Raw genomic sequence first — 57,671 nt, 5'->3', positions numbered from 1 at the left:
CTTTTACACTCAATGTCGGCGTTGCAAACACATCAAAACTAGGCAATGTTGATTGCTCTCCAATCCACGCAATTTTACCATTTTTAATGGCTATAGCAGCATTTTCAATTGCGCCATAAGGGGCATTTATATTGCTATCCATAGTGGCAATATTGGCATCAGTTAAAAGTAAGTCGATTTCTTCTAACTCATAATTTTGTGTTGTGCTTTGCATATCGCAGCCCTTTTTACACCGTGAATAATGAAAATATAGTCTAACAACCCATCTTGTATATACAAGGTAATTGTGTCATCTTATTTATATAGTTTATTTTTAATGTAACCATAAATTTAATGACGACACCTAAATTTGCGCAAATAAAACAATTCATTGTTGATAAAATTCGCAGCGGTACGTGGCAAGAAAACCAACGTGTTCCCTCTGAAAACGAACTAAGTAGTCAATTTAGTGTAAGCAGGATGACAGCCCGCAGAGCACTAAGCGAATTAACCGAGGCAGGTATTTTAACCCGCAGCCAAGGGTTAGGTACATTTGTAGCTACATTTAAATCGCAGTCATCGTTACTTGAAATAAAAAATATTGCTGATGAAGTAAAAGAGCGTAACGGCAACTACACCTGTAGCGTACTCATACTCGAATCAATAAATGCAGTCGCACCTATTGCCATTGCACTTGGTGTTGAGGTTGACAGTGTTGTATATCGAAGTGTACTTGTGCATAACGAAAACGACAGCCCTTTGCAGCTAGAAGAGCGTTTTGTAAACCCTGCCCTTGCGACTGGCTACTTACAACAAGACTTTAGCATGCTTACACCTCATGAATATCTATCTAGTGTTGCCCCACTTACCCAAGCAAGGCATACAGTAGAGGCCATTATGCCAAACAGCGAAATGTGCCAATGGTTAAGCTTATATAATGAAGAGCCATGCTTACAAGTGATCCGACGCACCTGGTCTGTTAAAGGCATTGTAAGCTTTGCGCGCCTTGTATCACCTGGCAGTAAATATCGCTTAGGTGGCCACTTAACATTTAAAAAATAACAAACAATAGCGCTTACTGCGCTTTTTTTATAACAAATCACCTTGTATATACAACAGGAGCAAAACATGAACAACCGACTCGACACAAGTCGCGTAATACGTGCACCTCATGGCGATAAAATAAGTGCTAAAAGCTGGCAAACAGAAGCTGCTAAGCGCATGCTAATGAATAACTTAGACCCTGAAGTTGCAGAGCATCCTCATGCACTTGTTGTATATGGTGGTATTGGCCGAGCAGCTCGTGATTGGCCAAGTTATGACAAAATTATAGAAACCCTCGATAGGCTCGAAAGCGACGAAACCCTGCTTGTACAATCAGGAAAACCCGTTGGTGTATTTAAAACCCACAGTAATGCTCCTCGCGTGCTTATTGCTAACTCAAATCTTGTTCCACACTGGGCAAATTGGGAGCACTTTAACGAGCTCGATAAAAAAGGCTTGATGATGTACGGGCAAATGACGGCGGGTTCTTGGATCTATATTGGCTCGCAAGGCATAGTACAAGGAACTTACGAAACCTTTGTAGCTATGGCAAAGCAACATTTTGCAGGTAGCGCTAGTGGTAAATGGGTATTAACAGGTGGTCTTGGTGGTATGGGCGGTGCGCAACCACTTGCAGCTACAATGGCTGGGTTTAGTGCGCTAGTTGTTGAATGTGATGAAAGCCGTATCGATTTTCGTATAAAAACAGGCTACGTTGATGTAAAAGCAACAAGTCTTGAACACGCACTGCAATTAATAACCGATGCATGTGTTAAAGGTAAAGCCCTCTCAGTGGGTTTACTAGGTAACGCTGCCGATGTATTTAGTACACTGGTTAAAACAGGCATTACCCCTGATGTAGTCACAGATCAAACATCTGCTCACGACCCATTGAATGGTTACTTACCACAAAACTGGACAATGGAGCACGCCGTAAAAATGCGTGAGCAAGATCCAAAAGCCGTAGTAAAAGCTGCTAAACAATCAATGGCAGTCCAAGTTAAAGCGATGCTGGCACTACAAAAAGCCGGTGCCGCCACTACTGATTACGGTAATAATATTCGTCAAATGGCGTTTGATGAGGGTGTTACCAACGCGTTTGATTTTCCTGGATTTGTGCCCGCCTATATTCGCCCTTTATTTTGTGAAGGTATTGGACCATTTAGATGGGTAGCATTATCAGGCGACCCTGAAGATATATATAAAACCGACGCTAAAGTAAAAGAGCTTATTCCTGATGATGCACATTTACATAACTGGCTTGATATGGCGCGGGAACGCATACAATTCCAAGGTTTACCTGCACGTATTTGCTGGGTTGGACTTAAAGATAGAGCGCGCCTTGCACTGGCCTTTAATGAAATGGTTAAAAATGGCGAACTTAAAGCCCCTATAGTTATTGGTCGTGACCACCTCGATTCTGGTTCAGTTGCCAGCCCTAACCGCGAAACAGAGAGCATGAAAGATGGCTCAGATGCAGTATCAGATTGGCCATTACTCAACGCACTGCTTAATACCGCAAGTGGCGCTACTTGGGTGTCGCTTCATCATGGTGGCGGTGTAGGCATGGGATTTAGTCAGCACTCTGGTGTAGTTATTGTTGCCGATGGTACTGATGAAGCTAAAGAGCGTATTGCTCGCGTACTGTGGAACGACCCTGCAACAGGTGTAATGCGCCATGCTGATGCCGGATACGACATAGCAAAAAACTGCGCTAAAGAACAAAATTTAGACCTACCTATGTTAAACGAGGAATGATCATGTTCGAACTTACTCTCACACCCGGATCACTTGATTTAAACACACTAAGAAAAATTAATAATTCACCGGTAAAGTTAAGCCTTGCAAAGCATGCCGAGTCGCAAATAGCAGCCAGCGCGCAAACCGTTCAAAACGTTATTAATGAACACCGCACTGTATATGGAATTAACACCGGCTTTGGATTATTAGCCAATACTAAAATTGCCGACGACCAACTTGAATTATTACAGCGTTCCATTGTACTTTCACACGCTGCGGGTATTGGCGAATACATGGATGACAGCACAGTAAGGTTAATGATCACCTTAAAAGTAAATTCGCTTTCACGTGGCTACTCGGGTATTCGCCTGCAAGTGATCCAATTTTTTATGCAGCTGCTTAGTAGCGAAGTATATCCATGCGTGCCTAAAAAAGGTTCCGTGGGGGCCTCGGGAGATTTAGCCCCTCTTGCGCATATGTGTCTACCTTTATTAGCTGAAGGTCAAATGCGACATAAAGGAGAAATAATTAGCGCTGCACAAGGGTTAAAAATAGCGGGACTTGAACCCCTTACCCTTGCAGCTAAAGAAGGCTTAGCATTATTAAATGGCACACAAGCGTCGACTGCGTTTGCACTACAAGGCCTATTTAGAAGCGAGAACTTATATGCACAAAGCTGCGTTATCGGATCAATAAGCATAGAAGCTGCAATGGGCAGTCGCGCGCCATTTGATGCACGTATTCATGAAATTCGTGGACAGCGCGGACAAATAGACACCGCTCAAGTATTTAGAGAGCTACTCGATACGCACTCTCAAATTAGTACCTCCCACGTCAATTGTGAAAAAGTACAAGATCCATACTGCCTTCGCTGCCAACCTCAAGTGCTAGGTGCTTGCCTAACTCAGATACGCCAAGCTGCAGAAGTGTTACTATGCGAGTCGAACGGTGTAACCGATAATCCGCTAGTTTTTGCCGATGTAGGCGACATAATATCGGGAGGAAACTTTCATGCAGAGCCCGTTGCAATGGCCGCTGACAACTTAGCAATCGCAATTGCAGAAATTGGCGCATTAGCAGAAAGGCGAATTGCATTACTTATCGATTCAAACCTATCCAAATTACCGCCATTTTTAGTTGAAAACGGCGGGGTAAATTCAGGATTTATGATTGCCCAGGTTACCGCTGCAGCGCTTGCCTCAGAAAACAAATCATTAGCACATCCGGCTTCGGTTGATAGCTTGCCTACATCTGCAAATCAAGAAGATCATGTTTCTATGGCAACCTTTGCAGCAAGGCGCTTAGATGAAATGGCCAATAATACCCAAGGTGTTTTGGCAATAGAATGGTTAGCATCGGTTCAAGGGCTAGAATTTAGAAAGCCGCTTGAACCATCAGATAAAGTGCAAAGCGCTAAAGCATTGTTACGCGAGCATGTAAGTTATTATGATAAAGACCGCTACTTTGCTCCCGATATCGAAGCTGCTAATACATTACTAAGTGAAGGTAAGCTATGCGACTTTATAGAGAGCAGTCCCCTGCCTTCAGCATATTAAATACCGTGCTGATAGCTAAACCCTAAGGCTTCAATGGCTGAGCCTAATATTTTTCGCTCAGCCGAATCAGTTCCTGTAAACGTTGGCATTTCACCACCATGTTGCTGACACTTCATCGCGTAGTATTCAGCTTTTGTGGGGTGCGCAGGATTAACAACATTATAAATATTTTGCCCTATTTGCCAGTGCTCTATCACCGCAAAAATAGCATTAATGACATCTTGTTGATGCACCATATTTACCACTTGCTCACTTGATGTATTGAGCTCTTTACCTGCCACAAAACGCCCTGGTTCTCTATTAGGCCCTAGTAATCCAGCTAAACGCAGCACTTTCCCGTCTTGCTCAAGTACTTGCTCTTCAGCTTCATAAAGCTTTATTTGGCGCTCGTTTGTGCATGAAATATCACTACTTTCGCTATATACACCAGGCTCTTGATCGTACACCCCGGTTGATGAGCACAATAAAAAGCCCTTTGCGTTTAGCTCCTTTGAAAGCTTAAGCGCCGCGGTGAGTGTTTCAGGATAATTACTTTCACTGTGCCTGCTACGTGGTGGAATAGCACATACCCAATAAGCATCTTGTAAATCAACTTGATGCCTCAATTGTCCATCTTCAAGTGTAAACTGACGCTCAAAGTCAAACTCGTGTATATCTGTTCTATGCGTTCCTTGTACTTGCCAGTCAGCTTTTTGCGCACTTACGCATAAAGCATGTCCTAACCAGCCTGCACCTAATACTACTAATTTATTACTTTTATTTGTCATTTTTGTATAAGCCTTTATTTTAAACGCATAATTAGTTCTTTCTATCTAACTTTATAGAGATTTTAAGTAAGATATGATTAGATATAATTTCATAAATAATAAAAATATGCGCACTCATGCTAAATAATTTATCGTTACGGAAGAAAATATTATTATTGATTGGTGGAACAATTACCGTTTTACTGATTATCGCCTCAACATTTTTTGTTAAACACATTGCCAATCTCTCTAGAGAAAACATAGAAAACGAAGCACAAAGTTATCTACAGACCGAGCAACTTTCAATGCAAAGTTACTTCGCAATGTACGGTAAAATGGTATCAACCTTTGTTAATAACCCACATTTAATCAACTTTTTTGAAAATTGGGATACTCGCGATCAAGCACTTGAAAGTGCACCTGGCTACAACGAAGTAAACCAAGACTTTGTGCGTTTAAGCTCAAATGACGAAAACATTTTATCGGCCTTTTTTGCCTCAGCAACCACCGGTGAGTACTTTAAAGAAAACGAGCGTACAAGTCACTACAACGGCCAGCCTTATTACGCTTACAAGCGTGGGTGGTGGCAAGAAGCCATGCAAGTTAACAAGCTTTACGTAGGTCCAATCTCTGTTGATTTAACCACAGGCGTAGCATCCGCAGTAGTACAACAACCTGTTTATAACGCTCAGCGAAAACTCATTGGTATGGGCGGTGTTGATTTACAATTAAACAAAATTAACGACATGGTCGAAAATATTCGCTTTAACGGCCAAGGTTATGGATTTTTACTCGATGGTAATCAAAAAGTAGTACATTTTTCAAAGGCCACTGGGCATAAACTTTCAATTACAGATGAAGGTGCAAACGGTAAAGAAGGGCTCGATGCGCTTGAGCAACAATTTACGAATACAGCAGGCTTTAAAGAGTTAAATACACAAATGCGAAATAACCTTGAAGGCAGCCAAATGGTTACTTTTAAAGGTGAGCAGTTTTATGTGGTTTACCATCGTTTGCAGCTAGAGCAGCCTTATATAGATTGGTATGTAGGTCTACTTATCCCAACTACTATGATTGAAGAGCCCGTAAATGCTGCAGTAACCGCTACAACAACGGCGGTAATTATTATCTTAATCATTATATTAGCCATGATTTTATGGGCTACCCACATGATTTCAAAACCCATTACAACGCTTACGCACATTATGCGTGATATAGCATCGGGCGAAGGCGATCTTACTCAAAAAATTGATATTAATAGTCAAGATGAAGTGGGACAGCTGGCCAACCACATGAACACTTTTATTGATAAGTTGCACGCCATGATGCTTGATACCGCAGCGCAAGCAGAACAACTAAGTAATGCAGCGGCCCAGTTAAGAAGTGTTTCTGAGAAAACAAATTCTGAAATTCAGCAAGAGAAGCAGCAAGTTGATAGCGTGAGCGCAGCGGTAACTGAAATGGCGACTACTGTGCTTGAAATATCACGTAACGCACAACACACAAATAACGCAGCTGAAGAAGTACAAGCAATTACAGCTGAAGGAGCTAGCCGTTCTACACAGGCGCAAACAGTAATGACTGAACTGGCATTACATATTGGCGAAGCTTCTAAAGTGGTTGCAGGTCTTGAGCAAGAAAGTAATAACATTGGTGCGTTAGTCGATGTAATTAATTCCATTGCAGATCAAACCAACTTACTTGCACTTAATGCGGCTATAGAGGCTGCTCGTGCCGGTGAACACGGTAGAGGCTTTGCCGTTGTTGCTGATGAAGTTCGTTCACTTGCAAGTCGCACACAAGAATCAACAGACGATATTCGAAATATGATTTCGCGCTTGCAGCAAATAGCTCAACAAGCCTCAGTAATGATGCAACAAGGACAAGATCAAACCGAGGGCTCAGTGCTTCAAACTAAAGAAGTGCTTAGCTCACTTCACAATATTGCGCAGTCGGTTACTAAAGTACAAGACCAAAGTCATCAAATAGCCACATCTACCGAGGAGCAAACTGTTGTTGCTGAAGATATTAATACGAGCCTTTCGGCAATTAATAACTTAGTGAACAGTACCGCTGACCATGCGCACACCCTCGCTGACGAAGCTCGTGACTTAAGTGATTTAGCTGCGGCGCTTAACAAAACGGTTAATCAATTTAAATTATAAAACATTCATTTTATAGTTGTGTTTAAGCGTAAAACTTAAGCGCAACTATAACCCTTGTTTTTAATTTATTTAGCACCATATCTTTACAGTTCGCTGCTATTTTTACTGTAATTGAGTAATACAAAGTGATTTTTACGAACCAGATCAAATTTTTCGATTTTATACACCGATCTTTTTATTGAGATAGTTTGTTGTTTGGCAGAGTCTGGTATAGTAGCGCACGTAATAAACAGTGCTTTTTGAACGGTTTAATACAAAATTGCTAATTAATATGTTCTAAGTGTTACTTAAAAGCACATATTAATTACCAATTGTTAAAAATGGGTTAGCCGATACTCGGCTGACAAAGAATACATTGTAACGGTTTTATCATGATATCTAATTTATTTACCAAGCTTTTTGGTAGTCGCAATGACCGCACTATTAAAAACTTAAGAAAGACGGTCGCGCTAATCAATGCGCTAGAAACGCAACTTGAAGCGCTTTCTGATGAAGATTTAAGAGCTAAAACAGCTGAGTTTAGAGAACGTTACGATAACGGACAAAGCCTTGACGACATTCTACCAGAGGCTTTTGCTGTGGTACGTGAAGCGTCAAAGCGTGTAAATGGCATGCGTCATTTCGACGTGCAGTTATTAGGTGGTATGGTTTTACATCAAGGTCGCATTGCAGAAATGCGTACCGGTGAAGGTAAAACACTTACAGCTACTCTACCAGCTTATCTAAACGGCTTAACAGGCAAAGGTGTTCACGTAATTACCGTGAATGACTACCTTGCTAAACGTGATGCTGAAACCAACCGTGCGTTATTTGAATTTTTAGGCCTTACCGTAGGCTGTAACGTACCTGGTATGATGCCGCAGCAAAAGAAGCTCGCTTATACTGCCGACATTACATACGGTACTAATAACGAATTTGGTTTTGACTACCTTCGTGACAACATGGCTTTTAGCATTGATGAACGAGTTCAACGTCCATTATTTTATGCTGTAGTCGATGAAGTGGATTCAATCTTAATTGATGAAGCACGTACCCCGCTTATTATTTCAGGCCCAGCTGAGGATAGCTCTGAGCTATACACTGAAATAAACACCATCGTTCCTTTACTTGAGCTTCAAGAAAAAGAAGACGAAGAAGGCATTGAAGGTGACGGCGATTACACTATCGATGAAAAATCTAAGCAAGTTCATTTAACAGAACGTGGTCAAATTAAAGTAGAAGAGCTACTTACTGAGCGCGGCTTAATTGAAGAAGGCGATTCGCTTTATTCAGCAGCAAGCATTACGCTACTAAGCCATGTTTATGCCGCCCTTCGTGCTCATAAGCTATACCAAAAAGATGTTGATTACGTTGTAAAAGAAAACGAAGTAATTATTATCGATGAGCATACTGGTCGTTCAATGGAAGGTCGTCGTTGGTCAGAAGGTTTACACCAAGCTGTTGAAGCAAAAGAAGGTGTAAAAATTCAAAACGAGAACCAAACACTTGCCTCTATTACGTTCCAAAACTACTTCCGTTTATACGAAACGTTAGCAGGTATGACAGGTACAGCCGATACTGAAGCATTTGAATTTCAGTCTATTTATGGCCTTGATACTGTTGTTATGCCAACTAATAAGCCGATGATTCGTGATGATCGCGCCGATTTAGTTTACCTAACGCAAGAAGAAAAATACGAAGCTATTTTGATTGATATTAAAGACTGCCAAGACCGTGGACAACCGGTGCTTGTTGGTACTATTTCAATTGAAAGTTCTGAGTATTTATCGCAGTTTTTACGCAAAGAAAAAATTAAGCACAATGTACTTAATGCTAAATTTCATGCGCAAGAAGCTGACATCGTTTCAGATGCTGGCCTACCAGGAACAGTAACAATTGCAACAAACATGGCCGGTCGTGGTACCGATATCGTGTTAGGTGGTAACTGGAACAGTGAAGTTGAAAAACTTGAAAACCCAACTGATGAGCAAATTGCTGAAATTAAAGCAGCTTGGAAAATTCGCCATGATGCAGTAATTGATGCCGGCGGTTTACATATCATTGGTACTGAACGTCACGAATCTCGTCGTATAGACAACCAATTACGTGGTCGTTCTGGTCGTCAAGGTGATGCTGGTTCAAGCCGTTTTTACTTATCGATGGACGATGCGCTAATGCGTATATTTGCCGGTGAGCGCATGACGAACATGATGCGTAAATTAGGCATGCAACGCGGTGAAGCAATTGAACATCCATGGGTTAACCGTGCGATTGAAAATGCACAGCGTAAAGTAGAAGCACGTAACTTTGATGTACGTAAGCAACTACTTGAGTACGATGATGTAGCAAACGATCAACGTCGTGTTGTTTACTCTCAGCGTAACGAACTACTTGAAGAAGGCGATATTTCAGAAACTATTACTGCAATTCGTGGTGACGTACTTAGCAATACAATTGATCAGTACATTGCACCGCAAAGCCTTGCTGAAATGTGGGACATTCCTGGCCTTGAAGAGCGTTTAAAACAAGACTTCTTAATTGAGTTACCTATTACTCAGTGGTTAGCAGATGACAATAAACTATACGAAGAAAAGCTTCGTGAGCGTATTGAGCAGGCGGTTGAGCATTCATACAAGCAAAAAGAAGAGCAAGTTGGCGATTCTGTTTTACGTCAATTCGAAAAAGCGATTATGCTACAGAGTCTTGATCAGCATTGGAAAGATCACCTTGCTGCAATGGATCATTTACGCCAAGGTATTCATTTACGTGGTTACGCGCAAAAGAATCCTAAGCAAGAGTACAAGCGTGAATCGTTTGAGCTGTTCTCCGAAATGCTTGAAAACTTGAAAGTAGATGTTGTAAGCATTCTAAGTAAAGTACAAGTACGCGCAGAAGAAGATGTTGAAAAAGTAGAAGAGCAACACCGTAAAAGTGAAAATGCTCCTCGCGAATACCAACATGAAGAAGCTGAGCACGTAGGTGGCGAAGCGCCAGAAACTGCGACAGTAATGGCTCGTACAGAACCAAAAGTAGGTCGTAATGACCCTTGTCCTTGTAAATCAGGTCAAAAATTCAAACAGTGTTGCGGTAAATTAAAGTAACCCAATATTGTCAGTAGCTTATTAAAAAGCGGCGCTAGCGTCGCTTTTTTTTATGGAGTTTTAAAGTAATGACTATAGAAATTGTACATGTAGCTGTTGGTGTTATTAAGAAAAATAACGCTATATTCATTTGTAAACGTGCAGATGAACAACATCAAGGCGGTTTATGGGAATTTCCTGGTGGTAAAGTTGAAGCTGGAGAAAGTGTGTTTGTTGCACTTAAACGCGAGCTTATTGAAGAAGTTGGACTAACCATTCACAGCTCTAGCCAATTGATGGTGATTGAACATGACTACGGCGATAAATGCGTTAAATTAGATGTACACGTAGTAAGTAACTTTAGCGGTGAAGCACATGGCGCTGAAGGGCAACCTAGCGAATGGGTAGCAATTACTGAATTAGAAAATTATGATTTTCCTGAAGCGAATGCTGAAATTATCGAAAAAATAGTTGCCCGATACGCATAAAAAAAGGGCATAAGTGAGCACAATGAATATCTCAATACAAAATAAGCTAAGCGAACTGTTAGCACTGCCCCCTGAGTTAACTCAAGTTAGTGCGATTGGTAGCGGTCATATAAATAGTACATGGCTACTTACAAGTATTGATAAACAATTTATTGTGCAAAAACTTAATACTGAGGTATTTAAAAACCCTGCTCAGTTAGTGAGTAATGCAAAACTGATTGAGCAGCATTTAAATGCTAAACAACTGCAAAATAATTACCCGCTTGAAATAATCAAACATATAGCTACACAAAACGATGAACACTTAATAAAAATTGATAATGCGTATTATCGCGTCCTTAACTATATTAGTGATAGCTACAGCGAAGACGTTGTTAAAAATACCCAGCAGAGCGAGCAAGCGGCTTACGCCTTTGGCGTATTTGCTCATGCATTACAAGATTTTGATGCGCAACAGCTGCACACTGTAATCCCTGATTTTCATAACTTAGCGATGCGCTTTGAGCAATTAAATACCGCAATCACAAATAACTCTGTAAATAGAGTAAAGCACTGCGCTGACGAAATAGAGTATTGCTTAACGCAGCAGCATTTAATTACTGAGCTTAGTCAGGTAGCTAAACACATACCGCTTAGAGTGTGTCATAACGATACAAAAATAAATAATATGCTGTTTTGTAATACAACTCACAATGCAAAAGCAGTTATTGATTTAGACACCTGCATGGCAGGATTTTGGCTTTATGACTTTGGTGACATGGTACGTACATTTTGCTCCCCCGAAGCCGAGGATTCAACAAATTTACACAACGTTGTTATTCGAAAAGATATATTTTCAGCCATTGTTAAAGGCTATGTAACGCCATTAAAAAGCAGCATGAGTATACTAGAGCAAGAAAGCTTATTATTAGGCGCTAAAATAATGCCGCTTATGTTGAGTGTGCGTTTTTTAACTGATTACTTAAATAACGATGTGTACTTTAAAGTATCTCATGCAGAGCATAATTTAGAGCGAGCACAAAACCAACTCGCGCTTTATAAAAACATACTGAGTAACGAAGAATGGATACACGCGTGCTTAGTCGATGAAAAAATTCAAGATACAAAAAAACCAGTAAGCTAAAAACTTACTGGTTTTTGTTATTTATAGTAATGCAATTACCAGATTTTTACGCGATCTTCTGGTTTGATATACATTTTATCACCTTCTTTTACGTCAAACGCTTCGTAAAACTCAGGCATGTTCGACAAGATACCGATTACACGGTAGTGGCTTGGTGAATGAGGGTCTGTTAATAAACGATTACGTAACTCTTCATCGCGGTAGTTACGACGCCAGATTTGTGACCAACCCATAAAGAAACGTTGATCGCCTGTGTAACCATCTATCACGGGTGCTTTTTTATCACCTAAAGATAGCATATACGCTTTATGCGCAACGGTTAAACCACCTAAGTCACCAATGTTTTCGCCAAGCGTTAGCTCACCATTAACACTTGCATCTTCAAACGGTTTATATTCGTTATACTGTGCAACTAAAGCCGCTGTACGCTCTTCAAATTGCTTAAGGTCAGTCTCACTCCACCAGTTACGTAAGTTACCGTCACCGTCGTATTTAGCACCTTGGTCGTCAAAACCGTGACCCAGCTCATGCCCAATTACCGCGCCAATTGCGCCGTAGTTTACAGCATCATCCGCTTCTAAATTAAAGAATGGTGGTTGTAATATAGCGGCTGGAAATACAATTTCATTGTTTACTGGGTTGTAATACGCATTTACTGTTTGCGGAGTCATGTGCCATTCAGAGCGATCAACTGGTTTACCCAATTTAGCAATCATGTCTGCGTATGCCCATTCGCTATAACGGATGTAATTACCTACTAGCTCGTCTGAGTTAATCTCTAGCTCTGAGTAATCTTTCCACGTGTCTGGGTAACCAATCTTAGGCGTAAATTTGTCTAATTTTTCTTTCGCTGCAAGCTTTGTTTCAGGGCTCATCCACTCAAGATTTTCGATAGCAACGCCATAACCTTTAATTACGTTATCAACTAACTCTTCCATGCGTGCTTTCGCTTCTGGCGGGAAGTTATCTTTAACGTATACCTTACCTAAAATCTCACCAAGTACACTGTTAGATGCATCAACCGCTTGCTTCCAAAGAGGTGCTTGTTCCTCTACGCCACGAAGTGTTGTGCTGTAAAAGTCAAAGTTAAGGTTAACTAAATCTTCGCTAAGTAGCTCTGCATAACCACTTACAAAATGAAATTTTAAGTAGTTTTTCCACGTCGCTAAATCAGTATCTTTGTAAATAGTAGCAAGTGCTTCTAAGTAGCTTGGTTGACGTACAATAATATCACTTGCACTCACACCTGCATCTTTAAAGAATGCAGCTAAATCAAGCTCCCCCATCAACTTGCTTGCGTCTGCTACTGTCATCTTGTTATAAGATTTAGTTGCATCACGGCTTTGCACACGGCTCCACTGAGCATCAGCTAGTGTTTTTTCAAATGCAAGTACGCTCTTGGCAGCTTCTGCTGCATTTTTAACGCCCGATTTTGCTAAAACATCTGTGATGTATTGCTCGTAAGAAGCACGAATTTTAGTGAATTTTTCGTCATCATTTAAGTAATAATCACGATCTGGTAAACCAAGACCCGACTGAGATAAATACAATGCATACTCGCTCGAGTTTTTAGCATCGTTATTTACAAACCAACCAAACGGTAAAGTGCCGCCTTGTTTTTGAATTTTAGCCATTAAACCCACTAAGTCAGCTTTAGATTTAACGCTATCAATCGTATCTAATGACGGTTGTAATGGCGTAATACCTAGCTCATTACGCGCAGATTGATTCATGTAGCTTTTATAAAATGCGCCAATTTTATACTCATCACTGCCTTTTTTAGCGGCCTTATTCGCGGCTGCGTTTTCAAGGGCAATTTTCATCGCTTTTTGTGACTCATCATATAGCTGCGAAAAAGAACCGTAGTTAGACTTATCACCTGGTATTTCAGTTTTTGCTAACCACTGTCCATTTACATGATAATAAAAATCGTCTTGTGCGCGCACTGAACTATCCATATTCGCTAGTTCAATACCAAGCTCTAGTGGCTTTTCAGCGGGTGCTGTTACTACAGGAGTATCGGTTACTTTAGCTTCTTGTTGTTTTTCACCACAACCTACTAGACCAAGTGCAAGCGCTATGCTCGCAGCGGCCATTGTTACTTTGTTCATAATGATTCCGTTTGTTAGTTAGAATTAAATCATACCAATCTGCTTATGTATGGGGTCTATTTAACGTTAAGAAAATTACGCTAGAACTAGGCAAAAGTTTTTGTATCTAGTTGTTCTAAATAAAAAATTTTTAACGACGTTATAGTGCAATTTAATTCGTTAAATTGATCAAAGATTTATGCAGGTTGGTATCACATACCAACTCCATTAAATTCTTGAATATAGCAGGAGTAAAAATAGCACTGCCTGTACGCTTTTACTTAATGGAATGGGTATCAAGGGAGCTTTAAATAATAAAGCACACCACGCAGTATCATAAACCTCATTAGACCAACAATAAAATGGAATATGTAACAAAGTATTTTGAATGCGGTGAGCTGCAAAAATAGCCCTACCAATAACAATATAGTGGGTGGCTAAGGCTAACTTTTATTCTTTCCGTGGAGCGCTAAACGCTCTAGTTTTTCTTTTAATGAAGGGGGGGCAGAAGCCGCTATCGCATTTAAGTAATTAGCGGTTTGCTCACTCATTTTCCGTGAGTTGGTAACTGTAGGGCTGCCCGATTTATTCGCGGTACTTAATCGCTGAGTTGCTTGAGGATTTGCAGTTATTTTTATTTGCCCGAGCTCTGCCATTCCAGCAGCTCTAAAGTGTGAAAGCATATCCATTTTTAAATAATTAAGCCTAAGTGCGATAGGCGCAGATACCGCCTCTATCATTAGCGTGCCGTCTCGGTAATTACTAACTCTGCATTTATCACCCAATTTAGGGCCTAAAAAATCTTTTAATAGTGTTTGCTGTGTATCAAGTGCTTGGCTTTTGCCTGCATAAGCCGATAAACGATTATTTAACCCCGCCATAATATCGGTTAGCGGTTTTGGTGCATATCTATCTTTAGCCATTTTACACCTCGTAAAAACTCACTTAGACCCAGAGATAATACTCTGGGTCTAAGTATACACTGCGTATTAATACTACGCGCCGGCTATTTGCATTTGCTCTATTAGTACTGAGCCTGTTTGAATACCACCACGGCGTTCTATATCACCACCAATGGCAGAAATACCTTTAAACATGTCTTTTAAATTACCAGCAATAGTAATTTCACTTACCGGATATTGAATTTCACCATTCTCAACCCAAAAACCTGCAGCACCACGAGAGTAGTCACCCGTTACGGTATTTACGCCCTGCCCCATTAGCTCTGTAACTAATAAGCCAGTACCCATGGTTTTTAATAGTGCAGTTAAATCGTTATGAGTTTGCTCAACGAGCCAGTTATGTATACCGCCCGCATGCCCTGTTGGGGTCATGTTCATTTTACGCGCAGCATAACTTGCTAATAAATAAGTTTGTAACTCGCCGCCTTGAATTATTTCTCTATCGAATGTTTTAACACCTTCGCTATCAAACGGTGACGATGCCAACCCTTTTAAAATATGTGGGCGCTCAGCAATATTCACACAATTACTAAATACCTGAGTGCCTAAGCTATCAAGTAAAAAACTTGATTTACGATAAAGCGCGCCACCACCAATTGCCGACACCAAGTGACTAAACAATGAATTTGCAATATCTGCTCTAAAAATAACAGGCACTTTCATTGTGCCTAACTTTTGGCTGTTTAATTTAGCTAAGGTTTCAGCTGCCGCTTCAAGACCCACTGCCGCCGCATCACTTAAACCAGCCTGATCGCGAGCAACTGTATAAGCAGAGTCGCGCTGCATGTGTTCGCCATCTTTACCTATTACCATAGTACTAATACTATGACGAGTACGTGGAAAGCCTGCAATTAAACCGTGGCTGTTACCATAAACACGTAATCCCTGATGCGATGAAAAACTCGCACCATCAGAGTTAACAATCCGCTCATCTGCATTTAATGCAGCTTGCTCAGCAGCATGGCAAAGCTCAATGCCTTCCTCAGGACTTACATCCCAAGGATGATATAAATCTAAATCTTTAGGATTAAATTCAAGTAACTCTTTATCAGCAACGCCGTTAAATGGGTCATCAGATGTAAATTTGGCTATATCAATCGCTTTTTCGACTACCGTGCGCAATGTTTTTGGATTTAAATCAGCAGTTGACGCCGAGCCTTTATTATTACCAACATATACACTAATACCTAAGCCGCCGTCTTGGTTGAACTCAATGGTTTCTACTTCACCCATTCGTGTACTAACCGATAAACCAGACGTGCTAGACATCGCAGCTTCTGCAGCTGTAGCGCCTAATTTTTTAGCATGTTCGAGTACTTCTGCTACCGCATCTTTAACTTGCGATATTTGAGAATAAATTGGATCGTTTTGTTGGCTTTTCATAAATTAAGTCCTGAGCCTTAGAGGCATAATGCACGCATTTCTTATATTTAAATGCTAACACACTCAATGCATCACATCAGCTAATATTCCTAAGTATCATATTCATGTATAATGGCAAAAGTTATTTTTATTTAAGAGCACCCCATGGCAAAGAAAAAAGGCAAGCCTGCTGAAATTGAAGAAGAAATTGAATATGTATCAAGAACGGAGCTTAAACGCGAAGCGCAAGAGTTTCATCAGTTAGGTACTGAAATTGCCAAAATGGGTAAAAAACAGCGCGAACGCCTGCCATTAAATGACGATTTAAAAGAAGCGATGGTTGTTGCTGATAAAATAAGTAACAAAAGCGACGCGTACCGCCGCCACTTAAATTACATCGCTAAAACACTGCGTACTGTAGAAAACATTGATGATATTAAAGCGATTATCGATGTGATGCTTAATAAAAATAACCAAGCTGAAGTATTGGTCAAAAAAATTGAGCAATTACGTTCAGATTTAATTGAGCAAGGTGATGACCTTATCAATGAGACTATTGAGCAGTTTCCATCTCTTGATCGTCAACAGATGCGCCAATTAGTTCGTAATGCAGCAAAAGAAGCGAAAGCTGAAAAGCCAGGTAAAGGTTATAAAGAATTATTTCAATACCTTAAAGATGCTCATACTATTACGTATTAATTAGGTTGTCTTAAGTTATATTTTATTAAAAAAGGTGCTTCGGCACCTTTTTTGTTGTAGATCAAACCGCCTTCCTGAGTACTTTTTTATAATCCCTCCTAAATAAATACTTAGGTGCGCGTGATGATTAAACTTCCACAATGGGATGAAACCCTAATAAACAAATATAATGTGTCTGGTCCGCGTTATACCTCTTATCCCACGGCTTTATCACTGCGTGACGGATATCAGCAACAAGACCTACTAAGCGCTATAGAATCGTCAACAAGTCGCTCTCTTTCTTTATATATTCACATCCCGTTTTGTAGTCAGCTTTGCTACTACTGTGGCTGTAATAAAATAATTACCCGTCATCAATCTAAGGCAGATACGTATCTCGACTTTTTAGCAAAAGAAATTACTGCCCAAGCGCCTTTATTTAAAAGCTACACGGTTGAGCAATTACATTTAGGTGGCGGTACTCCCACCTTTTTAACCGCAAAACAAATGACCCGTTTAATTAAGCTTTTAGAACAACACTTTAATTTTACACGCACGACAGAGCGCGGCATTGAAATAGACCCACGCTCACTTGCCGATAATATGCTTGTTGATTTAAGGATGCTTGGCTTTAACCGCATCTCGTTTGGGATTCAAGACTTTAACGATGACGTGCAACTTGCTGTTAATCGCCCACAAAATGCAGATACCGTTAAGCAATTAATTACACAAGCTCGCGAGCTGGGATTTCAATCTATTAATGCAGATATGATTTACGGGCTTCCTCTGCAAACACCACAAAGCTTTAAACAAACTATAGAGCAACTCATTAAGCTAAGCCCTGACAGAGTATCAGTGTTTAACTACGCGCATTTACCAGAGCGCTTTGCTGCACAGCGTAAGATTAAAGATGCAGATTTACCCAGTGCTCATAATAAGCTCACCATGTTTAAAAATACGCTGGAGCAGATGACGCAAGCAGGCTATCAATTTATTGGTATGGACCATTTTGCAAAAACTGATAATGAACTAGCTGTTGCGCAAAATGAAGGCAAGTTACATCGTAACTTTCAAGGTTATACAACCCATGGAAATTGTGATTTATTAGGTTTAGGCGTGTCATCAATTTCACAAATTGGCACCGCCATTTTACAAAATCAAAAAGAATTAAAACATTATTACCACAGCGTAGAAACACAAAGCGGCAGTGCTCTTAATAAAGGAATGCACTTAACACATGATGATGTAACTCGTGCTGATGCAATTAAACAGCTCATTTGCCAATTTGAATTAGATATACAAGGCTTTAGTGAAAAACACGCGCTTATATTTAATGACTACTTTGAGGATGCATTAGTAGCGCTGGCGCCACTTATAAAAGATGAACTAGTCACTATAATTGATAATAAAATTAGCGTAACACCACGCGGGAACTTATTCATTCGTATTATTTGTATGTGCTTCGATGCTCACTTACAAAAACAAATTAACGCAACGCGCTTTTCAAGGGTGATTTAGCCTGAACTCTGGATAATAAATACATCGGCACAAAAAAAGCAGACCTAGGTCTGCTTTTTGTATTTAAGTTGTAGCTTTAATTAAAAACGACTTTATCGCTACCTGGAGCGGCTTTAAACTCGATGATAATTTTAGCGCAATCCGCTTTAACTTCATCTTTAAGTGTTTTTTCAGCTTGCCAGCGAGCCTTATCTAGCTTAAAAATCTCTTTTTTAGAGTATTTTTTACGTGCATCGTGCGTCGGCATTTCTTTAACTACCTGATACATTTTATAAATACCAGGATACTGCGTCGTTAAATCACGCTCGCTTTCAAAGGCATACTGAGACATAAGTACCCAAATACGTAAACAGCCTTCAGAAAACTCACACTGCTCTTCATTCATTGCACGTGCGATTAAATGAATACTATCGGCTAGTTTTGCGTTTCGCTTTAAACGCGACTTTTCAAGCTTTTGCTTTTGTTCAGCCTGCGTTTTAGCAATTAACTTTTTTTGCGCATTTAACTTATACAGCAACTGACCCGCATAAAATGCCAAACCAGCTATGATAGCAGCGCCTAAAAGTAAGGCTAAAATTACCGAGGTACTCATTATTTATCCTTACTATTTGTCGTCTTCATCTAACCATTCGTTGGCTAAATCATCAGATAAGTATTGATCGAAATCAGAACTGCCTTGGCTTTCAAGGTCATCTTCAAACTCGTCTTCGTCCTCATCTTCAATACCAAGAATTTCACATAACGCCTGATGACGGGCAATGCGACTATTAAAGTACTTAGCATCTTTACCTGTTAGCATTTCACCTTTTTCATGACGCTCTACTAATTTAAGTAAACGTTCATCATTCTCAAGTGCTTCTAGCTCTTGTTCAGGTGTAAATTCAGGCTCGATTACTTTTTTCAGCTCAATAGTTGGCTTTAAGTTGCGTTTCATTTCAACTTTAGGCTCCGGCGCGGTTGCGATTAACGGCACAGGCTTTTTACTGCCTACACGCTTATCTTTAGGCGCGTGATTACTATTTTGGCTTTCGCTATCTAGTAAATCTGGCGCATTACGAGAACCGGGCTTTGCGCCTTTGGTTTTTTTAACTCGCTGCTCTTTTAATGCGCGCATTTCTTTAAGCTTATCTTGGCTTAAACGAACAGGTCCGTTTGCTGGGCTTTTGCGTGACTTTTTAGTTCTACTCATATCTTGATCATCTCACTTAAGAGGTTTTGAGCGAAGCGCAAATTAATGGGCATCGCAGTGCTGGCCTAGCCAGAAGAATTCAGTTTGCGCTATAGAGGTTGGGTTTCTCATTTAAAAGCGCCTTAGCTAATTAATCGCTAATTTTAAACGGTGGGTATTGTAACAGGACAAATAAAAAGGCGGTAGAGAAAACATCTCTACCGCCTGCTAATCTGAGCGCCATTATCTGGACACTTCTCCCTTCGACTTTTTTTAGTCTTTATTATTTTTATTATTATCAGTCCGTATTGTTATTATTTTTACGTTCCTTGTTACATTCCATTTTGTTTTTGTTATTAAACTTCCATGAGTATTTTATTATTTTCGGTCATCCTGACACTTTTTTATTATTTCCTTTAGTAGCACCAATCTTGTGCTATGTAGTCATGCCGCGCCACTTTCCTTATAGCTTGTTTCCGTTTTGTTATTGTTCTTTTGCGACAGTGGTTAATTTACTCGTTAATGATTTTGTTACAACTGGTTTATATAACTTTTATTATACTTATTACATTTTAAAACAAAATAAACAATAAAATACAATAGGTTAATGATGAATAAGAAATAAAAAGAAGACTTTTCTCACACTCACGCATGGTCAATGTCTTACATTTAAACGGGTGATATCGTTAATTTTGCACACAAAAAAAGCAGCCCGGGCTGCTTTTTGTAAAACATTGTAGTGTATTTATTATTAATTGCTAAATAAATACGACTTTAGTGTAAACCACCTAAGTACTGAGAAAGTACTTCAATATCTTTATCTGTTAATTTCTTCGCTATATCGCCCATCATGCCATTTAAGTCATTGTGACGAGTTCCATCACGGAATTTTTCAAGTTGAGACTTGATATATCCAGGATGCTGAAAAGAAATTTTTGGAAATTTAGCAAGTGATGAACCGTTACCACGTGGACCATGACATGCTGCACATGAAGGAATCCCACGCTCCGCATCGCCTGCTTTAAAGAGCATTTCGCCAACTTCAACAACATCTTTAGGTGTAGCACCTTCAGTCATGTTCATTGAAGAAAAATAAGCAGCTAGATCTTTCATGTCTTGCTCGCTAAGTGGCATAGCCATAGCGCTCATTACTGGATCCATACGCCCTTCTTTGCCGCCTGACGTCATACCTAATTTTAAATCCTGAAGTTGCTTAAGGATATAATCTGGATGTTGACCTGCAATTTTAGGGTAAATATTAACCGGCGCATTACCGTCTGGGCCGTGACAAGCCGCACACGTTGCTGATTTTTCTTTACCTGCGTTTACATCGCCATCAAATGCTGTTGCGTTGCTTGCTGACAACGCACCAAGCAATATTGTTAAAGATAGTGCTATTTTTTTCATGGTGAATTCTCTGTTTCCGACCCTGTATCATCTACAATCGTGATGTTGTAATACATATATTCTACACGATAATAAATTCTCTGGCACGTTTTCTACACATATTAAGCTTATAATTTACAGGGTTTTGACTTAGATTAAGCTTTAACATGTTTTAAATGTACCATAGGTGCTGTTTTTAGGTGGTTAAATACGCTTTTTAATACATCCTTTATAGTATAAAATACGCGCCCTGAGTGAATTTGGTTTACTCAATGTTATTTTTTTAAGTTTTAGGAGAGCCTGTGCTCAAATCTCGTATCAAATATAATACTGCGTCTTTCGTAACAAGCGCTCCCGACATTACTAAATTACCTGCTGATACGGGAATTGAAGTTGCGTTTGCCGGTCGCTCCAATGCAGGTAAGTCGAGTGCATTAAATGCATTAACCGATCAGAAGCTAGCACGTACAAGTAAAACACCTGGACGTACTCAGCTAATCAATACATTCGATTTAGCGGATGTTGACGATATGCGCCTTATCGATTTACCAGGCTATGGCTTTGCTAAAGTACCAATCGAAATGAAAAAGAAATGGCAAAAGTCGTTAGGTGAATATCTGCAAAAGCGTCAAAGCTTAAAAGGTATTGTTATTTTAATGGATATTCGTCATCCATTAAAAGATTTAGACCGTGATTTAATTAACTGGGCAATTGGTAGTGAAATTCCAGTATTGGCACTATTAACTAAAGCCGACAAACTAAAGCAAGGCCCTCGTAAATCACAAGTACTGCAAGTTCGCCGTGAATTAAGCACGCTTGATGGGGATATTACAGTTCATGCGTTTTCATCATTAAAGGGCACCGGTTTACCAGAAGTAGCTAAAAAGCTAGATGAATGGTTTTTAGGCCCTGTTATTGCTGTACCACCTACCGATGAAACAATCACTGACGAAACAAACCCAGAGGCTTAAACGCTGGCGTTACGATAAATAAAACTGCTTTCCTGCAGATTTAATAAAATAGCCGAGCTTATCAGACTCGGCTTTTTCAGCCCACTGATAAAATACACTGCGTGAAACTCGCGCACTACAACCATACGGTAGCTTTAAATAAGGCACCTTTGAACCTTTGTAGTCTTTTATATACAAAGGCTGCTGAGCGCTCACTAGCCACTGCCTAGCTAAATTATCAATACAACACAACACTTGCCCTTGCGCTGTATTTTCAAAACGCCAATCAACAATAATAAACGGCGCATCTTCAACCGTTATTGTTATTTTTTCGACAGGGGTTTTTAAATAAAATTGCTCACCTTCTTTACACAATACAGAAGCAAACAGCTTCACCATGGCTGGGCGTGTTATTTCGCTGCCATCGTAAAACCATTTCCCTTCATTATTAATAACAATTGGCAGCTTCCCACAATGGTTAGGCTGCCAACTATCAAAAGGTTTGCTTGGCTCGCTTAATCGCTTACTAAGCTCACTTAAAGAAATCACTGTTTTTTAAGTGTAATTGCAAATGTAACAGGCACAGCTGTGGCAATTGAAGGCAAGCCCGCTAACTCTTGCAGCTTTTTAACGCCTTCGGTTACACCAAAATCATCACTATTAATAATAATAGGTGTTAATGATGATACCGTTAAATCACCACTTTGCGTGCTGTTAACGAGTACATCAATTGCCAATGGTTTTTTATTACCATGAAAATCAAGCTCAGCTTTAATACCCTTCAATACATATTGACCAGGCTTTTTGATATTACTTAGCTCTTTAGTTAAATTTGCAGTTAAAACAGCATTAGGGAATTTAGCCGCTTCGAATAAAAATATAGCTAAACGCTCATTACGAATAGGGATTAGAGTTTCGGCTGATGTTAAATCAACATTAACGCTAAACTCACCTTTATCAGAAAGCATACCTTCAAGGTTAGTAAAATGGTGAGCTTCAGCAATCGAATCTTTTTTAATTGAAACAAAGCTTAGTTGGCTTTTATCATTCACTAGCTGCCAATTAGCCTGAGCAACATTAGAAATAACTAAACTTGATAAAGAAAAACCTGCAATAGCTAATGCTTTAAACATAACGCACTCCTTAGTAATAAAATGAAAAGAATAAAAATGATAGCACTTCGATGGTATCACCTGCGATGTACCCAAACCACCTCGAAGTGACGAATGAACAATACAATTGGTATAGCGCAAAAAAAGAATTAATTAGATAGGATTTTTAGGCATAAAACAAAAAACGGCCCACCAAACAAGTTGGTAGGCCGGTATAGCAAACTGGGGAGAAGCTATCAATTTGTTGCACCCTTTCAGATGCATCATCAACAGGATGTCCTACAGGATAGGACAGGCGGGACTTTAGCAAAAGCACGCATTAAAATACAATCATATTCCTGTAAAATAGCTCGAATTGACGAACATATAACTATTTAATACAAATAGTTGCTTAAATTAACCTTATTTTAACTAAAGCTTGCATATAGCTAATTAAATAGCTGTGATTCGCCATTTTTATTAAACATAAAAAAAGCGCCAAAAGGCGCTTTAATTAAAATGCTCAAATTGCATTAATGGGCTTGTTCCCAGTTGTCACCTTCGTCGGCTTCAACAATAAGCGGCACATCAAGCGCTGCAGCTTGCGACATCAGCTCACAAATATGCTTTGTGTATTCTGGTGCGCAGTCTGTTTTAATTTCAAATACCAATTCATCGTGTACTTGCATAAGTAACTTAATCGTATTTGGCGCTTGTTCGTGTACCCAGCGGTTAACGCTCAGCATTGCCTTTTTAATAATATCAGCAGCAGTACCTTGCATTGGCGCATTAATAGCAGCACGTTCGGCTCCTTTTCTGCGCGCCCCATTACGTGCGTTTATTTCTGGCAAATGTAGGCGGCGACCAAATATTGTTTCAACATAGCCATTTTCAGCCGCTTTTTCACGTGTTGTTTCCATGTACTCTAATACACCTGGAAAACGCTCAAAGTACTTATCTATGTAATGCTGCGCTTCATGGCGTGGCACATCTAGTTGACGTGCTAAACCAAATGCAGACATACCGTAAATTAAGCCAAAATTTACTGCTTTTGCCTTGCGGCGCATATCGGTAGTTACATCATCAAGCTCTACACCAAATACTTCAGCGGCAGTTGCACTGTGTACATCTAAGCCGTTAGCAAATGCATTTAATAAACCTTTGTCTTGTGAAAGATGCGCCATAATACGCAGCTCAATTTGGCTGTAATCGGCAGCAACAATTTTATAACCATCTGCAGCTATAAACGCTTCACGAATTCGACGCCCTTCTTCTGAACGAATAGGAATATTTTGTAAATTAGGATCGGTTGAACTCAAGCGCCCCGTTGCTGTAATTGCCTGATGATAAGACGTATGTACACGCTGGGTTTTCTCATTCACCATTAATGGTAATTTATCAGTGTAAGTTGATTTAAGCTTTGATAAACCACGATGCTCTATAATTACTTTAGGTAGTGGATAATCATGAGCAAGCTCTTGCAATACTTCTTCTGCGGTAGAAGGTGCACCTTTAGGTGTTTTTTTGATAATAGGCAGCCCAAGCTTTTCAAACAACAGTACTTGTAGTTGCTTAGGAGAGCTTAAATTAAATGGTTCGCCTGCTATTTCAAATGCTTCTTTTTCAAGCTCAATTAAACGCTCGCCTAATCGTTGGCTGTGTGCTGCAAGCATATTGCTATCTATTGCAACGCCGGTTCGTTCAATATCAGAAATCACACTAACAAGTGGCATTTCTATATCTTCGAATACAGATTTTAACTTTCCATCAGCCGCTATTTTTGGCCAAAGCACTTCATGTAGGCGTAAAGTAATATCGGCATCTTCTGCAGCGTAAGGCGCAGCTTTTTCAAGTTCAATTTGGTTGAAGGTAAGTTGCTTTTTACCTTTGCCAGCAATATCTTCAAAGCTAATATTTTTATGACCTAGATATTTAAGTGCTAGCGAGTCCATATCGTGGCGTGTACCCACACTATTAAATACGTATGACTCAAGCATGGTGTCAAACTTAATACCGTTTAGCGCAAAACCTGCATTCGCTAATACACTTTTGTCGTATTTAAGGTTTTGCCCTACTTTAGCTTTGTTTTCATCGGCCAAAATTGGACCTAGCTTTTGCATTACAAATTCAAGACTTAGTTGCTCAGGCGCACCCGGGTAGTCATGCGCTAGAGGTAAATACACAGCTTCACCCGCTTTTACGGCAAAACTCATACCCACTAATTGCGCTTTCATATAATCAAGGCTGGTAGTTTCTGTATCAAATGCAAATAACTCGGCACTATTTAATTGCTCTATTAACGTATCAAATTGCGCTTGCGTTAAAATAGTTTCGTAATGAGCGTCTTCTACTTTTGGTAATTCAGTCGCTTCGGTAGGTACCGCTAGGTGTGTTTCTGCATCTTTAGGATTATCAAGTAACTCAGCTAACCAACGACGGAATTCGCACTCACCATATAATGCAATTAATTCGTCTTTGTTAGGCTCTTGAAGTTTGAATGTATCAAGGTCAGATTCCACTTCAACATCGCACTTAATTGTCGCAAGTTCGTAGCTCAAAGGAAGATGATCAAGCGCAATTGCTAACTTTTCACCTATTTTACCTTTAATCTCACTGGCATGATCCATCACACCTTGAAGAGAGCCATATTTTTCTAACCATTTAACCGCAGTTTTAGGTCCACAACCTTCAACACCTGGGATATTATCGACCTTATCGCCCATTAGTGCCAAGTAATCGATAATAAGCTCGGGGCCTACACCAAACTTTTCAACTACGGTAACAGGATCTGAAATACTGTCGGTCATCGTGTTTATTAATGTAACGTGTTCATTTACAAGTTGCGCCATATCTTTATCACCAGTGGAGACAAGGACATGCCGTTTTTGCTCAGTTGCAATGCGTGCAAATGTGCCAATAACATCATCAGCTTCAACGCCTTCGATACTAATTAGCGGAAAACCCATCGCTTTGATAATGCTATGTATTGGTGCTATTTGCGTACGTAAGTCATCCGGCATCGGCGGGCGATTTGCCTTATATTCGCTATACATATCGTTACGGAACGTTTTGCCTTTAGCGTCAAATATAACCACCATGTGTGAGGGATCATATTGTCTGATCAAGCTTTTAAGCATGTTGATCACGCCATAAATAGCGCCCGTAGCCTCACCTTTAGAATTAGTTAAATGCGGCGGAGAATGATAAGCACGAAATAAATATGACGAGCCATCAACTAAAATAAGTGGGTTTTCGGGGATCTGAGCCATGGTGAATTTGGATCCTAAATGCAAAAAATTAAGGGAATTATAAGCATGCCATAAGGTAGTAAATAAAACGACTGTGAATTACTGTTTATCGTGTTATTAAAACTAGAGCAAGCTGTGGATAAGTGTGTAGATAACAGCCACGAGCTATTCTTCCAAAGCATTATAAAATGCCTAGAAAATGCTTTAACTGTATGTTTTAATTTAAAAAAGATAATACGAGGTTCTTTTTTTATTATTTTAAACCAATGTGGAAAAAGGTTTTCTAACGACTACTTCTGTTGTTATTCACTTTGATTATTCGCGTCCATTTAAATAACCGGAGGAGTATTCTAGCACAATGGATCGAAGATCATAGCGATCCTTTATAATTTTTTTTAAAGGCAAAGTGATCGCAAATGGCATAAACCGCAAAACGACTTGCACTGCGAATGATTTTTGTACTAAAAATTTATTTTCGCGAGAAATTTTGAGCATGTTAAACTTCATCCGATCGACTTATAAAAAAGACTTTAGGGGCACAAAAGCATGAAAAACGTAGCAGTAATATTAGCAGGGTCTGGTGTGTACGATGGTAGTGAAATTAATGAAGCAATTTTAACTTTATTACATATAGCCAAAAATGGCGCAACGTATCAGTGTTTTGCACCAGATATTGAACAACTTCATACCATTAACCATTTAACAGGTGAAGTAATGCCTGATAAACGCAATGTATTAACAGAAGCTGCTCGCATTGCACGAGGTGACATTAAATCGCTGATTGAACTAGACGTGACTCAGTTTGACGCATTAATTGTACCTGGCGGTTTCGGTGCTGCAAAAAACTTATGCGATTTTGCACTTAAAGGCGCAAAAGCAAATATCAATCAGGACGTCCTTAATGCTTGTAAATCATTTGCAAAAGCAAATAAGCCTGCAGGTTATATGTGTATTGCACCCGCATTGATCCCATTTATTTACGATAACGCCGCACTTACTATTGGTAACGATGTAGAGACAGCACAAGCGCTAAGCACATTAGGCGCTAAACATATAGATTGTGCGGTTGACGGTGTAGTTATCGATGAACCAAATAAGTTAGTTACCACCCCTGCTTACATGTTGGCAGAATCGATTCTTGAAGCCGACGCAGGGATCGCAAAACTAGTTAGTAGCGTATTATCAATAAATTGATTTTGATCTTAGGATCTAAAAAGTTAATTGTATGACTGATTACGCTTATTAAATTGCTTAACAAAAAGCAGTAAATAATTAAATTTTATTGCGTTAACGCAAAAAGTAGTCAGTTTTATTAATAAAAACGGCTCTTAGCATTTTATAAATTGGCTCAGAGAGTTATAATCGGTTTAATTTCCGTCATCTTTAATCGTGATTGATCACGTTCAAATCGAAGTGAGCAAGGCAAAATGAAAAAATTAACAGCTGCAGCATTATTATTGCTAGCAACCACTGCATACGCACAGCCATATGATAACTCTATGACTGAAGATGCAATTAAAGCACGTCTCGCGCCGGTTGGTGCTGTATACCTTGAAGGCGATAAAGCTGCAGTTGCAGCGGCGCCTACAGGTCCTCGTTCTGGTGAGCAAGTATATCAAGGTGCATGTTTTGCATGTCACGGCACTGGTGCACTAGGCGCGCCTAAATCGGCTGACGATTGGGCTCCACGTATTGCTAAAGGTAAAGATACTTTACTTGAGCATGCGCTAAATGGCTTTAATGCTATGCCTCCAAAAGGCACGTGTATGGATTGTTCTGATGATGAGATTAGTGCTGCTATCGACTTTATGACATCTAAATAAGCTCGATTGAAATATACAAAAAAGGTTTACTTCTGTAAGCCTTTTTTAATGCCTAAAATAGTGTATCTAGCTACTGCTTTAGTAGGAATATCAACTTGACGATAAGCACTAAAAGTGAAAGTATAAGGCTAATAACTATACAATAAAAATAGCCGGTTAGATCATTGGAAGATAAACTATCAGTATCGAGTAAATTGGCGTATCAAAATAAACGCCTTAGAGCGCTTCTCGAAAAATACAAACAATCACATCACTTACAAAGTGCCCTGATCCAATTATCAGAGCAGGCAAGTACTGTGGCCGAGCTAACCCTGCTATACCCCGCCATCCATGACATTTTACAAAAGTACGTACCTAGTAAAAGTTTTTATGTGGTGCTGCTAAATCAATACAGTCAATCACTAGAACTTTCTTACTTTTCAGATGAAAAAGATGGTATTGCCGTCGCCCTTAACCAATCAAATAGCTTTGATGAAGGCGCCACGGGTTATGTATTTAAACAGGGTAAAACCACATGTTTTACCAAGCAGCAAATGCAAGATGCTGCAGCAGAAGGTTTATTTAAAGCATTAGGCACTCCTGCCGAACATTGGGTAGGCGTACCGGTTTACCAAGAACATAACATTATCGGTGTATTAGCAGCTCAAAGTTACGATACAAAACAAGGCTATAGCTCACAGCAAATACAATTACTTGAGTTTATGTCGCTTTATTTGGCAACTGCAATAGAGCGTGTAAAAAAACGAGAACTCCTTGAGTCAGAAGTTAAAATTCGCACCCGCGCACTCACTCAAAGTAACGAGGCACTAAACCTTGAAATAGAGCAGCGTAAACACGCACTTCAACGCCAGCAAATTCTATTTAAAATATCTGAGATAGCAACACAAGCTAAAAACCTTGATGACGCTTATTTTAAAATACACGAAATAATAAAAACAATTACCTACGCAGAAAACTTATATATTGCACTTTATGATAAAGAAACAGGGTGGATTAGTTTTCCATATTGTGTAGATGAATTTAAAGAAAATACACAGCCAAGACGATTTGCTAAAGGTTATAGTGAACTGGTAATAAGCACCGAAGAAACACAACTAATACACCCATGTAGAGCAAAAGAATTAATAGAAAGCGGTGTGGTACAACGTTCAGCACCTGTACCAAAAGAGCAAATGGCCACTAGCTGGTTAGGCGCTCCACTTAAAACAGCTCAAGGTGTTATCGGCCTTATTGTTTGCCAAGCCTACGATAACAAACATATTTTCAGCCGAGATGATTGCGAGTTAATTACCTTTGTATCGCATCAAATTGCAGCTGTTTTACAAACAAAGCTCGTCAATCAAGCAATTGCAAAAAGCCATCAAGAACTCGAATTTAGAGTAAACGAAAAAACCAAAGAATTGCGTCAAACTAATCTGCACCTACAAATGCAAATAGATGAGCGAAAAAAAATAGAGCAGCAGCTTTATCATGATGCACATCACGATTCACTAACGAGCTTGCCTAATCGTAGTCTATTTTTAACTCAGCTCGAAAAAACGCTACAACATTATCAACGTTTTCCTGAGCACCACTTTGCTGTTTTGTTTATCGATTTAGATAAATTTAAAGATATTAACGATCAGCTTGGCCACCATGCAGGCGATCAATTTTTAATTAACGTGAGTGAGTTATTTGCCCAATGTATACGCGAGCATGATTTACTAGCACGTTTAGGCGGGGATGAATTTGTTATTTTATTAACGCACTTAACTGAGCCTCAACAAGCAGAAGATGTTGCAAATCGTATTATAGATTTAATGAAAAAACCCTTTTATCTCAAAGGTGAGTCTTTACAAAGTGGCGCAAGTATAGGGATAACCTACTCAAAGAAAAGCTATACGCATACAGATGAAATTATTCGTGATGCCGATGCCGCCATGTATCACGCCAAAAACTCAGGAAAAAATCGTTACGAGTTATTTCATCCGCTATTAACGCAATCAATACCTGCGCAGACTCTAAAAGCACAACATCACCTTGATATATTACCTATGAGTTTTAGAAGCTCAGAAATAATTACTCTTGATGAGCAACATCAGTCTGAATCTTTATTTGAAGCATTTGGTGAACACCCAATACTTGGCTTTACTAGCTTTGATATTTTGAAAAAGTTTGCATCAGATAAAGAGCAGCATCTGCAAGTAGAGTTACAACTATTACAACGCGCCTATGCACAAGCAATTACTGCAAATGTAGCTATGGCATTGGTTCCTTGCTCTGGTTTGCTACTTGAGGAACACGAATTTGTTTTATTTACAGATACGCTAAATAAACAACAAGGACAAAGCCAGCTCTGTTTGCTATTTGATGAGCAAGAAATTCGCCACGCATGTGCAACGCAAATAAAAAACCTCAAAACGCTATCACAACTTGGTTATTCAATTGGTTTAAACAATTTTGCTAAAGACAGGTGCGAACTTAATTTACTAACCGATATTAATTTTGATTATTTACTACTTAGCTCGACCTTTAGTAAACGTGTTTTACAACAAGAAAGTTACGATTTTCAGCTACAGGGCGTGCTTGCAATTACAAAGCTCAAAGCAATGAAGGTCATTGCTAAAGGCCCTTCAATACTTAATTTTAGAGCTTTATTAGATAAACACGGTTTGGCATTTTTTGTAGGTAAACAACACGCTTTAGTATGCTCTGAGTTACCTGAAGTGCAAGCAACTCAGTCTCTATAAAGTTAGCCTGAGGTATTACTCAGGCTTTTTAAACATGGCGCGAAGGTTAGCGACTCTTGCTTGGCCTTTTTCCATGCGCTCTGCTTGGGTATTTGGCGCCTTTTTGTTTTCGAACGCGAGATCGTCCTGCGGTAACTCTTGTACAAATCGGCTTAATTCAGTTTGCGAGGTTTCACCGAATTGACGACGTATTTTTGCATAAGTAAGTGTTAACTCCTGCTGTGCGCGAGTAATACCAACATAAGCTAAGCGACGTTCTTCATCTACGTTGTCCTCATCAATACTTACCTGATGCGGAAGTAAACCCTCTTCCATACCCACCATAAATACATACGGGTACTCTAAGCCCTTTGATGCATGTAGTGTTGATAAGTGCACTGCATCGGTTTCATCTTCTTCTTCGTTACGCTCAAGCATATCGCGAAGGGTTAGCTTGCTAACAACCTCGGCTAATGTCATTGGTTCGTTGTCGGCATCACCGGTCAACATATCTGTTATCCAACGATACAGCTCTGATACGTTTTTCATACGCATTTCAGCCGCTTTTGCACTCGGTGACGACTCGTACAAATATGCCTCGTAATTAATATTACGCACTAAGTCTTTAACAGCTTCGAGCGTATCACCGCGTACTGCGTTATCAGATAGCTCAACAACCCAGCGTGCAAATCCAGCAAGCGCGTTAAAGCCACGCCCTTTTAGTCTGTAGCCTAAATCGTTATCAAAACAGGTAGCAAACAAGCTCACGTGCTTTTCATTAGCAAGCGTACCAAGCTTTTCAAGGGTAACCGTACCTATTTCGCGTCGTGGTGTATTTACGATACGTAAAAACGCATTGTCATCATCTTGATTAACTAATAGGCGTAAGTACGCCATAATATCTTTAATTTCTGAGCGAGCGAAAAACGACATACCGCCACTAATTTTATAAGGGATACGGTTACTCATTAGTGATTTTTCAAAGCCACGTGCTTGATGATTACCACGATATAAAATCGCGTAATCTTTATAGCTGGTTCGCTTCATAAACTTATGTGAGATTATTTCAGCAACCACACGCTCAGATTCATGCTCTTCATCGCGGCACCCTATTACTTTAATCGGCTCACCGTAACCTAGTTCACTAAATAACTTTTTCTCTATGTCATGTGGGTTATTGGCAATTAAAATGTTAGCCGCTTTTAGTATTCGCCCTGCACTTCGATAGTTTTGTTCAAGCTTTATAAGTCTAAGCCCTGGGTAGTCTTTACCTAATAACACTAAGTTTTGCGGGCGAGCACCACGCCATGAGTAAATTGATTGATCGTCATCACCTACCACAGTAAAACGGGCACGCTCGCCTACTAGCAATTTAACAAGTTGATATTGGCTTGTGTTGGTATCTTGATACTCATCCACCAGCAAGTATTTAAAGCGTTGCTGCCAGCGCTCACGAGAAGTGGCGTTATTGGTAAGTAACAAAGTAGGGATCATAATTAAATCATCAAAATCCAGTGCATTATAAGCACGCAGCTGGTTTTGATAGCGCCCATATAACTGCGCGAACAATGCTTTTTGCGGATCACGCGCTTCGCGTATTGCTTGCTCTGGCAGTACTAATTCGTTTTTCCAACTACCAATTTCCATTTTAAGTAGTTTGAGTAAGTCCTTGTCTTTTTTTAGCTCATCTTCGGTGAGTTCACTAAGAAGCTGATTGGTATCTTGATCATCAAATAACGAAAAGCCGGGTTTAAACCCTAATGTACTCAACTCTTTTTTTATTATTTCTAAACCGAGTGTGTGAAACGTTGATACCCATAAACCTTTAGCGTCTTGCTTACCGAGTGTTTGCAGTACTCGTTCACGCATTTCTTTGGCTGCTTTATTGGTAAAAGTAACAGCGGCTATATTTCGCGCTTTGTACTCACATTTTTTCACTAAATAAGCGATTTTATTCGTAATAACACGGGTTTTACCAGAGCCTGCGCCCGCGAGTACTAAGCAGGGACCACTAATATATTTTACGGCTTCATCTTGTTTAGGATTGAGTTTCATAACGACCAAAGAAATTTAAAAGACGCGCAATTTTAACGTAACCATTACAGCGAGCATAGCAATTGCCTTAATTAATTAAGGTAAAGATGATCATGTGTTAAATACCGCGGGTATAAGGTAATATTAGTTATTATCATTTAGGCAATGCCGAAGGGACAAATATGATCAACCCAGCAAAACTTGAAGAAATTGCTAAGCAAATTACTAGCAATATGCCACAAGGCGTAAAAAACCTAGCAGACACACTCGAAGGTAAAACAAAGCAAGTTCTACAAAACAAGCTTGCTGAGATGGACTTTGTGAGCCGTGAAGAATTTGATGTGCAAAGCCAAGTACTTATTCGTACTCGCGAAAAGTTAACCGAACTTGAAGCTAAAGTTTCATTGCTTGAGCAACAACTTAGCGCTAAAACTGACGCTGAATAATTATACCAATTGCATTAAATTAGTGTTTTATTATAGCGATAAGAAAATAGCTCAATAACAAGGCTAAAATTGTGGTACATAGTTGTTCTATATAAATAATTTTTAACGTAGTTAGTGAGTTATTTAATACACTAGGATGATCATTTTTTTAATAAAATTGGTATTATTTTAATGTACAAAAAAGGCAGCTTAGGCTGCCTTTTGCGTTTTACCAAGTTTATTCAAATAGCTCATCAAGTACATAATAAGACAACTTAGCCTGCTGAGCTAAACTCACACTCAGCATTTTTTGCGCAACTTGTTCGCCAGTTATTGGTTTGTAACGCTTTAAAAACGCAAATCGTGTAATAACAGGAAAAATAATACTGCCTATCTTTTCTGCCACTCTAAATTGCTCACGATCACCTAATAATAAAGATGGCTGTAAAATACTTATTTTATCAAAAGGGAGTGCTTTAATATGTTGCTCAAGCTCTCCCTTCATTTTCAAATAAGCACTATTACTGTGTGTATTTGCCCCGCTTGATGACACTAAGCAATAATGCGTAACGCCATTACATGCCGCTAACTGCGCCGCTATAAACTGATAATCAAAATCTACTTTACGCTGAGCGTGTATCGAGCCCGCTCGTTTACGGGTTGTGCCCAAACACGAAAACAATACATCACCTTTAAAAAGCTCAACATATTGAGTTAATTTTTCAAAATCAATAACGTGATTAACTAGCTTTGCATGTGTGACAGGCAGAGCTCGACGGCTTAACGTAACTACTTTTGTATAACGATCGCTATTAAGTAACTTATGGAGCAACTCATTACCGACCAAGCCTGTAGCACCTATTAACACCGCCGTTTCAGTCATGGATTTATTTATTTTCACCCACTTTTTTAAATACGTGTTGTACTGCTTTTTTATAGCTTTGCGTTTCTTCACTCGCGCACGTTACTACAGATTCTAAATCATGAAGATGGCCGTTTTCCAAACCATAAACCCAACCATGAACGCTTAGCTCTTGGCCGCGTTCCCACGCATCTTGCACAATGTTAGTACGGCATACATTACGTACTTGCTCAATTACATTTAGCTCAATAAGGCGGCTCAAACGCTCGCTTTCTGGCATTGCGTCAAGTTGTTCAAGATGCTTTTCTTTTACATCCCCTACATGGCGTAGCCAATTATCAATAAAGCCAAATTTTGCATTGTTTAAAACGGCTTGTACGCCACCACAGCCATAGTGACCTACTACCATTATATGTTTTACTTTTAAAACCTCTACAGCATACTGCATAACCGATAAACAGTTATGGTCAGTGTGTACAACCACGTTAGCAACGTTACGATGTACAAATAATTCGCCTGGTAATAAATCAACTATTTGATTTGCAGGTACACGAGAGTCTGAACAACCAATCCATAAATACTCTGGATTTTGTTGCATAGATAAAATTTTAAAAAACTCAGGGTCTGCTTCACTTGTACGAGCAGCCCAACGTTTGTTGTTATCGAATAAATTTTTTAACTTTCTCATTGCATCTCTTATTAAGTCGAGGACGGAAATTTAATGGACATTAGCAAGAATCAAAATATTACGAGGCGTTAACTGCTTTTCACAAAACGTTTTAACGCTTACTTGATAACCTTGCTGTTGCAAATATAAAGCACGATCGAGCACAAGCCAAACTTCAATTGCCCTTCTGAACACATGTCGAACCAGTTCAACTCGGTCAGTGATTTTTTTCCGAGCCACCCCAACTTCTAAATATTTAATATAATCAGTACCTTGAGGTAATTTCATTGCCTTTTTATCTGCAGCCCATGCACAAAACGATTTAAACGAATCTGAGAATATAGCTTTGTTGACCGAAGGTACGCTTACGTAATATTGCTCGCCAGTGATCGACTTTCTTAGTGCATCAAAACCAAGTCGCCACTCAAGTTCTGTTTTACGTACTTTTTCCAGGCGAGAAGGCGCTGTGACAGTTTCTTGTAATGCGAGCTTTAAATCACGATGCGTTAGATTAAGCTCACTTTTATTTGCAACCTCACTCATTGCACGGTACTCATTAGCCGTAAATAAATGGTAGCAACAAGGTGAAAAGCTAATTTGCTGTACTTTCGCTAAACTTGCTTGGCGCATAAATGCTTGGTGTAAGCCACCGCATGCGTGAAGCGCTACAGCATGCATGTCTGTATTAAAAAATTGAGTGATATCGTCTTTTAATACATCTGCTTGGCTAAAGTGCATTGCTAAGCCTTGTTGCTGTGCACTTTTTTGTCCTTGCTCGCATAAGCTTTGTTGCAGTTCAATACTATGTACATTACTTGCGCCATTAAACGCAAGCATTCGACCTAAGTGCCCTTTACCCGCGCACCACTCTAAAACAGGTTGCTTGGTATTAGGTAGTGCAGATACAAAATCTTGTAACTGTGCAAACTTACGACCTTTAATGCCGTTACTTATCCAAAATGGATAATCAGCTTGAGAGTGGGCTGCGCTAGGTAACTCGCATAACTTTGCAAGTTCATCAAGTTGGCTTATATGTTGGCTAAAAAATTGGTATAGCTGGTTTTGATCGTTATCAAGAACGCTTACCTGATCATCAGTTAGTTCGCTAAGTATGCCTTGTAGCTCTGGCCAAGGTATAGTGTCAAAATCAAATGCAGTGCACTGCCAATACTGACGATGACGCATTAAAAGTGAATCAAGTGCTAAAAATTGCTCAGCTAAAGTCATAACAGCTTAAAAAATAAAAAAGACAATTAATTATATCAGTTTCGTGAATTACCTAAGCAGTTAATTTTTACTAAAAATCAGCCGTAAATACAAAGGTATTGAAATAATACTTACCAAAATAGCTGCCATGAGCATCCACGATAACTGCATCTTTTCAGGTTCTTGGTATTTATAAATAAAGTGAGATTTTACTTCGTCAAATTCGTTTTGCTGTATGCCATATAAGTCCGCAATTAAGCGCCACTTTGCTATCGACATATGCCCTAAACTGGTGGTGGGTGGGGTTATATAACTTTTTAGTACTTCAGCCTCAAAAGCGAGCTGATAAAAGCTTTTACCCGGTGCATAGTTTTGCTGGGTGACTGCAATGGCTTCATCCATGTTCATCATTGCATAACGCCACCCTTTTAGGCTCGCTTGGTAGAATTTTTCGACCGTTTGAGGATTTTTCTTAAGCATGTTTTCGCTGGTAAATAAAATGTCGCTGTATACGTCCATACCATAACGCTGTGGGCAAACAAGTCGATGAGCTACGCCTTGTTGAGTCATATAATAAGGCTCTGTAGTAACATACACTTGCATAGCATCTAGCTTGTTTTCAATCCAAGCCTGGCCTGGGTTTTCGCCATCGTAAACTTTGAGTTTATCCACATCAACGCCACTGCGTTTAAGCATAATAAGTAGTTCAGTGCCATCATTTTTGCTTACCGCAGTGATACGTTTATTAACAAAGTCACGTGGATGAAAAATATCAGACGTGTCTTTAACCATCCAGCAGTAAGGTGAAAATTGCAATAAGGCAGCCATAGCAACAAGAGGTTGTCCATTTATACGTTGCTGTAAAATACCAGAGTGCCCTACACCAAATTGTGCTTCACCACTGGCGACAGGAGCAAAGGTATCAGGTTTCATTGGATTAGCTTGTTTAATAGTTACATCAAGGCCCGCTTCATTATAAAAGCCTTTTTGCTTTGCCATATAGTAGCCAGCAAACTGAAACTGATGTGTCCATTTTAGCTGTAATGTGACTGATTCTTGCGCCGCGATATGGCTACAAAAAAAGCACAATCCAATGATTAATCCTTTAAATAGCAACTAGGTGCCCTCAAAAAGTATGACGATTACCTGTAACTATATGTAAAACGTGCGATAAAGCAAGCACCCTAGTTAGGTGCCTGCCTTTAAAGAAGGATTATACTGAGGCGAGTTTTTCGGCTTTTTCTGCTTGGGGCTTTGATGTTAAAAATTGGCTAAAGCACGGATTTTGTGTTTCATCTTGTACACTGTAACCTAAACGGTTTAAGTGTTCGTTAAACATCTCGTACTGACTCGGCTCAATAGCAAAACCTGCCAGTACATTCCCCATCGAACCACCGTGATTACGATAATGAAATAAGGTAATGTTCCAATTACTACCTAAAGTATCTAAAAAGCGTGCAAGCGCACCTGGATACTCTGGAAATTCAAAGCGAAGTAAGCGCTCATGCAATTGCTCGGGTGCTTTTCCGCCAACCATATAGCGCACATGTAATTTAGCGAGTTCGTTATCCGACAGATCGCAAAATTGGTAGTCATTATTCGTTAAGTCTTGCTTTAGCTCATTAAGCTCTTGCTCGCCTTGGCGCAGGCCAATACCTACAAATATTTGTGCTTCACCAGGTCCTGCATAACGGTAGTTAAACTCAGTAATAGCACGGCCACCTAAAGAAGCACAAAACTGTTTAAAGCTGCCTTTTTCTTCTTTAATAGTAACCGCTAATAACGCTTCGTTTTTTTCACCCAGCGCAGTGCGCTCTGCAACATAACGCAGGCGATCAAAGTTTAAATTAGCACCGGATAAAACAGCCGCTAAATGTAACCCTTTTAAACCCGACTGCTGGCTCCATTTTTTAAGCCCTGCCGTTGCAAGTGCACCTGAAGGCTCTGCTATTGCACGGGTAGATACAAAAATATCCTGCATGGCAGCACATATTTCGTCGCTGGTGACGGTTATAACTTCATCACAAAACTTTTGCGCTAAGCGAAATGTTTCAGTGCCAATAATTTTAACCGCTACGCCATCAGCAAAACTACCAACGCGCTCAAGCTCTACCGGTTTGCCTGCTTTAAGTGCCGCTTGTAAACATGCACTTTCGTCGGCTTCTACACCAATTACTTTTATATCTGGACGCAGCGATTTAATATAAACCGCCATCCCAGCAAGTAAACCGCCGCCGCCAACAGGAATAAACACCGCATCAAGCTCGTTTAATTGCTGCATAAGCTCACGTGCTACAGTACCTTGACCAACAATGACGTCTGGGTCATCAAATGGTGGAACAAATATACCGTTTCGTTGCTCTGTAAGCTCAAGCGCATGTGCTTTTGCGGCATCAAAATGATGCCCATGTAGCACAACTTCACCGCCAAGCGCACGTACCGCACTTACTTTTATTTCAGGCGTTGTTACTGGCATTACAATTGTGGCTTGATGCCCTAAGTGAGAAGCACTTAGTGCAACGCCTTGAGCATGATTACCCGCTGAAGCAGTGATAACCACTGAGCCTTTAGGTAATTTATTTAATTTGTTATACGCACCGCGTAATTTAAATGAATACACGGGCTGTTGGTCTTCACGCTTTAACCAAACATGGTTACCTAATTTAGCACCAAGCTCAGCCATTTCGCTGACCTCGGTAACTTTAGCCAAAGGCTCCATGTTTGCTTGAATAATAGCGCGAAAATAATCGAGCTCTTGAGAGACCATAATTAACTAAGCGCCTCCAATTTAGCTAAGTCACGCACTGCGCCTTTATCAGCACTTGTTGCAAGTAATGCATAAGCCTTTAAAGCAGACGATACATAGCGCTCACGGTCAACTGGTTTGTACGCCAGTTTTCCGCGTGCTAATTGTTTTTGTTTACGTGCTTCAAGCTCTTCATCGCTTAGCGCTAACGTGATTTCTCGGGTTGCGATATCAATAATGATTTTGTCGCCATTTTCAACATAAGCAATTGCACCACCACTTGCCGCTTCAGGCGACACATGACCAATTGATAAACCCGAAGTACCACCCGAAAAGCGACCATCAGTAATAAGTGCACATTTTTCAGCTAGGCCTTTTGATTTTAAGTAGCTAGTTGGATATAGCATTTCTTGCATACCTGGGCCGCCTCTAGGGCCTTCGAAACGAATAACCACGATATCGCCGGCTTTTACTTCATCGTTTAAAATACCTTCTACAGAATCATCTTGTGACTCGTACACGACTGCAGTACCTTCAAAATGTAGCATTTCATCAACAACGCCAGCGCTTTTAACAATGCAGCCATCAACTGCTAAATTACCCGAAAGTACAGCTAAGCCACCATCTTGACGAAAAGCGTGTTCGACACTTCGGATACACCCATTAACACGGTCGTTATCGCCCTCGTCCCAACGACACTCTTGGCTCATTGCTTTAGTGGTACGAATGCCCGCAGGGCCAGCACGGTAAAATTTGCGCGCCGCTTCGTTAGTAGGATCTGTTGCATCCCATTTTTTAACGAGCTCAGCCATAGTTGACCCAGCAACATGATTAACTGACATATCAACTAAGCCTGCTTTGCCAAGTTCACGTACGATTGCCATCATGCCGCCTGCGCGGTGCACATCTTCAATGTGATATTCAGGTGTCGCTGGTGCAACTTTACATAAAAATGGTGTTTTACGAGAGAGCGCATCAATGTGCGACATATCAAAATCAACGCCCGCTTCTTGCGCTGCAGCAAGTAAATGCAATACCGTATTTGACGAGCCACCCATTGCAATATCAACAACCATTGCATTCATAAAGGCTGTTTTGTTAGCAATAGCACGTGGCAATACATCTTGATTATCTTTTTGATAATACTCACGACATAAATCAACAATACGAGCCCCCGCTTCAACATAAAGTTGTTTACGGTCTTTATGAGTCGCAAGCGTCGTGCCGTTACCTGGCAATGCTAAACCAATAGCTTCTAGCAGACAGTTCATTGAGTTTGCAGTAAACATGCCTGAACACGAGCCACATGTTGGACACGCAGAGCGCTCTACTTGCTCTGAATCTGCATCACTTACCGATTCATCAGCGCCTTTAACCATGGCATCTACTAAATCAAGTTTAATATCGATGTTAGCAAGCTTAGTTTTACCTGCTTCCATTGGACCGCCTGATACAAATATTACCGGAATATTTAAGCGTAGTGCTGCAAGCATCATTCCTGGAGTAATTTTGTCGCAGTTTGAAATACAAATCATCGCATCAGCACAATGACCATTTACCATATACTCAACCGAGTCAGCAATTAAGTCGCGCGAAGGCAGCGAATAAAGCATGCCGCCGTGACCCATTGCAATACCATCATCAATCGCAATAGTATTAAATTCTTTAGGGACGCCACCGGCTTGTGTAATGGTTTCAGCCATAAGTTCACTTAACTGATTAAGGTGAACATGCCCTGGTACAAATTGTGTAAACGAGTTAACTACGGCAATAATCGGCTTACCAAAATCGGTGTCGGTCATACCTGTTGCGCGCCATAATGCACGAGCGCCTGCGCGTTTACGCCCTTCAGTTGTTGTTGCACTTCTTAATTTAGCCATAGTTACCTCAGTTTTTGCCGCAGAATAAGCGGGCATTCCTCATTCTAAAATTGGTGAGTAACCGAGTGATTCAGTTACTCGTAAATTGTTTTTCAGTTCGTAATTACACAGCCTGTTGTTGCTGTAAATTTTGTAAAGTGACTTCTTTGACATCCACCAGCTTATTTAACTGGCTGGTTAAAAGGTGAATTGGTTTATCACTATCTACCGTCATGTCTACATTATAAAAACCATCGTCCATATTGAGCTGAAAATGCGTAAGGTCAAAACCACGATGACGCACCACTCGTAAAAAGCGCTCTACCGCTATACTTTGGCTTTTTAATGCAATAGTTAGGCTATGTTTCATTTTGCTTTCTCCGTCATCATTTCGTCGTTAGCAGCCCCAGGTGGTACAAGTGGCCAAACATTTTCTTTATCATCAATACAGGCATGTACTATGTACGGACCTTTACTGTTAACTAATGCAGTTATCGCATCATCAACTTGGTTAGCGTGAGTAATTGTTTGCCCTGGGATACCAAATACAGCAGCTAATTGCACAAAGTCTGGGTTATCCGACAGGTTAGTTTCAGAATAACGCCCTTCAAAAAATAGTTCTTGCCATTGGCGAACCATCCCTAAACGCTGGTTATCTAAAATTAATATTTTTACAGGTAAATTGTTACGACGAATAGTGGCCAGCTCTTGAATATTCATCATTATAGAACCATCGCCCGATACAGTGATAACAAAGTCATCAGGGCGTGCTACTTGCGCGCCAATAGCCGCAGGTAGACCAAAGCCCATTGTGCCTGCACCACCACTGCTTAAATGATTACTCGGATGAGTAAACTTCATGTGTTGTGCTACCCACATTTGGTGCTGACCAACATCGCAGCACACAACCCCTGTTTTTGGCATGCGTTGGCTTAGTTGGTTTAATAAGTACGGTGCAAAAACCTTCTCACCTGGGTAGTCGTAACGCCACGCATGCTTAATATTCATTTCTTTATTTGTGTCACACCAAGCTTTAGGTGTTACAAAGCACTCAAGTGCGGGTAACGACGTTTTTAAATCGGCAATTAATGAAGCTTTAGCAGGTTTTCGCTTACCAACTTCAGCAGCATCTATATCTAAATGGATTACTTTAGCTTTAGCTGCAAATTTAGCTAAGTTGCCTGTTACGCGGTCATCAAAGCGTGCCCCGATACATACAAGTACATCACATTCTTGCACTGCGATATTAGCAGCTTGACCACCATGCATACCCAACATACCTAAGTAATGTTCGTAATCTGGTAATACACTGCCTAGCGCTTTAAGTGTTGATACAGCTGGCATCTGAGTTTTATTTAAAAATTGCATTAGTTCGTCTTGCGCATCAGCGGCTTGTACACCACCACCTACATACGCTACAGGCTGTTTAGCCTCACTCAACAATTGATTAGCAATAGCAACTTGCTTTAAATCTAACTCTGGTAAGTATTCATCAGCTGCTAGCCAAGGTTTAAAAGGGACTTGAGCCATTTGAATATCTTTTGGGATATCGACAAGTACAGGACCTGGGCGACCGCTTTGCGCTAAATGAATTGCTTCTTGTAATATCTCTGCTAAGTCTTCAGCTCGTTCTACCATGTAGCTGTGCTTAGTACACGAAAGCGACATACCTAGTACATCTATTTCTTGAAACGCATCTGAACCAATCGCTGCAGTAGGCACTTGGCCGGTGATCGCCAATAATGGTACTGAGTCCATCATCGCATCAGCAAGAGCGGTTATTAAATTAGTTGCACCTGGGCCCGATGTTGCAAAACATACGCCTAATTTACGTGTGCTGCGAGCATAACCAACAGCTGCAAACCCTGCACCTTGCTCATGGCGAGTTAGGTAGTGTTTGACTGGCGCGCCATACAGCGCATCGTAAATTGGCATAATAGCTCCGCCTGGGTAGCCAAATACTTCATTTACGCCGTGTTTGGCCAATAAGTCGATTGTTAGTTCTGCGCCTGTCATTAATAAACCCTCATTCCTCAGTGACAACCCAATTACAAATTTTACCCTTAAAACTAAAAAGCCCTCCGAACGGTTAAGTGCGGAGGGCTTTTTTAATGCTTAAGTTTTTAAAGCACTACGAAGCCCTCGCGGGGATAATCACCACGATAATAATCAGGACTAGGTTAAGTGCGTTTGTAAGCATGTAATTAATACCAAATTTTGTTCAATTATCGCGAAGGTTATTCCTTCGCTCTCTTTTTATATTAGTACCGCGCTAGGCCCTTTAAGTCAACACCAAAGTTAATCTAACAAAAAGACTAAAAGGCAATTTATCAGGTTTTAAAATTCATTATACAAGCTGGTAGTGGTTTTTTTATGCTCTAATTTTAATCTCAGAAATTCACTATTCTTATATCCCTTATTTAAGGTTTGATTAATTTTTGAGAATATTTTTATAAATAAAATTATTTATCACCTTCAGGTAATGCGTAGGTTCTCTTAAGCGACTCTTAAGTGTTGTTGCATAGCATGGCGTTGTTATTTTAAACGAGCCTAAATATGAACATAACTAGCCAAACACCAGCACAAAAAAAGCCAAATCGTAGTAAGCGGTTTTACATTCACTGTAGTGCAAATGCCTTTGTAGTGATGATTGCCTGTTATTACTGTTTAGTTATAAACATTCCTTTTATTCAAGGTTCGTTTAGCGCCATCACCTCCCTTGCATCTTTTTCATGGCTATTTTTACTTTCAGTGCCACTGCTGTTGTTATGCCTTTTAATTATTTTCTTTTCAATAGTGTCGGTTAGGTGGTTACTAAAACCAATTAACTACCTTTTACTGATAATTTCGAGTGCCGTACTTTACGGCTCATTAAATTACGGCGTCGTGTTTGACTATTCAATGATTCAAAACACGTTCGAAACAGATTCAAGCGAAGCACTGAGCTATTTAAATCCGCAGCTCATAGGCTTTCTACTACTGTTTTGTGCGCTACCTGTTTTTATATTAAGCAAAGTAAAAATACACTTTACCCGCCCTCACCAAGAAGCAATTAGTCGTATAAAACTTATTGTAGCGTGCTGCTCACTAATTGCTTTAGTGGTCGTAAACTTTTACGCCGATTACGCAGCCACTGGCCGCAATAACCGCATTTTGAAAAAAGAACTCATCCCATTTCAGTATCTCTCTAGCGGTTATAAATATATGCGCGATCAGCTGCTGTATACCAATATGGAATTTAAAAATATAGATGCAACACCCACTCTCATTACGCCTAACACCACCAGCGTAACAGTTATGGTTGTTGGCGAAACCGCACGAGCAGAAAACTTTGCTTATCAAGGTTATAAGCGCAACACCAACCCTTATACACAAAAGTATAATGTGACGTATTTTAATAATGTGGCGTCTTGTGGCACCGCTACTGCTGTGTCTGTGCCGTGTATGTTTTCACTGCAAACACGAGATAACTTTGATCGATTAGCAGCCGACAACCAACAAAACCTGGTTGACTTAGCACAACAAGCTGGCAGCGACGTACTGTGGGTTGATAACAACAGCGGCTGTAAAAACGTATGCACCCGTGTTGTTAACATTGATATCCCAACCACCCCATCAGCGCTTTGCGATGGAAAATATTGTTTTGATGAAGCACTTCTTGCTCCACTTAAGCGCAAACTCGCTAATTTAAGCCAAGCTAATACCGTTATCGTCCTACACATGATGGGCTCACACGGACCAACCTACTTTAAACGCTACCCAGAAAAATTTAAGCAATTTACGCCCACGTGCGACAGAAGCGACATTCAAAACTGCTCACTCGATGAATTAGTTAATACCTACGACAACACAATTGCGTACAGCGACTTTGTTAACGCCCAGGTAATTGAGCAATTAAAAGCGCTGCCAAACAACATAGATAAGCAGTTTTTATATGTCTCTGATCATGGTGAATCACTTGGCGAAGCCGGTGCTTATTTACATGGTTTTCCGTATAGCTTTGCACCTAGCACACAAACGCACGTTCCTCTTTATATGTGGGCTGATGAGCATAATCAGCGCATTACTAATACCTGTTTAGCTAATCTAGACAACCGCGCTGCACGCTCACACAACAATATTTTTCACACCCTTTTAAATTTAATTGGCATTAAAAGCAAAACGTATCAGGCATCACTTGATTTACTTGCTAACTGCCAAACAACACCAAGCGAAATAAAACTATGAGTAATAAAACCGTTATAAAACGCCAAGGCTTAATGCGCCTTATTTTTACCTTAAGCCATTCTTTTAACGGCTTAAAATGGATGAGTCGATTTGAAGCGGCGTTTCAACAAGAGCTAGCACTGTTTTCATTACTCGGTGTGTTTGTGTGGCTACAAGAAATTGCACTAAGGGATAAATTACTGCTTATAGCTAGCCTGCTTTTTGTATTGTTTGCTGAGCTGGTAAATACGGCAGTTGAGGTTGTAGTTGATAGAATTGGCAGTGAATACCATGAGCTTTCGGGGCTAGCTAAAGATATAGCCTCTGCAAGCGTGTTTATAGCTATGCTAATTGCCGCTCTTATTTGGTGGGCTGTGTTATGGGCATAAAGCTAACTTTTATACCTAAAATACAAAATGCACTTGGCCCTGTATGGATTTTTGTTGTATTTGCTGTTTTGGCACTTAGCTTTTTAACACTTGCTCGCTTTGGATTAAGTGTATGGCAAGGGGAGCGTGTATTTGGATCGCATGCGTGGTTATCTATATTTATAGGTGGTTTAAGAGTTGATATAGCCACTCTAAGCTACATTATTATGCCCGCATTACTACTTACTTTACTGATGCAAAGCGTAGGGTGGCAAAATAAAGTACGCGGCCTCATTAAAATTTATTTAGTGACGATGTCTGCTTTACTTGTTTTTTTTGAAGTGATTACGCCTACGTTTATAAACGAGTACGACTTACGCCCAAACCGCTTATTTATAGAATATTTAATTTACCCTAAAGAAGTCTCAAAAATGATTTTTTCAGGCTATAAGTTAGAAGTATTTATTGCTGTTATAGCACTTATTTTAAGCTGTAAATTTGCAAGTAAAATATTTAGCAATCAATGGCAAAGCAAGTCATCACTAACAGGTTTAAATCAATCAATTTTAGCGCTTATTTTAGTATGCTTAACTATTTTTGGCGCCCGCAACTCATTAGGACACAGACCACTTAACCCCGCCATGGTCTCGTTTTCTACAGATCACTTACTTAACGACTTAACCCTTAACTCACTTTATAGCGTCGCGTTTGCAGTTAAGCAACTTTCTAATGAGCAATCAAGCCAAGACTATTACGGTAAAATGCCCACCGATGAATTGCTTAGTATTGTGCGTAGTAACATGCAAAATACGCAAGGCACATTTAGTGATGTAACCGCCCCTACAAAAACGTTTCATGGCGCAAGTAATACAGGTAAACCCAAAAATCTAGTCATTATTTTACAAGAAAGTTTAGGTGCTCGTTATGTAGGCACGCTTGGCGGTTTACCGCTTACACCTAATATAGACGCCCTTTATAAACAAGGCTGGGGGTTTGATAATTTATACGCCACGGGCACACGTTCAGTACGTGGAATTGAGGCAGTAATTACAGGGTTTACACCAACGCCTTCGCGTGCAGTTGTTAAGCTTGATAAATCACAACGCGACTTTTTTACCATTGCTGATTTTTTAGCGAAGCAAAATTACAACACGCAGTTTATTTATGGTGGCGAAAGCCATTTTGATAACATGCGCAGCTTCTTTTTAGGCAACGGTTTTAAAAGTATCGTAGATACAAATAACTTTAAAAAAATAGACTTTAATGGCTCGTGGGGCGCATCAGACGAAGACTTGTACGACCAAGCCGATATAGAACTTACTAAGCTTAAAAATCAAAACAAACCATTTTTTAGCCTTATATTTTCAAGCTCTAATCATAGCCCGTATGACTTTCCTGACGATAAAATAACGCTGTACGATAAACAAAAACAAACCCGTAATAATGCTGCCAAGTATGCCGATTACGCACTAGGCACCTTTATCGAAAAAGCTAAAAAATCGAGCTACTGGGACGACACTGTATTTATAGTTATTGCCGATCACGACTCGCGCGTATCGGGTTCAAACTTAGTACCGGTTGATCACTTTAAAATTCCGGCCGTTATTTTTGGAAAAGGTATTACCCATAAACGAGATAGCCAACTAGCCAGCCAGCTCGATATCCCTGTTACTCTACTGTCTTTAATTGGCGCAAGTGGTAAGCACCCTATGATAGGTCATGATTTATCAAAGCCAATTAGCGATAACAAACAACGCGCAATGATGCAATACGACAAAAACTTTGCCTACATGCACGATAATAAAGTGGTGGTGTTACAACCACAAAAACCAGCAACCACCTATACGTATAGCAATAACCAGCTTGTACCATGTGAAAACGATGAGCAACTAGTTAAAAAAGCCCTAGCCCACGCGAACTTGGGTAATTTAGCCTACACAAATGGTTGGTATCATTAACCAAGTGACTTGATAATAAAGCCTTGTTAAAGTAACAAGGCTATTTTTATAAACCGAGTAAACATGAAAATCCTCGTTATTGAAGACTCTGAAGCACTAAGACGCAGCTTGCAAGTTGGCCTTAGCAACCTTGGTTTTACCGTAGATGAAACTGGTGATGGCTCAGAAGGGCTGAGTATGGCACTAAGTGGAAACTACGACCTCCTCGTACTTGATTTAATGCTACCGAGCGTTGATGGCATGAGTATTTTACAAGCACTGCGCAGCAGTAATAGCCAAAGCCGTGTGCTAATTTTATCGGCACGAAGTGAGCCTCAAGATAAAATTAACGGCCTTATGAAAGGCGCTGACGATTATTTAACTAAGCCATTTTCGTTTGAAGAACTCCATGCTCGTGTCCTTGCATTACTTCGTCGTGGTTCACTGCAAAATCAACAAAATACCCTTACCGTAGGTGATTGCGTATTAGATCTCTCGCTTAAAACTCTTCACTACAAGCAACATGCCATTGAGCTCACGCGTAATGAATATAAAATAATAGAATGCTTATTTAACGCCCCAGAGCGAGTATTGGGGCTTGAGCTTATAAGTGAAGCGGTGGTAGGTCAGTTTGATATGCTCTCTAAAAATGCGCTTGAAGCACACATCTCAACCATACGTAAAAAAGTAAGACAGTTTGATGGCGAGCTCCCGATAAAAAATAAACGTGGATTTGGTTATGTCGCAACAACAAAATAAAAATCACTCAATAAAACGTAAACTCGTTAATAATATTAGCGCCGTGATCTCAGTTATTTTATTCACCATATTTTTAACCGTTGATTTAAGTGTTGATACTTGGGTGGAAGATCAGTTTAATCAGTCTTTAACTAATAAAGCTAACTACTTAAAAACCTTAGTTGAAGATGACAACAACGTGGTTGAATTTGATTTTGCTGGTGAGTTTATGTCGGAGTATGAAGCAGCCGATGCCACGGAGTTTTACCAATTATGGCATGGCCGTGATGTGTTTGAGCGCTCGGACTCATTAGCGCTTTATGAAAATGCTAACCTGCCTTTTTTAGAAATGCCGATTAACGAATCTAAAATTATAGATTACGAGCTTCCTAACGGACGTGATGGTCGCGCACTTATAAGTCACTTTGTAGCCCAAAAAGATGATAGAAACCCCACTCACTCTGCTGTTTTTAATACCATGACACTTGCAATCGCAGCGCCGACAGCCGAACTTAATAAAGTACTGATTATTATTGATGTGGTCTTTATTTTAACCTGTGTACTTGGTGTGTTTGGTGTGCGCTATTTAGTGACACGTATTGTAAATAAAGGCCTGCACCCTCTACACAATTTAAACGACCAAATTAAGTTACTCGATATTACCGGTGTTGCGCAAACAATAGAAAGCGACTTTAAAGTAGAAGAAATAGAACCTATACGTAACGAGCTAAATAAGTTTATTACTGTTAATCAGCAACTCTATAGTAATGAAAAACGCCTAACAAGCGACATTGCACACGAGCTTAAAACCCCAATAGCTGAACTAATAAGCCTCTCAGAGGTGGCTATTCGCTACCCTGACGATAAACGTATTAGCGATACCTATACCAGTGATGTGCTTAATATTTCACAGCGTATGAAAACAATTGTTAGCAACCTCTTATTATTGCAGCGTTCAAGTAGTAGTGCTATGCAATTGAATGCGCAAAATATCATTCTAAATAACTTAGTAAATCAAATTATTGATGAGCTGACCTTTAAGCACCCAACTATTAAAACGCGTTTAAATAACGAAATAAGTGACGAGATTACACTTAATGCTGACGAATTTAGTTTAAATACCATTTTGTGTAACTTAATCGATAACGCACTATTTTATGGACTTCCTGAGGCGCCAATTAAATTAACTGCCGTAAATAACAGCACAAACATGATCATCTCTGTTAGTAACAAAGTAAATAAACCACTAAGTGGTGAACAGCTAATTGCTATTTTTGACCCGCTCTATCAGCTAGATTCATCTAGAACTAATAATCAGCGCCATGGTTTAGGATTATCAATTGTACAGAGCTTATGTAACTTAAATGGCTTTACTATTACGGCCAGTAATACCGAAAACAATACGCTAACGTTTATATTAACGTTACCTCTGAAGTAAATTTAGGTTAGTATTTACACTACTAACCTTCGAGATTTTAAGGACAAACCATGAATGCTCTTACCCGTGTTAGCCACTTTTTTATTGTGGCATTACTTATAACATTTAGCTTTAACAGCTATGCAGCACCTGCCTTATATAAAATAGAAAAAAATGGCGTCAGCTCTTACTTATTTGGCACCGTACACGTTGGTGATGCCAGCATGAAAGGCTTACCTAAAAATGTAACCGATGCGATTAGCGCAAGCAAAGAAGTGATTGTTGAAGTTGATATAAGCAAACTTACACCACTTGAAATGCAACAGCGCTCAATGCCATTTATGATGCTAAGTGACGGTAAAACACTGCAAACTGAGCTTTCAAAGCAAAATTATACCAAGCTAAAAGATTACTTTGCTAAAAAGTCGATTGATATTGCTATGTTTAATGGCTTAAAGCCTTGGGCTGTTATGGTGACTATGATGCAAATTGAATTTCAAAATGCAGGATATTCAGATAAAACCGGTATAGACAAGCAAGTGCTTAGTTATGCTAAAGAGCATAATATTAAAATTGGCGAGCTTGAAACCCTAGAGCAACAACTACAAATGTTTGATGGTATGGCGCTACTAAGCAATGAAATGATTGAAGAAACCTTTGAGCAACTAGCCGATATTAATACTTACTTTATCAAGTTAGTTAATGCGTGGAAAAGCGGTGACATGGACACACTAACCGATTACTACAATATGAGTTTTGATGACAGTAATTACGGTGAAATTAGCGAGCAAGTAATGCTAACTAACCGTAATAATAATTGGGTTAAACAACTCACACCGCGTTTAGCAAACGAGCAGCTATTTATTGCTGTAGGCGCTTTGCATTTACCTGAAAAACACGGGTTACTTAAACAACTTCGAGATAAAGGCTTTAGCGTTACTCGTCTTTAAAATAAAAATGGGTTGAGTGAATTCTCGCTCAACCTTTCTGTGAGTTTTTAATGAAAGTCTTCCATTTTTAAGTAATTCTCTATTCCTTTAATTTTGTCTGCCGCATGATGATTTACATAAATTACAGTACTTGTATTGGCAGCACAAATTTTCTCTATTAGTAGCAGTACACGTTGCCTGTTTGCTTCATCCAAGCCTAAGCAAGGCTCATCTAAAACAAGTAACGTTGGATGTTTTACCATAGCTCGCACAATTAACAACATACGCTGATCGCCGTACGATAGCTGGGTGAATGAGGTATTTTGCTTATCACTTAAACCAATAAATGCCAGCCACTGTTGAGCAATATTAATTTGTGCGTCGCTCGGTTTTTGATATAAACCTATGCTATCGTAAAATCCTGAAATAATAGTATTTAAAGCCGATATACTTACGCGGTAATCCATATGTACCGCGTTAGATATAAAACCAATATGCTGTTTTATATCCCAAATACTCTCCCCTGTCCCACGTTTAAAACCGAACACTTCAATGTCATTGTTATAACACTGTGGGTTATCACCTGTTATTAAATTTAATAAGCATGTTTTGCCTGAACCGTTCGCTCCACTGAGCTGCCAATGCTGATGCTTTTCTATAGTCCAATTGAGATTTTTGAATATGCTTACATCACTGTAACTAACTTTAGCATTACTCAATTTAACTAAGGTATTACCGGTGAATGCCTTTTGCTCTTGTTCGGTATCAGGAGATGGCACATCCAATGAGGTATGTTCTAAATGAAGTAGTTTTAGTAAATCACTCAATTGCTCACTGTCTGGCTTTGCTAAAGTATGTAACAAGCAACCTTGGCTTACATAGCCATAGTGAGTAATGAATGAAGGGATTTCGTCTAGGCGGTTTAGTACAAAAACAAAAGTAATAGTTTGGCTAAGTTCTATGAGTATTTTATTAAGTTGCTGGCAAGATTGTACGTCGAGTCCATCAAATGGCTCGTCAAGCACGACTAACTTACTATGGGAGCTGAGTGCTTTAATAAGTAGGAGTTTACGAGTTTCACCCGTTGAAAGATCTCTAAAATGCCTATTTAGTAATGAGCTAAATTTAAATAATTTTATTAGCTGCGCTAATAACTCATCATTACTACTATGCCCTGTAAAAATAAGGTCTTTAACGAGGGAGTGCTTTTCATGCTCTAATTCTTGAGCTAGTAACTGTTTATGCGAATCTGAAGACACGAGCATAAGCTTATTAATACTACTACTTATACGCTTACCACTTTCGCACTTAGCCTCACCGATTAACGCAGCTGTCAGTGCAGATTTACCAGCTCCATTAGCACCTAAAAGTAACCAATGTTCTCCTAGGTTTACTTGCCAATCTAGGTTGCATATATCGTAACGGCTTTTACCTTGCCCTTGTAAGTAACCATTAAATTGCTCAAGCGTAATTGACTGCACTAACTTTTCCTAATAAACCTTAAAACAGCAAGTTAACGCATATTAAAAGAGCTTAGCAAGCTTGTAATCTGCAAAATTAATTTATTTCACTAACAACGCTAATACTATTTAATGCGTCTTTAATTGCTTGCTGGCTTATTGGCTTATGAATATGGAGGTTAGCTCCGTATTCATAAACTCGCTCTATATCATTTTGTGAGGTATTTGCTGTTATAACAATAATTGGCATTACTTTATTAAGATCGGAACGTATTTTTTTAATAGCCTCAAACCCATCCATTACTGGCATGTTTAAGTCCATAAAAACAATATCGTACTGATTTTCACTCACCATCTCACACGCGACTTTACCATTTTCTGCGCAATCATAGCTTAAACCTAATAAGCTAAGTATGCGGGTTAATAACATAGTGTTTAATGGGTTATCTTCAACGACTAAGCACGTTAGCTTGTTGTTTACTTTAAGAGGTGTTGGGAGGGCTTTACTTATTGTCACTGGTAAATACAAAGACACCAAAGCACCATGAGTTTTATTATTTGTAAAAGTAATTTCACCATGCAGTGCTTTTACAACGTATTGAACCCGGGTTAGGCCTGTTCTCAACCCTTGAAAGTGATTGGTTTGTTTAAATGAGTCAAATTCAAGACTGGTAATCTTCTTCGAAAAGCCACTGCCAGTGTCACTCACTGTTAAATGAAATTCATCATTTAAAAGCTTAGCTGAAACAGTAATTTCACCTTTTTGTGTAAACTTAATTGCATTACTAATTAATTCTGTAAGTGTGTGCTGCAAACGTTGATGATCCAATTTACATACACAATTTAACGATTCATCTAAAGAGCTAACTAGTTTTAGGCCTTTTTGCTTACACGCATGCTTGTACGCTATTACTACTTTATTACACGACTCTAAAAGGTTTTCGTCATTTAAATGCGGTACCCATTTACCTGCACTTAAAGCCTGCAAGTCTTGTAATTCATCTAATATGGCTATTAACCTAAGCGCGCAATAGTTAGCTTGGGTTTTAACGCTTTGCTGTTTATCAGAAACCTCTAGCTCCTCAATAGACGTAATAAGTCCCTGCAAAGGTGTTCTAAATTCGTGACTAGCTCTGGCAATAAAATGTTCTTTATTTTGACTTGTTTGATAAACAAAATCTTTTTGTTTTTGTAGCTCTAAAAGCGTGTCTGAAACCTCTTTTTCCATTGGTATAAAAACAAATCTTAACTCAATAAGTAATAATGTCATTGCCAATAACCAGCATAGTATCTCTAGGTTGGCGACCCAATTTACTTTTTTAACAGCTTGAGATTCAAATAAGCTCACTGCCTTATCAAGCTTTGTTAATAACGTTTCAACATACTTTATAGAAAATACTGAGTGGTTTATCTCTCCTTGCTGATACAAAAGCCGCTCTGTTTGTTCTATATAGTCAAATACCGCTTTATCTAACCCTATCGTTTCACCAAAATATAAGTCTACTAACGCTGGATTTAAGTAAATGTATTCGTCATCAGAGTTTTTAGTTAATAATGTTTGATGGGACTTTTTAAATGTATTGAGGGACTTCTCAAGTGACTCAGTATGAGCTGGCGAGTAATTACTGATGTTAAGTATAGCATTACTGTGCCAAGCAATTTTCTGTGAGAGCATACGCTGGCTACCAGCGATGTTAATAATTTTTGCATCAAACTTTTGAACAGAAAAACTATGCTGCATTAATAAAGCAGAGCCACTTATTAATAGCGCTATTGCAATTAGTGCCCATCGATAACGTGTTCTCACGCTTTTAATAATATTGAACATGTATAAACCAGTTTTTTTATATAAGTGTAGACTAATTTTTTAAAACGAAGAATCAGTCAAAATAATTAAGCGAATTATTAATACCCAATAAAAAAGCCCAGCATCAAGCTGGGCCATAGTAGTAAAATTATATTAGCGATTCTCTAATCGATTATAATCGAACATTCCATATTCTATCCCACGATACTTTTTAGCTGTATCGTGCAATATATCGCTGTATTGCCAAAACTGTGGATGAGTACGTCGAATACCAAACTTAGATTTCAAAGCACCATAATCGGCTTCTATTTGCATCATAGGCAATTGCTCGGCAAAAGCATTTACTTGCTGCTCGTTATTTAAATACCAAATAGCTGCGGGGTAATCACCGATAAAGCCAGGAACAATCGTCGCGGTATCTTCTTCATAAGCACGTTGACCATCTTCGTTTAGTAAACTAGAAATATTGTAGTGCGCATTATGATGAATAATAGTGTAGCCCTTATGGCTATCATCTTTTTGCTTTACAAGTACAAAGGAAAGCTGAGGTAACAAGTTTACCGCTTTTGCTGGCATGTTACTTACAACATCTAACGGCTTTGGCACTTCAGTGTAGTTGTATTTTTCACTTAAAACTGGCGCTAAGGCTTCTTTCATCAAAGTATATAGCTCATGCTGTGGATCATCAGTTTTATAGCTAATACCACTTGGCTGACTAAATTCTCGGTTATTTTTAAAGAACTTAGATAAATCTGGTGGTGAATTACGATACCACTGCTTTTTGATTTGATTACGTTTAGCCTCGGGTAATAATGCTAAAAAGTTTTGCTCTCCCTCTAAACGTAAAAAATCCATATACAGGCGTGTCACTAATTGATGGCCTATATTTCCGTACACATCAAAGCCTGCTACAAGCAAATAGTGAATACGCTCAAACAAAGCATAATCTAATATCCAGGTGGTTTTAGGCTCTTGACCAATAAAACCTTTAACTACAGTTGCACTATCAAAATGGCGGAAAATAGTTAGTGCCGCATTTTTATTATGCCCATCACCTTTCCAAAGTAAGTCAGTTGTGAGGTGCTCACCACCTTTAAACATTTCGTTAGCAAGCTCAACTTTTGCCTGTAAATATTTTTTCTCACGAACTGAGTATTTAACCCAGCTAGAAATAGGTAACGCATTACTTTCCTCTGCAGCAGGAAGCTCTAATGCCTCTTCATGTTGCATTAGCATTTCCCCTACAGCAGGGGTCGCAACCTTATCAGGATCAGCAAACGCCACCCAAAAGTGATCGTTTATAACATTCAAAGCAATCTGACCACGACAAACAGGCCCTTTTATAAAGCCCATAATAATTAACTCTGCCTCATCAAGCATAAATTGATACTTAGAATTAATTGGAATAACTTCGAAAGTTTTAAAAGGGTTAGATGCTGCCTTAGCCTCATAACTAGGCATTTTCGTAACCGTATAATCTGGCGCAATAAACTGCTCATATAAACGCAGTAATTTAGCTTCATTAAGCTCAAGAGGTAAATGTGTTTTAGAAAGTATGGTTGTACGCTCTTGCATAAAACGATAATAAACACGGCTAACTTTAGGGTCATCGTATGGGCGACGCGTGTTAATTAACTTTATTTCCTCTCCAGAAGGCGTACTTGAGCGAACTAGTTTGAAAAAGCTTTGTGGGTTTTCTGAAGTAAAATAAATATGTGCTAAAAACCAATGCTCATAAATATACCGTGCTGATAACTGATACTTTAAGCTATCTTGATTTAAAAATGCTTCCCAGCCCGCTATTTTATTCTGATCATATTTACTTGGTGGCTGAATATGTGACATTTTACCACCACCTTTAAGCCAGTTCTGTAAATGATTAAACTCTTCACGCGAAACACCAGGTAAACCATAAGGCATGCCGCCATGAGGTTGATCACTTGCCAATCGATCGAACTCACCCATTGTTGCGCAGGTTTGCGAACGCGCTAACGAAAAGTCAAACTCATCACCTAACACTTCGTTTACTGGCAATTCATGGCTTTGCTTTAACACTAAGCTATTAAATAACACACTGCCCGCTAAGTTAGCTTCTTCACTTTGTATGCGCTCATTTAGCACTGGCGTAAAGTTTTTTTCTCGCCATTGCTGAGTATTAGTTGCATCAAATAATAAACGGCTTGGGGTCGTTGCCAATAAACGAGTTCCATCGTAAACAAGCTCTTTACTCAACCCCCGGTCAATACCTTCAGGGGATGAGAGCTTCAGTTGACATGGTGCATCGTAACAACCATGACAAACTACGCAGCGGGTATCGAGTACAGGTTTTACATTTTGTAAAAAATCAGCACCAGCACCTGTTGTATGAGGCACCATTCTCTCTTGTGTTTGTTCAGGTCCAAAAAGATCATCGTAGTGAGCATTTCCCAAATATGCACAACCACTTAAAATAATGAGTACTATCGTACTTATTAGTATTTTTCTCATTCGTCGTCCTCATCACCTAAATCAAAGGTGGGCATCATATCCATTTGAGGAGAAACGAATGTATTCTGACCTTCAGTATTCAAAACAATACTTAAAAGAGGGCCATGCGTTAATGTTATCTGCGCATCGTGCTCTTGATCTAATATAGCTAAGTACAGAGGATTAGTTATAAGCAACTCATAACCGCTAACAGTAATAGCGACACTGCTATCTTCACTTGGGTTCTGGCAAATTTGAGCAAGTAACTCATCATCAAGTCCAATTGATATTTCAAAATCAGGCTGCTCTAAGTCTCTATTACTTAATGATTCATCTAATAGAAATAAAGGGAGGGTTAAATTACTATCTTGTTCAAATTCCATTGCGTTCTCTGCACTTTCTGACGATTTAATTGACGAGTATTATATCAAACTAGCGAGCAAATTAACGCTAAAGCTAATGTAACTGTGTTTAAACGTCATCCATAACAGATTCGATCACCGAAAATACAGCACCTTGAGGGTCGCATATAACACTAAAACGACCAACATCTGGGATATCTGTTGCAGGAACACATACTTGTCCACCTAAGCTAGCGGCTTTACTAACAATTACATCGCAACTCTCTACTGCAAAATAAATCATCCAATGAGCAGGGGTATCATCAGGCCATTCACTTGTCATTTCAAGCATACCGGCAATTGGTTGTCCATCGACTAAAAATAAAATGTAGTCCATCCCTTCCATAGGCTTTATTTCGCTTTCCCAGCCTAGTAAAGCACAGTAAAAGTCTCGACTTACTTTACTATCTCTTGTTGCTAACTCATGCCAATAAGGCGTATTTAATTCACCTAAGTGCTTACAACCTTTATGCTCATTTCCCTGCCATAGTGCAACAGTTGCGCCTACTGGATCTTTTAGCATAAGCATGCGACCTGCATTCATAACATCATGAGGGCCGGCAATAACTTCAGCACCCAGTTCTTTTGCTTTTAGCGCACAATCATCAACATTATCGACGGCAATGTAAGCCAACCAATGACTTGGGATACCTGCACTAATTTGCTCTTTAGGCATTTCGTACATTGCAGCGATATCATCACCTTGCTTTTGTAGCATGGTGTAGTATATGTTCTCTCCAATTGGTTGATCGTCATACCCCCAATCAAATAAAGATGTATAAAACGCCTTACCGTCTTTCCAATTGTGCGTACAAAGCTCTGACCAACAAAAAATACCATGCGGATGGTTTTCAACTTTACTCATGATTAAGCCCTTATTATTCTAATTTTACCTAAACGAACTCTGTCACATTTTATAAACGAGATAATGGAACAGACTATTAACTGAGATTAGAGTAATAACTAAGCGGAGTCGATAAAAGAAGGGCAAAAATTCGTTATTCAGTTGTTTCATATTTGAGGTTTTTAACGCAGTTAGGGTCAGATTTAACCTCTCAAATGGATTAAATATTATTGCTGACTGATATAAATGATTTACTAAGAAGTCCTTCGATCTAGAGGAATCCCTGAATCACTTTTCTGCAGACGTAAAAAAGCCCGACTATTTCTAGTCGGGCTCTCTACAATTTGAAGCCTGGTACTGTCGTAGTGCCCACAGCGGTGGAGAGTCACATAACAAATGCTACACTATCGTTGGT

45 protein-coding genes (1 of these 45 running past the window's edge) are annotated in these 57,671 nt (G+C 39.5%); 20 read left to right on the top strand and 25 right to left on the bottom strand.

The window, feature by feature from the left end; genetic code table 11:
- Nucleotides 1-214: the start of an imidazolonepropionase gene (gene hutI / locus H5087_RS16635; RefSeq protein WP_182672766.1), read on the bottom strand. Its footprint begins 1,034 nt before the window's first position; the window shows 214 of its 1,248 coding nt (coding positions 1-214); the start codon lies at nt 212-214; its stop codon lies off the left edge, out of view.
- A 119-nt stretch (nt 215-333) separates the two neighbouring features.
- On the opposite strand from hutI, the gene hutC reads away from it, so the two are divergent.
- The 3 genes from hutC to hutH all read left to right on the top strand — a co-directional run bounded on the left by hutC (nt 334) and on the right by hutH (nt 4,319).
- Complete coding sequence (hutC, locus tag H5087_RS16630; protein WP_182672765.1) at nt 334-1,041, top strand: histidine utilization repressor; 708 nt, start codon at nt 334-336, stop codon at nt 1,039-1,041.
- Nucleotides 1,042-1,107: 66 nt separating this feature from the next.
- Entirely contained in the window at nt 1,108-2,781 is a 1,674-nt protein-coding gene (hutU, locus tag H5087_RS16625) for a urocanate hydratase (protein WP_182672764.1), read from the top strand.
- A 2-nt stretch (nt 2,782-2,783) separates the two neighbouring features.
- A complete protein-coding gene (gene hutH / locus H5087_RS16620) occupies nt 2,784-4,319 on the top strand; it encodes a histidine ammonia-lyase (protein ID WP_182672763.1) in 1,536 nt (511 codons plus the stop codon).
- On the opposite strand, the gene H5087_RS16615 is transcribed toward hutH, so the two are convergent.
- On the bottom strand, nt 4,316-5,086 hold the full coding sequence (locus tag H5087_RS16615) for an NADP-binding protein (RefSeq protein WP_182672762.1): 771 nt from the start codon (nt 5,084-5,086) through the stop codon (nt 4,316-4,318). The genes hutH and H5087_RS16615 overlap by 4 nt on opposite strands.
- A 116-nt stretch (nt 5,087-5,202) precedes the next feature.
- Between H5087_RS16615 and H5087_RS16610 the strand changes: the two genes are divergently transcribed.
- The 4 genes from H5087_RS16610 (at nt 5,203) to H5087_RS16595 (ending at nt 11,900) form a co-directional block, all read left to right on the top strand.
- Nucleotides 5,203-7,230, top strand: coding sequence for a methyl-accepting chemotaxis protein (locus H5087_RS16610; protein ID WP_024596300.1), 2,028 nt, complete (start codon nt 5,203-5,205; stop codon nt 7,228-7,230).
- A gap of 371 nt (nt 7,231-7,601) precedes the next feature.
- Entirely contained in the window at nt 7,602-10,310 is a 2,709-nt protein-coding gene (gene secA, locus H5087_RS16605) for a preprotein translocase subunit SecA (RefSeq protein WP_182672761.1), read from the top strand.
- A gap of 68 nt (nt 10,311-10,378) precedes the next feature.
- Nucleotides 10,379-10,777, top strand: coding sequence for an 8-oxo-dGTP diphosphatase MutT (gene mutT, locus H5087_RS16600; RefSeq protein WP_007377262.1), 399 nt, complete (start codon nt 10,379-10,381; stop codon nt 10,775-10,777).
- A 22-nt stretch (nt 10,778-10,799) separates the two neighbouring features.
- Entirely contained in the window at nt 10,800-11,900 is a 1,101-nt protein-coding gene (locus H5087_RS16595) for a phosphotransferase enzyme family protein (protein ID WP_182672760.1), read from the top strand.
- 35 nt (nt 11,901-11,935) lie between these two features.
- Here the strand turns inward: H5087_RS16595 and H5087_RS16590 are convergent, their stop codons facing one another.
- From H5087_RS16590 to pmbA, 3 genes are all read right to left on the bottom strand, one after another.
- A complete protein-coding gene (locus H5087_RS16590) occupies nt 11,936-14,011 on the bottom strand; it encodes a M13 family metallopeptidase (RefSeq protein ID WP_154903909.1) in 2,076 nt (691 codons plus the stop codon).
- Nucleotides 14,012-14,433: 422 nt separating this feature from the next.
- A complete protein-coding gene (locus H5087_RS16585) occupies nt 14,434-14,913 on the bottom strand; it encodes a DUF721 domain-containing protein (protein WP_002959934.1) in 480 nt (159 codons plus the stop codon).
- Nucleotides 14,914-14,985: 72 nt separating this feature from the next.
- Nucleotides 14,986-16,335: a metalloprotease PmbA gene (pmbA, locus tag H5087_RS16580; protein ID WP_182672759.1), complete on the bottom strand. Its 1,350-nt coding sequence runs from the start codon at nt 16,333-16,335 to the stop codon at nt 14,986-14,988.
- 144 nt (nt 16,336-16,479) lie between these two features.
- Here pmbA and yjgA point away from each other — a divergent pair, with 144 nt between their 5' ends.
- Nucleotides 16,480-17,013: a ribosome biogenesis factor YjgA gene (yjgA, locus tag H5087_RS16575; RefSeq protein WP_002959930.1), complete on the top strand. Its 534-nt coding sequence runs from the start codon at nt 16,480-16,482 to the stop codon at nt 17,011-17,013.
- A 123-nt stretch (nt 17,014-17,136) separates the two neighbouring features.
- Complete coding sequence (gene hemN, locus H5087_RS16570) at nt 17,137-18,510, top strand: oxygen-independent coproporphyrinogen III oxidase (RefSeq protein WP_182672758.1); 1,374 nt, start codon at nt 17,137-17,139, stop codon at nt 18,508-18,510.
- 76 nt (nt 18,511-18,586) lie between these two features.
- Here hemN and H5087_RS16565 read toward each other — a convergent pair whose 3' ends face one another.
- The 3 genes from H5087_RS16565 to H5087_RS16555 form a co-directional block, all read right to left on the bottom strand.
- The gene (locus tag H5087_RS16565) at nt 18,587-19,102 is read right to left on the bottom strand and encodes a DUF2489 domain-containing protein (RefSeq protein ID WP_002959926.1); all 516 of its coding nucleotides are present in this window, start codon (nt 19,100-19,102) and stop codon (nt 18,587-18,589) included.
- 12 nt (nt 19,103-19,114) lie between these two features.
- On the bottom strand, nt 19,115-19,699 hold the full coding sequence (gene yihI / locus H5087_RS16560) for a Der GTPase-activating protein YihI (RefSeq protein WP_182672757.1): 585 nt from the start codon (nt 19,697-19,699) through the stop codon (nt 19,115-19,117).
- 753 nt (nt 19,700-20,452) lie between these two features.
- Complete coding sequence (locus H5087_RS16555) at nt 20,453-21,085, bottom strand: cytochrome c (protein WP_024596955.1); 633 nt, start codon at nt 21,083-21,085, stop codon at nt 20,453-20,455.
- Nucleotides 21,086-21,366: 281 nt separating this feature from the next.
- Here H5087_RS16555 and yihA point away from each other — a divergent pair, with 281 nt between their 5' ends.
- Nucleotides 21,367-22,035: a ribosome biogenesis GTP-binding protein YihA/YsxC gene (gene yihA, locus H5087_RS16550; protein ID WP_007377272.1), complete on the top strand. Its 669-nt coding sequence runs from the start codon at nt 21,367-21,369 to the stop codon at nt 22,033-22,035.
- Between the two features lie 9 nt (nt 22,036-22,044).
- Here the strand turns inward: yihA and H5087_RS16545 are convergent, their stop codons facing one another.
- From H5087_RS16545 to polA, 3 genes are all read right to left on the bottom strand, one after another.
- Nucleotides 22,045-22,563, bottom strand: a complete 519-nt coding sequence (locus tag H5087_RS16545) for a DUF1285 domain-containing protein (protein WP_154903904.1) — start codon at nt 22,561-22,563, stop codon at nt 22,045-22,047.
- The gene (locus H5087_RS16540; protein ID WP_182672756.1) at nt 22,560-23,147 is read right to left on the bottom strand and encodes a YceI family protein; all 588 of its coding nucleotides are present in this window, start codon (nt 23,145-23,147) and stop codon (nt 22,560-22,562) included. Before H5087_RS16540 ends, H5087_RS16545 begins: the two co-directional genes overlap by 4 nt.
- Nucleotides 23,148-23,638: 491 nt before the next feature.
- Nucleotides 23,639-26,374 (bottom strand): DNA polymerase I, encoded by a 2,736-nt coding sequence (polA, locus tag H5087_RS16535; protein ID WP_182672755.1) that lies wholly within the window; start codon nt 26,372-26,374, stop codon nt 23,639-23,641.
- A gap of 525 nt (nt 26,375-26,899) precedes the next feature.
- On the opposite strand from polA, the gene elbB reads away from it, so the two are divergent.
- From elbB to H5087_RS16520, 3 genes are all read left to right on the top strand, one after another.
- Nucleotides 26,900-27,547: an isoprenoid biosynthesis glyoxalase ElbB gene (gene elbB / locus H5087_RS16530; RefSeq protein WP_182672754.1), complete on the top strand. Its 648-nt coding sequence runs from the start codon at nt 26,900-26,902 to the stop codon at nt 27,545-27,547.
- Between the two features lie 233 nt (nt 27,548-27,780).
- Entirely contained in the window at nt 27,781-28,176 is a 396-nt protein-coding gene (locus H5087_RS16525; protein ID WP_002959908.1) for a cytochrome c5 family protein, read from the top strand.
- Nucleotides 28,177-28,340: 164 nt separating this feature from the next.
- Nucleotides 28,341-30,905 (top strand): diguanylate cyclase domain-containing protein, encoded by a 2,565-nt coding sequence (locus tag H5087_RS16520; RefSeq protein ID WP_182672753.1) that lies wholly within the window; start codon nt 28,341-28,343, stop codon nt 30,903-30,905.
- A gap of 15 nt (nt 30,906-30,920) precedes the next feature.
- Here H5087_RS16520 and rep read toward each other — a convergent pair whose 3' ends face one another.
- Nucleotides 30,921-32,939, bottom strand: a complete 2,019-nt coding sequence (rep, locus tag H5087_RS16515) for a DNA helicase Rep (RefSeq protein WP_182672752.1) — start codon at nt 32,937-32,939, stop codon at nt 30,921-30,923.
- Between the two features lie 161 nt (nt 32,940-33,100).
- Between rep and H5087_RS16510 the strand changes: the two genes are divergently transcribed.
- The gene (locus H5087_RS16510; RefSeq protein ID WP_002959905.1) at nt 33,101-33,364 is read left to right on the top strand and encodes a ubiquinone biosynthesis accessory factor UbiK; all 264 of its coding nucleotides are present in this window, start codon (nt 33,101-33,103) and stop codon (nt 33,362-33,364) included.
- Nucleotides 33,365-33,581: 217 nt separating this feature from the next.
- Here the strand turns inward: H5087_RS16510 and H5087_RS16505 are convergent, their stop codons facing one another.
- The 8 genes from H5087_RS16505 to ilvG all read right to left on the bottom strand — a co-directional run bounded on the left by H5087_RS16505 (nt 33,582) and on the right by ilvG (nt 42,699).
- Nucleotides 33,582-34,226 (bottom strand): NAD(P)H-binding protein, encoded by a 645-nt coding sequence (locus tag H5087_RS16505; protein WP_182672751.1) that lies wholly within the window; start codon nt 34,224-34,226, stop codon nt 33,582-33,584.
- Nucleotides 34,227-34,230: 4 nt separating this feature from the next.
- On the bottom strand, nt 34,231-34,893 hold the full coding sequence (gene can / locus H5087_RS16500) for a carbonate dehydratase (protein ID WP_002959903.1): 663 nt from the start codon (nt 34,891-34,893) through the stop codon (nt 34,231-34,233).
- A 30-nt stretch (nt 34,894-34,923) separates the two neighbouring features.
- Nucleotides 34,924-36,099, bottom strand: a complete 1,176-nt coding sequence (locus H5087_RS16495; protein ID WP_182672750.1) for a methyltransferase — start codon at nt 36,097-36,099, stop codon at nt 34,924-34,926.
- Between the two features lie 60 nt (nt 36,100-36,159).
- A complete protein-coding gene (locus H5087_RS16490) occupies nt 36,160-37,194 on the bottom strand; it encodes an ABC transporter substrate-binding protein (RefSeq protein WP_052201200.1) in 1,035 nt (344 codons plus the stop codon).
- Nucleotides 37,195-37,291: 97 nt separating this feature from the next.
- Entirely contained in the window at nt 37,292-38,845 is a 1,554-nt protein-coding gene (gene ilvA / locus H5087_RS16485) for a threonine ammonia-lyase, biosynthetic (protein WP_182672749.1), read from the bottom strand.
- A 2-nt stretch (nt 38,846-38,847) separates the two neighbouring features.
- On the bottom strand, nt 38,848-40,704 hold the full coding sequence (gene ilvD / locus H5087_RS16480) for a dihydroxy-acid dehydratase (RefSeq protein WP_182672748.1): 1,857 nt from the start codon (nt 40,702-40,704) through the stop codon (nt 38,848-38,850).
- Nucleotides 40,705-40,807: 103 nt separating this feature from the next.
- Nucleotides 40,808-41,053, bottom strand: coding sequence for an acetolactate synthase 2 small subunit (gene ilvM, locus H5087_RS16475; RefSeq protein ID WP_002959893.1), 246 nt, complete (start codon nt 41,051-41,053; stop codon nt 40,808-40,810).
- Nucleotides 41,050-42,699, bottom strand: a complete 1,650-nt coding sequence (gene ilvG / locus H5087_RS16470; RefSeq protein ID WP_002959891.1) for an acetolactate synthase 2 catalytic subunit — start codon at nt 42,697-42,699, stop codon at nt 41,050-41,052. Before ilvG ends, ilvM begins: the two co-directional genes overlap by 4 nt.
- 540 nt (nt 42,700-43,239) lie before the next feature.
- On the opposite strand from ilvG, the gene H5087_RS16465 reads away from it, so the two are divergent.
- From H5087_RS16465 to H5087_RS16440, 6 genes are all read left to right on the top strand, one after another.
- Nucleotides 43,240-44,910, top strand: a complete 1,671-nt coding sequence (locus H5087_RS16465; RefSeq protein ID WP_182672747.1) for a phosphoethanolamine transferase — start codon at nt 43,240-43,242, stop codon at nt 44,908-44,910.
- Nucleotides 44,907-45,278 carry a diacylglycerol kinase gene (locus H5087_RS16460; protein WP_007582120.1) on the top strand — a complete coding sequence of 124 codons (372 nt, stop codon included), beginning with the start codon at nt 44,907-44,909 and terminating at the stop codon, nt 45,276-45,278. Before H5087_RS16465 ends, H5087_RS16460 begins: the two co-directional genes overlap by 4 nt.
- Complete coding sequence (locus H5087_RS16455) at nt 45,269-47,215, top strand: LTA synthase family protein (protein WP_182672746.1); 1,947 nt, start codon at nt 45,269-45,271, stop codon at nt 47,213-47,215. Before H5087_RS16460 ends, H5087_RS16455 begins: the two co-directional genes overlap by 10 nt.
- A 63-nt stretch (nt 47,216-47,278) precedes the next feature.
- Nucleotides 47,279-47,953 (top strand): response regulator transcription factor, encoded by a 675-nt coding sequence (locus tag H5087_RS16450; protein WP_007377292.1) that lies wholly within the window; start codon nt 47,279-47,281, stop codon nt 47,951-47,953.
- Nucleotides 47,934-49,370, top strand: coding sequence for a HAMP domain-containing sensor histidine kinase (locus H5087_RS16445; RefSeq protein WP_008137721.1), 1,437 nt, complete (start codon nt 47,934-47,936; stop codon nt 49,368-49,370). The genes H5087_RS16450 and H5087_RS16445 overlap by 20 nt, the downstream gene beginning before the upstream one ends.
- A gap of 50 nt (nt 49,371-49,420) precedes the next feature.
- Nucleotides 49,421-50,299, top strand: coding sequence for a TraB/GumN family protein (locus H5087_RS16440; protein ID WP_182672745.1), 879 nt, complete (start codon nt 49,421-49,423; stop codon nt 50,297-50,299).
- Between the two features lie 47 nt (nt 50,300-50,346).
- Here H5087_RS16440 and H5087_RS16435 read toward each other — a convergent pair whose 3' ends face one another.
- The 5 genes from H5087_RS16435 to H5087_RS16415 all read right to left on the bottom strand — a co-directional run bounded on the left by H5087_RS16435 (nt 50,347) and on the right by H5087_RS16415 (nt 57,277).
- Nucleotides 50,347-51,759 (bottom strand): ATP-binding cassette domain-containing protein, encoded by a 1,413-nt coding sequence (locus H5087_RS16435; protein ID WP_182672744.1) that lies wholly within the window; start codon nt 51,757-51,759, stop codon nt 50,347-50,349.
- A 76-nt stretch (nt 51,760-51,835) separates the two neighbouring features.
- Nucleotides 51,836-53,566, bottom strand: coding sequence for a response regulator (locus tag H5087_RS16430; RefSeq protein WP_182672743.1), 1,731 nt, complete (start codon nt 53,564-53,566; stop codon nt 51,836-51,838).
- Nucleotides 53,567-53,698: 132 nt separating this feature from the next.
- Entirely contained in the window at nt 53,699-56,032 is a 2,334-nt protein-coding gene (locus H5087_RS16425) for a fatty acid cis/trans isomerase (RefSeq protein ID WP_182672742.1), read from the bottom strand.
- Nucleotides 56,029-56,394 carry a hypothetical protein gene (locus tag H5087_RS16420; protein WP_002959878.1) on the bottom strand — a complete coding sequence of 122 codons (366 nt, stop codon included), beginning with the start codon at nt 56,392-56,394 and terminating at the stop codon, nt 56,029-56,031. Before H5087_RS16420 ends, H5087_RS16425 begins: the two co-directional genes overlap by 4 nt.
- Nucleotides 56,395-56,482: 88 nt before the next feature.
- Entirely contained in the window at nt 56,483-57,277 is a 795-nt protein-coding gene (locus tag H5087_RS16415) for a VOC family protein (protein WP_182672741.1), read from the bottom strand.
- Between the last annotated feature and the right edge of the window lie 394 nt (nt 57,278-57,671).

It is taken from the genome of Pseudoalteromonas sp. SR43-7, from assembly GCF_014163785.1.
In the GTDB taxonomy this organism is placed as follows: domain Bacteria; phylum Pseudomonadota; class Gammaproteobacteria; order Enterobacterales; family Alteromonadaceae; genus Pseudoalteromonas; species Pseudoalteromonas distincta.
This window is presented reverse-complemented; position numbering and strand designations above follow the sequence as displayed.

Coding starts and splice junctions, on each gene's coding strand:
- hutC (WP_182672765.1), top strand. CDS start 334: ATGACGACACCTAAATTTGCGCAAATAAAACAATTCATTGTTGATAAA.
- hutU (WP_182672764.1), top strand. CDS start 1,108: ATGAACAACCGACTCGACACAAGTCGCGTAATACGTGCACCTCATGGC.
- hutH (WP_182672763.1), top strand. CDS start 2,784: ATGTTCGAACTTACTCTCACACCCGGATCACTTGATTTAAACACACTA.
- H5087_RS16615 (WP_182672762.1), bottom strand. CDS start 5,086: ATGACAAATAAAAGTAATAAATTAGTAGTATTAGGTGCAGGCTGGTTA.
- H5087_RS16610 (WP_024596300.1), top strand. CDS start 5,203: ATGCTAAATAATTTATCGTTACGGAAGAAAATATTATTATTGATTGGT.
- secA (WP_182672761.1), top strand. CDS start 7,602: ATGATATCTAATTTATTTACCAAGCTTTTTGGTAGTCGCAATGACCGC.
- mutT (WP_007377262.1), top strand. CDS start 10,379: ATGACTATAGAAATTGTACATGTAGCTGTTGGTGTTATTAAGAAAAAT.
- H5087_RS16595 (WP_182672760.1), top strand. CDS start 10,800: ATGAATATCTCAATACAAAATAAGCTAAGCGAACTGTTAGCACTGCCC.
- H5087_RS16590 (WP_154903909.1), bottom strand. CDS start 14,011: ATGAACAAAGTAACAATGGCCGCTGCGAGCATAGCGCTTGCACTTGGT.
- H5087_RS16585 (WP_002959934.1), bottom strand. CDS start 14,913: ATGGCTAAAGATAGATATGCACCAAAACCGCTAACCGATATTATGGCG.
- pmbA (WP_182672759.1), bottom strand. CDS start 16,335: ATGAAAAGCCAACAAAACGATCCAATTTATTCTCAAATATCGCAAGTT.
- yjgA (WP_002959930.1), top strand. CDS start 16,480: ATGGCAAAGAAAAAAGGCAAGCCTGCTGAAATTGAAGAAGAAATTGAA.
- hemN (WP_182672758.1), top strand. CDS start 17,137: ATGATTAAACTTCCACAATGGGATGAAACCCTAATAAACAAATATAAT.
- H5087_RS16565 (WP_002959926.1), bottom strand. CDS start 19,102: ATGAGTACCTCGGTAATTTTAGCCTTACTTTTAGGCGCTGCTATCATA.
- yihI (WP_182672757.1), bottom strand. CDS start 19,699: ATGAGTAGAACTAAAAAGTCACGCAAAAGCCCAGCAAACGGACCTGTT.
- H5087_RS16555 (WP_024596955.1), bottom strand. CDS start 21,085: ATGAAAAAAATAGCACTATCTTTAACAATATTGCTTGGTGCGTTGTCA.
- H5087_RS16540 (WP_182672756.1), bottom strand. CDS start 23,147: ATGTTTAAAGCATTAGCTATTGCAGGTTTTTCTTTATCAAGTTTAGTT.
- polA (WP_182672755.1), bottom strand. CDS start 26,374: ATGGCTCAGATCCCCGAAAACCCACTTATTTTAGTTGATGGCTCGTCA.
- elbB (WP_182672754.1), top strand. CDS start 26,900: ATGAAAAACGTAGCAGTAATATTAGCAGGGTCTGGTGTGTACGATGGT.
- H5087_RS16525 (WP_002959908.1), top strand. CDS start 27,781: ATGAAAAAATTAACAGCTGCAGCATTATTATTGCTAGCAACCACTGCA.
- rep (WP_182672752.1), bottom strand. CDS start 32,939: ATGAAACTCAATCCTAAACAAGATGAAGCCGTAAAATATATTAGTGGT.
- H5087_RS16510 (WP_002959905.1), top strand. CDS start 33,101: ATGATCAACCCAGCAAAACTTGAAGAAATTGCTAAGCAAATTACTAGC.
- H5087_RS16505 (WP_182672751.1), bottom strand. CDS start 34,226: ATGACTGAAACGGCGGTGTTAATAGGTGCTACAGGCTTGGTCGGTAAT.
- can (WP_002959903.1), bottom strand. CDS start 34,893: ATGAGAAAGTTAAAAAATTTATTCGATAACAACAAACGTTGGGCTGCT.
- H5087_RS16495 (WP_182672750.1), bottom strand. CDS start 36,099: ATGACTTTAGCTGAGCAATTTTTAGCACTTGATTCACTTTTAATGCGT.
- ilvA (WP_182672749.1), bottom strand. CDS start 38,845: ATGGTCTCTCAAGAGCTCGATTATTTTCGCGCTATTATTCAAGCAAAC.
- ilvD (WP_182672748.1), bottom strand. CDS start 40,704: ATGGCTAAATTAAGAAGTGCAACAACAACTGAAGGGCGTAAACGCGCA.
- ilvM (WP_002959893.1), bottom strand. CDS start 41,053: ATGAAACATAGCCTAACTATTGCATTAAAAAGCCAAAGTATAGCGGTA.
- ilvG (WP_002959891.1), bottom strand. CDS start 42,699: ATGACAGGCGCAGAACTAACAATCGACTTATTGGCCAAACACGGCGTA.
- H5087_RS16465 (WP_182672747.1), top strand. CDS start 43,240: ATGAACATAACTAGCCAAACACCAGCACAAAAAAAGCCAAATCGTAGT.
- H5087_RS16460 (WP_007582120.1), top strand. CDS start 44,907: ATGAGTAATAAAACCGTTATAAAACGCCAAGGCTTAATGCGCCTTATT.
- H5087_RS16455 (WP_182672746.1), top strand. CDS start 45,269: ATGGGCATAAAGCTAACTTTTATACCTAAAATACAAAATGCACTTGGC.
- H5087_RS16450 (WP_007377292.1), top strand. CDS start 47,279: ATGAAAATCCTCGTTATTGAAGACTCTGAAGCACTAAGACGCAGCTTG.
- H5087_RS16445 (WP_008137721.1), top strand. CDS start 47,934: ATGTCGCAACAACAAAATAAAAATCACTCAATAAAACGTAAACTCGTT.
- H5087_RS16440 (WP_182672745.1), top strand. CDS start 49,421: ATGAATGCTCTTACCCGTGTTAGCCACTTTTTTATTGTGGCATTACTT.
- H5087_RS16430 (WP_182672743.1), bottom strand. CDS start 53,566: ATGTTCAATATTATTAAAAGCGTGAGAACACGTTATCGATGGGCACTA.
- H5087_RS16425 (WP_182672742.1), bottom strand. CDS start 56,032: ATGAGAAAAATACTAATAAGTACGATAGTACTCATTATTTTAAGTGGT.
- H5087_RS16420 (WP_002959878.1), bottom strand. CDS start 56,394: ATGGAATTTGAACAAGATAGTAATTTAACCCTCCCTTTATTTCTATTA.
- H5087_RS16415 (WP_182672741.1), bottom strand. CDS start 57,277: ATGAGTAAAGTTGAAAACCATCCGCATGGTATTTTTTGTTGGTCAGAG.